We start from the raw sequence: 56,856 nt of genomic DNA, 5'->3' as shown, positions 1-56,856 counted from the left end.
GGCATTGTCGATGCAGTCTCTCCAGCCCTGCAGGGTCTCGAGGTCGATCGCCGTCTCCTCAAGCGGATTGCCGAACATGCCGAGCGTCGAGATGGTGATGTCGCGGTCGCCGATCGCATCGAGGCAGCGCTTGCCGAGTTCGGCAAGGTCCTGCCCCTTGGTCGTCTGCCAGAAAAAGGGTTCGAAGCTTTCGAAGCCCAAGTCGGCAATCTGGCCGATGCGCTGGGCGGCATCGCCCTTGTTGCCGCTGACCATGGTGCCGATGCGAATTGATTTTGCGGGATTGCTCACGTCACGTCTTCCCATGCTGAAATTTCGATGCGCCGGCCCGTCTTTGCGCTTTCGATCGCGCCGAAGACCATGGCGAGGCTTCTGATATTGTCGGAATTGACGGTCTCGGGCTGCTTGCCGCTGCGGATCGCCGCAATGAAATCGGCGATGACGCTGGCATGGCCGTGGGTTTCCTCTTCGTGCTCCGGACCGGGAACGTTTACGGAAGCAGATCCTCTGAGAAGGCCGGGCTCTTCGCCGGCGACGGCTGCCTTGAAATTCTCGTCACCATCCCAGGTCAGCATTCCCTTCGAGCCGACGAGACGCCACTGGCTTTCCCAGCTGGTGCGCTCGCCTTCGGCGCACCAGGAGCCGCGATAGGTAAAGACGATATCGTCGGAAAATTCGAAGATGGCATTTGCCGAAGCGCCGTGCCGATACCAGGAACCCTTCGGATTGCGCTCGACGCAATAGACGGCGAGCGGCTTCCTGTTCGCGACGAAGCGGGCCGCATCGAAAGTATGGATCGCCATGTCGAGAAGAAGCACATTGTCCATCTCCTCGCGGAAGCCGCCGAAATGCGGCGCGAGGAAGAAGTCGCAGTGAATGCCGGTGAGTTCGCCGATCGCGCCGCTGTCGACGAAACGGCGCAGGCGCCGGATACCCGATATGAAGCGGCGGTTCTGGATGACGGCGTGGATGCGGCCGGTTTCTGCGGCGAGATCGATCAGCGCGGCACCTTCGGCGAGCGAGGCCGCCATCGGCTTTTCGCTGAGCACGTGGCACCCTGCCCTCAGCGCCGTCGAAACGACGTCGTATCGGGCGGTCGGAATGACGATATCGAAGACGAGATCGGCCTTCGTCGTAGCGATGACTTCGGAAAGCTCGGAGCCGATGACGGCGCCGTCCAGACCGAACTCGGCGGCGAGCTTTTCCGCTGTCTCCCGGTTCAGGTCGACGAGGCCGACGATGGCGATGGAATCGGCGAGCTCAGGATTGGACGCGATGGCGCGCAACCAACCTTTGGACATAGCTCCGCACCCGCACAGAATGGCACTGAATTTCACGATTTCCTCCGATGGAAACGCGCCAACTCTCCTCGTGACACGCATCCCGTAAACGTTTACGACTGTAGGCGAAAACATTTTATACTGTCAATAGAGGCCAATCGCGAAAATGCGAACCGGAGGAAAGCGCTCAGCAATGAGAGGGATTCGTCAGCTCGCCGAACATCTGGAGATCTCGATCGGCACGGTCTCCCGGGCGCTGAACGGCAAGCCCGATGTCAACGAGGAAACGCGGCGGCGCGTGCTGGCGGCGGCCGAGGAGCTCGGCTACGTCGCCAACCAGTCGGGCCGGAGCCTCCGGCAGGGAGAGACGAAGGTCATCGGCCTGATGATCGAATCGAGCCAGGAGGCGGTCGAAAATGCCGACAACTTCTTCCTCGGCGTCACCAGCGGCCTGCAGCATGTCTTTGCCCGCCACAAGCTGGATCTGCTCATGCTGCCCTGCCCGAGCGACGAGGACCCGTGCGAATATCTGAAGCGCATGGTGGCGCGGCGTGTCGTCGATGCGATGATCATCTCCAACACGCAACGCATCGATCGCCGTATCGATCTACTCTCGCGGGCAAGGATCCCCTTCGTTGCCGTCGGCCGCAGTCTTTCGGCCGGCAATTTCCCCTGGATCGATCTCGACTTCGAAGGTGTTGCCGAACGCGCCGTCGAACGGCTGGCCTCACGCGGCCATCGGCGGATTGCGATCACTGCGCCGTCGAGCGAGGTCAACCTCGGCTACGTCTTTGTCGAGAGTTATCGCCAGGCCCTGGAACGGCGCGGCATCTCCTTCGATCCGTCGCTCGTCATCCGCGTCAAGTCGAGCGAGCAGGGCGGCTATCAGGCGGCGCATGAGCTGCTGCTGCTCGAAGATCGGCCGACGGCGGTGATCCTGATCTACGAACTGATGGCGATCGGCCTTTACCGCCGCCTGATGGAATCCGGCATCGTGCCCGGCCGCGACCTCGCGGTGATCGGCTTTCGCGATGCGCCGCGCGCACGTTTCCTGCAGCCCTCGCTCAGTTGTTTCCGCATGTCGCTCTACGATCTCGGCATCGCGCTCGGCGAAATGCTTCTCGCTGACATGCCGGCCTATCGCGAGCTCTATCCGGATAGCGGCCGCAACATCATCTGGCCGCTGGAACTGGTGGCGGGGGAAAGCGATGCATTTGAGATCAAGGCGATGGTTTGAGGACTGAGATTATCGATGTGCGCGCTTGGCAGAGGTCAGGATGGTAGTAAACTTTCCTACTAACGGGCCGAGGAGACGCGACATGCCGAACGTTGAGAAGGTAAGCGTGGTGGTTACCCACGCGGTCGTTGGGCCGAAACCTTAAACGCGGCCACTCGAGGCCGATAAGCAAACACTTTTTATTTTTGATCACATCTATAGAATTTGTGCTCTTATCTCGGCGCGCGATTTCTTTCACCGATAGCATCGTCAGAATTGGAGGCGTCGATGAACAGCGTGCTGAGGCAAACAGATCAGATTCGGCCGGTGGCGGCTCGTATCGACAGCGACGAGGAGGCGATCGCGACCGCCCGAAGGCTGGCCGCGCAATTTGCCGCGGGCGCCGCCGAACGTGATGCCGACCGGATCTTGCCTTTCGGCGAACTTGATCTTCTCGCCCAATCGGGTCTGCTGGCGATCACCGTGCCCGCGCAATTCGGCGGGCTCGATGTTTCCAACGCCGTGCTTGCCGAAATCACGGCGATCCTTTCCGAGGCGGACGGTTCGATCGGTCAGATTCCGCAGAACCATTTCTATATCCTCGAAGCCTTGAGGACGGACGGCAGTGAAGAGCAGCAGCGCTATTTCTTCGGCCGGGTGCTCGCCGGCGATCGTTTCGGCAATGCGCTTTCCGAGCGCGGCACCAAAACCGTCGGGCATTACAACACACGCATCACCCGCGACGGCCCCGGTTACCGGATCACCGGCCGTAAATTCTATTCGACCGGCGTGCTCTTCGCCGACTGGATCACCGTCTTCGCGCTCGATGACGAGGACCGGCTGACTATGGCCTTTGTGCCGAAGGGCACCGAAGGCGTCGAGATCGTCGACGACTGGGACGGCTTCGGCCAGCGCACGACCGGCAGCGGGACGACGATCCTCGACAACGTCTATGTCAGCGCCGATTCCGTGGTCTTTCATCACAGAGGTTTCGAGCGGCCGACGACGATCGGCTCCGTCGGCCAGATCATCCATGCCGGCGTCGATCTCGGCATTGCGCGCGCGGCCTTTGCCGAAACGCTCGAATTCGTCAGGACAAAATCGCGTCCCTGGATGGATAGCGGCCTCGACCGCGCCTCCGACGACCCGCTGACCATCGCCAAGGTCGGCCAGATTGCCATCCGGCTCGAAGCCGCGACTGCTCTCGTCGAGCGCGCCGGCCACAAGGTCGATGCCGCACAGGTCGAGACGACCGAGCAGAAGGTGGTGGAGGCGACGCTTGCCGTTGCCGCCGCCAAGGTGCTGACGACAGAAGTAGCGCTCGAGGCTTCGAATACGCTCTTCGAGCTTGCCGGGACGTCGTCGGTACAAACAGGCCTCAATCTCGACCGCCACTGGCGCAATGCCCGCACCCACACGCTGCATGATCCGGTGCGCTGGAAATATCACGTCGTCGGCAACTACCATCTGAACGGCGTCACGCCCCCGAAGAATGGTGCGCTCTGAAGTTTTCGTCTCATTCCAAATGAAAATCCCACCGCGGGTGCCGACGGTGGGGTTTCTGCTTTCAGGCCATGCTTGCCTCAGCTGTAGAGGCTGACTTCCGGAATCCTGTCGTTCAGCACAAACTCGCCGACTTCCTTGGCCTTGTAGAAGACTGGATCGTGCAGCGTATGGGTGCGGACGTTGCGCCAGAACCGGTCGAACCGGTATTTGTCGGCCGTCGAGCGCGCTCCGGTCAGCTCGAAGACACGCGAGGTGATGTCGAGCGAGACATGGGTGGCGTGGACCTTGGCGGCATAGGCCTCCGCTGCCGCTTCGCCACGCTCGCGCGCCGTCACGTTTCGGCCCCGGACAAGACCCGCCTGCACGGCGGCGGCGGCGCTATCGGCCAGAGCCGCCGAAGCCTTCAGCGCGGCGGTGAATTCGCCGACGCGTTCGAGGATGTAGGGATCGTCGGCCGCCCGCTCGACGCCCGAGGTGATCCACGGCCGGGTGGTGGTGCGGACATAATCCACCGCCGCCTTCAGCGCGCCTTCGGCGGTGCCGAGATAGAAGTTGACGAAGACCAGCTGAATGAAAGGCGTGTTGAAGGTCGACAGCACCGGCGGCGCTCCGTCAGGAGCGGTCGGTTCACCGACGAAATCCTCCTCGTAGACCGGGAAATCACGGAACTCGACGCTGCCGCTGTCGGAGAGGCGCTGGCCGATATTGTCCCAGTCGTCATTGGCGACATAGCCCGGGCGGTTGGTCGGCACGGCGAAGCCGACGATCTTGTCGTCGAGCGCCGCATTGGCATTGATATAGTCGGAAACCCGCGCCGCCGTGGAGAAGGATTTGCGCCCGTTCAAGACATAGCCGTTGCCGCGGCGGGTGAGCACCAGGCCGGGGTCGCGGGGATTGACGGCCGCACCCCAATAGAGGTTCTTCGCCACCGTCTCGCTGCCCAGCGCATGGGCGCGCGCCGCATCGAGAGCCCAATAGATGTACTGGCTGTTGACATAGTGATAGCCGAGCAACTGGCCGATCGAACTCTCGCCCCGGGCGAGGATGCGCACCAGCCTGAGCCCGTCGACCCAGTCGAGGCCGCCGCCACCAATCTCGGTGGGATGCAGCGCGTTGAGCAGGCCGGCATTCTTCAGTTTGACGATCTCGGCAAGCGGCGGGCGGCCTTCGCGGTCGAGTTCGGCGGCGCGCCGCGACAGATCGGCGGAAATCTCCTCGGCACGGGCGAAAAGGTCTTCCCGTGTGGGGTTGCGGCTGGTCGCGAAGACGACATTGGATTGGCTCATGGGCTGGTCTCCAATTCTGAAAACAACATGATCCGGCGGGAGCCTACGCTTCCGCCGGAAGGGTCGAAGTGCGCAGCCTCAAAACAGCTTGTCCGGGATCCAACTGGCGGTCGCCGCATCACTCGTGCTGAAGGCCGGGATTTTCTGCGCCAGATCCTCGATCGTTTTGACCCCGGCGGCACGCAGGCTTTCCTGGGTCAGAAGCGTCGGCTTCACGGTGATTTGGCGGGGAATCGTCTGGCCGGCGATTTCGAGAGCGGCGGCGCGGATCGAGACGGCGCCGACGACAGCCGGATTGGTCGCGACGGTCGCCACCCAGGGGCTGCCCTCCTCGGTGATTTCCTGGATATCGGCCGTCGAAACGTCGGCCGAATAGATCTTGAGCTTCTTTGATATGCCGAGGTCGCTGGCGGCGAGTTTCACGCCGCGGGCGAATTCGTCATAGGGGGCGAACACCACCGAAATATCGGGATTGGCGGTGAGCGCGGCTTTCGCCTGGTCGGCGGTCGAGGTCGCCGTCGTGTCGCTGACATTGCCGAAGCGGGCTTTTTCGACCACGCCTTTATTGTCGGATTTGAACTTTTCCCAGACTTCGTTGCGGCGGTCGAGCGGTGCAAAGCCGGCGACATAGACATATCCGGCCTTGAAGTCCTTGCCGTTGTCCTTCACCGCCTGCTCGAGAGCGAGCGACGCCAGCTTGTGATCGCTCTGCTCGACCTGCGGAATCTTCGGGTTGTTCAGGTTGACGTCGAAGGCCACGACCTTGATGCCTTTATCGAGCGCCTGCTGCACGACGTCGCCGAGCGATTCCGGCAGGCCGTGATCGATGACGATTCCGGAGACGCCGAGATTGATCGCCTGCAGGATCTGTTCGCGCTGCTCGGCGGCATCCTGCCGGCCGGGGAAGACGCGCAGGTCGATGTCCAGCGCCTTGGCCTGGGCCTCGGCGCCTGCCTGGTAGGCCTGGAAGAAATCACCGGCGGAGATATAGCTGATCAGCGCCACCTTGACCCCACCCTTGTCGAAGGGGGCCGGAGCACCGGACAGGCCTTCGGCCTGCGCGCCCTGAATGAAAATGAACGGAATGACGGCAGCGGAGAGTGCGAGCCGTGCGAGGGATTTCATCGTCGCGTTCCTTCTGACAATTGAAGGCGTCGTCTGACAGGTTCAGCCCTCGCGACGCGTTGATTTATTAGATATAATATCTATGCTTTTAGTAGATTAAATGATCCGATTTTGCGGGCTGCGGGAGATTCTTTGTTTCGCTGGCGCAGTTCGCCAGGGAAATGCGTGCCTGGAATTCGACCGCCCGAACAAGGCACACTTCCGAAACAAATGCAGTCCCGGACCTCCCCGATGCCGCTCCTTCACGTTGACGACATGACCCGCAGCTTCGGCTCGACGCAGGCGCTTGCCGGCGCCCATCTTTCGATCGAGCGCGGTGAGATCGTGGCGCTGATGGGCGCGAACGGTGCGGGCAAATCGACGCTGGTGAAGATCCTGTCCGGTGTGCTTGCGGCCGATGGCGGCACCATCAATCTCGATGGCCGCCCCTTCGCGCCGCGCAGTCCGGCCGAAGCGGCAAGAGCCGGTGTCGTCACCGTGCATCAGTCGACGGATCTCGTCGGGGCGGCCGGGCTGACCGTTGCCGATGCCCTGCTTCTCAACCGCTTCGCCGATCGCAGCACGCCTTTCTTCGTCTCCCGCGCCGGCATTCGCCGCGCCGCGCAGGCGATGCTCGATGCCGCCGGCTTCAGCCTGCCGCTCGAGCGCGATTTCGGCGAACTCGCCAGCGCCGACCGGCAATTGGTCGCGATCGCTCGCGCCCTTGCCAACCGTGCCGATCTCCTCATTCTCGACGAGCCGACAGCGAGCCTTTCCGGAGAGGAGAGCCGCCGCCTTTTCGATATTCTGCTGCGGCTTCGCAAACGTGGTCTGGCGATCCTCTATATCTCGCATCGCACCGCCGATCTCGAAGCGATCGCCGACCGCGCGCTCGTCATGCGCGGCGGCCGCGTCGTCGGCACCTTCTCGCGGCCGATCGATTTTTCGAGCGCCATCGAGACGATGATCGGCCGCAAACTCGATGCGGCGCGGCCGGATGCGCGGCCCGCGGCCGGCCCGGCGATTTTCGAAATGCGCGATGTCAGCCTGCTTCAGGCAGGCGCGACCTTCGACCTGTCGCTGCATGAGGGCGAGGTGGTGGCGGTGACAGGTGCGCTCGGCGCCGGCAAGAGCCGGCTGCTTCAGGCGATCTTCGGCGTGACGGCGCTTAAGCGCGGCGCGATGTTTCTCGACGGCCGGCCGTACCGGCCGAGAAGCCCGGCCGAGGCGATTGCATCGGGCGTCGCCATGGCGGCTGAAGACCGGCACCGCTCCTCGCTGATGCCGCCGGCGTGGCCCGGCCATTCGCTGGCGGCGACGATCAGCCTGCCGCATCTTTCCAAATGGTATCCGCATGGTTTTCTTGCCGGCGGCCGTGAACGGCGCGAGGCCGAGCAGGCGATAAGCCGTCTCGGCATCAAGGCGGCAGGCCCGCTCGCCTCTGTCTGGTCGCTCTCCGGCGGCAATCAGCAGAAGGCGGTCATCGCCCGCTGGGAGGCGGAGCCGAGCCGGCTCCTGCTGCTCGACGAACCCTTCCAGGGCGTCGATGTCGGCGCCCGCCGCGACATCATCCGGGCCATCCGCGCCCGCACCGACCGGGCGACGCTGATCGCGACCTCCGATCCGGAGGAGGCCTATGAAGTGGCCGACCGCATTCTCGTCATCGACCGCCACGTGTTGAGACCCGCAGCCGTTCATCCCGAAATCCACGGAATTTCCGCATGACGACGATTGACGAAGAAACCCTGTCACAGCCCGGCGCTCTGCCACGGACCGGCCGAAACCGCCTCGCCGCTCTCGGTGCATTCCTGCGGGCAGGTGCGGTGTTCATCCTGCTTGCGCTGCTCGTCGTCGGTTTCACCATCGCCGAGCCCGCCTTCATCAACATCGCCAATCTGATGAGCATCCTGCAGGCGGTGTCGGTGGTCGCCATTCTCGGCGCCGGCGTCACCGTCACGCTTGCCGTCGGCGGCTTCGACCTGTCGATCGGCGCGGTCGCCGCCTCGAGCGTGATGGCGGCAAGCTACGCGATGATCGTCTGGGGTTTCGATGCCTATGCGACGGTGCCGCTGGTGCTCGCCTTCGGCGCCCTGGTCGGCCTCGTCAACGCCTTCCTCATCGTGCGCCTGAGGGTGCCCGATCTCTTGGCGACGCTGGCGATGATGTTTCTGCTGTCCGGGCTGCAATTGATCCCGACTGCCGGCCGGTCGATTTCATCAGGTCTCACTTTGCCCGACGGTTCGAAGGCGACCGGCGCCTACGATCCGGCCTTCCTGCTGATCGGCCGCTACAGCATCTTCGGCACTCTGCCGGTTTCCGTCGTGCTGATGGCGACGGTCGCCGTTCTGCTCTTCATTCTCACGGAACGCACCCGCATCGGTCGGCTGCTGTTTGCGACCGGCGGCAACGAGGCCGCCACCCGGCTCGCCGGGGCCTCGACCGTCAGGCTGAAGACGCTGGCCTATGTCATTTCAGGAGCGCTGGCCTCGCTCGGCGGCATCGTCATCGCCGCCCGCGTCGGGCGCGGCGATATCTCCTCCGGCGGCTCGCTGCTGATGGATTCGGTCGCCGCTGCGCTGATCGGTTTTGCAGTTCTCAACCTGCGGCGCCCGAACGTGCTCGGCACCGTTGCCGGTGCCGTCTTCGTCGGCGTGCTACTCAACGGCCTCACCATGCTGAACGCCCCCTACTACACCCAGGATTTCGTCAAGGGCGCCGTGCTCGTCGGGGCCTTGGCGCTGACCTACGGCCTCGGCCGCAGCAATCCCTAAATTCCAAGGAAGAAAGACATGACCCGCCAAATCAGGCTGAACGCCTTCGACATGAATTGCGTCGGACACCAGTCGCCGGGGCTTTGGCGCCATCCGCGCGACAAGTCCTGGACCTATAGGGATCTCGATTACTGGGTGCATCTGGCGAAGACGCTGGAGCGCGGCAAGTTCGACGGGTTGTTCATCGCCGATGTGCTCGGCGTTTACGATGTGCTGAACGGCAATGTCGATGCCGCCCTTCGCCATTCGGCGCAGGTGCCGGTCAACGATCCGCTGCAGCTCATTCCGACCATGGCTTACGCGACCGAGCATCTCGGCTTCGGTCTGACGGCATCGCTCTCCTTCGAGCACCCCTACACTTTCGCGCGCCGCATCTCGACGCTCGACCATCTGACCAAGGGGCGTGTCGGCTGGAACATCGTCACTTCCTATCTCAACAGCGGCGCGCTCAATATCGGCCAGCCCGCCCAGACCAGGCATGACGATCGCTACGATCTAGCCGAGGAATATCTGGAGGTCTGCTACAAGCTCTGGGAGGGCAGCTGGGAGGACGGCGCCGTCGTCCGCGACCGGGAAGCCGGCATCTTCACCCATCCAGACAAGGTCCATGCGATCCGCCATTCCGGCAAACACTTCACCGTGCCGGGCATTCACCTGAGCGAGCCTTCGCCGCAGCGAACCCCGGTGCTCTACCAGGCCGGCGCCTCCAGCCGCGGCAAGGATTTCGCCGGCGCCCATGCCGAATGCATCTTCGTCGCCTCGCCGTCGAAACCCGTGCTGAAACGCTATGTCGCCAATGTCCGCGAGGCGGCCGAGCGCGTCGGCCGCAACCCACGCGAAATCCTCGCCTTCAACCTGCAGACCGTCGTTCTCGGCGAGACTGACGCCGAGGCGCAGCGCAAGTTCAACGAATACCGCAAATATGCCTCCTTCGAGGGCGCGCTGACGCTGATCTCCGGCTGGACCGGCATCGATTTCGGCCAGTTCGGTCCGGACGAGGTTCTGCGCCACCGGCACACCAATGCGGTGCAATCGGCCGTCGAGACTTTCACGACGATCGACCCCACGAAGGAATGGACGGTGCGTGAGATGGCCGACTGGGTCGGTGTCGGCGGTTTCGGCCCCGTTTTCGTCGGCTCGCCGCAAACGGTCGCCGATCTGATGCAGGAATGGATCGAGGATACCGATGTCGACGGCTTCAACCTCGCCTATGCCGTGACGCCCGAGAGTTTCGAGGATGCCGTCGATCTGCTGGTGCCGGAGCTGCAGAAGCGCGGCGTTTATAAGAAAGAATATGCCAAGGGAACGCTGCGGGAAAAGCTCGGGGGAGCGGGGCCGCGGCTCGTCGCCCCGCATCCGGGTGCGGCTTATCGCAATCTTTTCGGCGAGCCCGCACGCATTGCCGCCAGCGGCTGAGCGAATAATGGCTGGGTGACAAAAAATGTCTCGCAGAGCCCGGCCATTTCGAATTTAACCTCTATGACTATTGGCGTTTCGCCCTGAATATGGGCGCTTGGATTTTGATCGATCAGGAGGGGCCATGACCATTCCAGAAATCTCGCGGCGCACGCTGATGAAGGGCACCGCCCTGCTGCTGGCCTCGACGGCTCTCGCCCGCCAGGCGCTGGCGCAGGCCGCGCCCGCCGGTGGCCGGCTGATCGTTGCGGCCGATTCGGAGCCGAAGAACCTCAATCCCGCCATCGTCGCCTCGAACGGCGTGTTTTTCATCGCCAGCAAGGTGATCGAACCGCTGGCCGAAGCCTCGTTCGACGGCAAGGATGGGCTTGCGCCGCGCCTCGCCACCTCCTGGGAGGGTTCGCCCGACGGCCTGTCCGTCACCTTCAAGCTGCGCGACGGCGTTACCTGGCACGACGGCAAGCCGTTCACCTCGGTCGATGTCGCCTTCTCCGCGCTCAACATCTGGAAGCCGCTGCAGAATCTCGGCCGGCTGGTCTTCGCCAATCTCGAAGCCGTCGATACGCCTGACGATTACACCGCCATTTTCCGCTTCTCCAAGCCGACGCCGTTCCAGCTGATCCGCAATGCCCTGCCCGTCGTGACCAGCGTCGTCGCCAAGCATATTTTCGATGGCAGCGATATCGCCGCCAATCCCGCCAACAACAAGCTCGTCGGCACCGGCCCGTTCACCTTCGCCGAATACACGCCCGGCGAATATTACCGGCTGGCGCGCAACGAGAATTACTGGGACAAGGACCAGCCGAAACTCGACGAGATCATCTACCGCGTGCTGCCCGACCGCGCATCGGCGGGTGCGGCGCTCGAAGCCGGCGAAATTCAGCTTGCCGCCTTCTCGGCGGTGCCGCTCGCCGATCTCGACCGCATTTCCAAGGTCGACGGCATCAAGGTGATCTCCAAGGGCTACGAGGCCTTGACCTACCAGCTCATCGTCGAGATCAATCACCGCCGCAAGGAATTGGCCGATCTCAGGGTCCGCCAGGCAATCGCACAGGCGATCGACAAGAAATTCGTGGTCGACACGATCTTCCTCGGTTACGCCGCCGCCTCGACCGGGCCGGTGCCGAAGAACGCGCCGGAATTCTATACCTCAGATGTCGCGACCTATGATTTCAACCCTGCCGCCGCCAACGATATTCTCGACAGGGCCGGATATAAACAAGGGCCGGACGGCAACCGCTTCAAGCTGAAGCTTCGCCCCGCGCCCTATTTCAACGAGACCCGGCAGTTCGGCGATTACCTCCGCCAGGCGCTCGCCGTGATCGGCATCGATGCGGAGATCGTCAATGCCGATGCGGCCGCGCATCAGAAGGCTGTCTATACCGACCACGATTTCGATCTCGCCGTCGGCCCGCCGGTCTTCCGCGGCGATCCGGCGATCTCCACCACCATTCTCGTCCAGTCAGGCACGCCTGATGGCGTGCCCTTCTCCAATCAGGGCGGCTATGTCAATCCGGAGCTCGACAAGATCATCCTGCAGGCTTCGGAGACCGTCGACACGGCGGCGCGTACCGATCTCTACCGCAAGTTCCAGCAGCTCGTCGTCGCCGATCTGCCGCTGATCAACGTCGTGGAATGGGGTTTCATCACCGTCGCGCGCGACACCGTGCTCAACGTCTCGAACAATCCGCGCTGGGTCGTCTCGAACTGGGGCGATACTGCGCTGCAATCGTGATAGGATCGGCGGCAATTCTCTTCCAGAGGCCCTCTCCGGCGTGAAACGTGCACTCATCCTCCTGAGGCGCAGGGCGATCAGCAGCATTCCGGTGCTGCTGATCGTGGTGGTCTTCACCTTTTTCCTGCTCGAATCCGCCTCGGGCGACGCCGTCGACGCCTATCTCGGCTCGATCGGCGGCGGCGATGCGGCACTCAGGCAGTCGCTGCGCGAGAGCTACGGCCTCGACCAGTCCATGCTCGCCCGCCTTTGGCTCTATCTTTCCTCGTTGGCGCGCTTCGATCTCGGCTGGTCGGTCGCCTTCGGCCGGCCGGTCGGTGCGTTGATCGCCGGGCGCCTGCCCAACACGCTGCTCCTGATGGGCAGCGCGACCGCGCTTTCCTTCGGTCTCGGCTCGGCGCTCGGCATCCTTGCCGGCGCCCGGCCGGGCAGCCTGCAGGACCGGCTCCTGTCGATGGGCTCGCTGATCGTCTATGCCATTCCAAGCTTCTGGCTTGGCCTTATCCTCAGCATCGCCTTTTCGGTGAAGCTGCGCTGGTTGCCGATCGCCGGCATCGAAACGATCGCTTCGGGCAAGACGGGGTTTTCCCGCGCGCTCGACATATCAGATCATCTGGTGCTGCCGGTCGGCGCACTTGGTCTTATCTACCTCGCCTTGTTCCTGCGGGTGATGCGGAGCAGCATGGCGGAGGCGTGGAAGCTCGATTTCGTGCTTTTTGCCCGCGCCAAGGGACTGTCGCGCAGCCGCATCGTGCTGCGCCATGTCGCGCGCAATGCGCTGCTGCCGCTCGTCACCATGCTCGGGCTGCAATCGGCGGCCATGCTCGGCGGCAGCGTGGTGATCGAAAGCGTTTTCGCCATTCCCGGTTTCGGGCGGCTGGCGCAGGAGGCGGTCAGCGGCCGCGATGCGCCGTTGTTGATGGGCATCGTCGTCACCAGTGCCGTTCTCGTCATCTCGGTCAATTTCCTCGTCGATCTCGTCTATGCCGCGCTCGATCCGCGCATCGGTGCGTCGGAGGGCGGCGCATGAGCTGTCTCAAGCGCCTCCTCGGCACGCCGGAAGGCATGGCCGGGCTTGTGATCCTTCTCATCCTGCTTTTGGCCGGGCTCTCCGCGCCCATCATTTCGCCGGCTGATCCGCTGAGGATCGCCGGCCGGGCGATGCTTGCGCCCTTCACCGATCCGGCCTTTCCGCTCGGCACGGACCGCCTCGGCCGCGATGTGCTCGCCGGCCTGCTTTATGGCGCGCGCACCTCGCTCGCGGTCGGTCTCGCGGCAGCCTTTTCGGCCATGATCATCGGTGTCTGCGTCGGCATGGCCGCCGGTTTTGCCGGCGGGATCGTCGACGAGGCGCTGATGCGCGTGGTCGACGCCTTCCAGATCGTGCCGGCCTTTCTGCTCGCGCTCGCCTTCGTCAGCACCATCGGGGTTTCGACACCAGTCGTCGTGCTTGCCATCGCGCTTGGCGCCTGGGCCGATCCGGCACGCCTGATGCGGGCGCAGGTGCTGGCAATCCGCGAACAGGATTACGTCGCCTCGGCCAGGGTGATCGGCATGCATCCCGTCGAGATCGCCTTCCGCGAGATCCTGCCGAATGCGCTGCCGCCGGTGCTGGCGCTCTCCGCTACCATCGTCGCCGGCGCGATCCTCACCGAGGCGGCCCTTTCCTTTCTCGGTCTCGGCAATCCCAATATCGCCACCTGGGGTTCGATGATCGCCGAGGGCCGCAGCGTGCTGCGCTCGGCCGCCTATCTCTCGGTCATCCCGGGCGCAGCACTTGCCGTGACCGTGCTCGGCGTCCATCTCTTCAGCGAGGGTCTCGGCAAGGCGCTTGGCGACGGCGGGAGGGCGGCATGAACGGTATTTTCTGCAGCCTCAGACAGCTTTCGGTCACCTACGGAAGAAACCGTGCTGCCGCGCTCGATCGTATCGATCTTGATATCAAGACCGGCGAGAGGCTGGCGATCGTCGGCGAAAGCGGCTCCGGCAAGAGCACGCTTGCCCGCGCGCTCGCCGGTCTGCTGCCCGAGGGGGCGAAGGTTGGCGGCGAGATGTTCTGGCCCGCATTTGGTCACCTGCCTCGCCCCGGCCGCGATTTCGGTTTTGTCCTTCAGGATCCGGGCGTCAGCCTCAATCCGGTGCTGACGATCGGCGAGCAGATCGCCGAAGGCGCCAGACGCCATCTCGGCCTCGGCTGGAAACAGGCTTACAGCAGGGCCGCGGAACTGCTTCAGCGCGTGCGGATGCCGCAGCCGGACAAGGCGATGCGCGCCTTTCCGCATCAGCTTTCCGGCGGCCAGCGCCAGCGGGTGGCGATCGCGGCGGCAATCGCGGCAAAACCGGCGCTGCTGATCGCCGACGAGGCGACGAGCGCGCTCGACGTCGTGGTCCAGGCGGAGATCGTCCGCCTGCTCGACGGGCTGGTGCGCGAGGATGGCATGACGCTGCTCTTCATCACCCACGACATCGCGCTCGCCTCCGGTTTCGTCGACCGCATCGCCGTCTTCCACAATGCGCGGCTGGTCGAGACGGGGCCTGTCCGTTCGGTGCTCTCATCACCGGCGAGCGACTATACCGCCGCCCTCATCGCCAGCCATCGCGACCTGACGACGCCGCCGCTGGTCGCAGGGGGACCGTGATGAACCCTGCTCTGCTTTCCATGGAAAACGTCTCGAAAGGCTTTTCGTCCTCCGGGCGCAAGGTCGCCGCTCTCGACAAGGTCTCGCTGACGATCGCAGCCGGAGAAACGCTTGGCCTCGTCGGCGCCTCCGGCAGCGGAAAATCGACGCTGTCGCGCATCCTCATGCGCCTTCTCCCGGCAGACGCCGGTGCGATCCGTTTCGAGGGAGAGGATTGGCTCGCGCTGAACGGTACGCCCCTGCGCCGCAAACGGGCGCGCATGCAGATGGTGTTCCAGGATCCGCTCGCGGCTTTCAATCCGCTGGCGACTGTCGGTGCGGTTCTCGATGATCCGCTGCGTATCCACGGCATGGTTCCGAGGCAGCGGCGCGCCGGCGAGATAGCGATGTTGCTCGAACGAGTAGGCTTGCCTACCGACTATGCCGGCCGCCCGGTCCGCGCCCTCTCTGGCGGCCAGCGCCAGCGTGTGGCGATTGCCCGGGCGATCGCGACGCGGCCGTCGCTCCTGGTGCTGGATGAGGCGGTCTCTGCGCTCGACGTCACCCTGCGCGGCAGGATCCTCGAACTTCTGGTCGGCCTGCAAAAAGAGCAGGGCATTGCCTGTCTCTTCATTTCGCACGATCTTGCCGTGGTTCGCGCCGTCTCGCACCGCATCGCCGTCATGGATGGCGGGCGGATCGTCGAGACCGGTCCGGCGACGGCCGTCGTCGCCGCGCCGCAATCGGCGGCCGGCCGCGCGCTCGTGGCAGCCGTCCCGCGTCTCGTCACCGATCCGTCCTGAAGGAGGCGTCCATGTTCGATCTCGGTTGGAATCCCCTGCACGGCGTCCCCTCCTATCCTGCGGAGCGTTACGCCGTACTCGCCGACAGGATCGGCGGCATATTGCAGAGCCGCAACGACATATTGCTCGTGCAGGCCGAGGCCGTGGTGGCGCTGGAGGCGGCGGCCGTCAGCCTCGCCCGTCCCGGCCTCTCGGTCCTCAACATCGCCACCAGCGCCTATGGCGGCTGGTTCGGGCAATGGCTGCGGCGAGGCGGCGCGACGGTTCATGATATCGCCGCCGGACCGGGCCTGCCGATCGACGTCGAGGTGATCGCCAGGGCACTCGATGCCGGTCCTCACGTCGATGTGCTCGCTCTGGTCCATGCGGAATCGGCGAGCGGCATTCTCAACCCCCTGCCCGAGATAATGGCGCTCGCCCGCGCCTGCGGCATCGTCACCGTCGTCGATGCGGTCGCCTCGGTCGGCGGCCATCGGCTTGAGGTGGACGACCTCGGCATCGACATCGCGGTGATCGGTCCGCAGAAGGCGCTCGGCGGTCCGGCCGGTGTATCGGCGCTCTCCGTCAGCCGCCGTGCCTGGGAATTGATCCTGAGGGACGGCGCGCCGCGCAATTCGATCCTGTCCCTGGCCGATCTGAAGACATGGATCGACGGCGGCAGGCAGGGCCTGCCGGGCACGCCGGCGCCGCTGGAATTCTTCGCGCTGGAGACAGCGCTTGGCCGTGTCGAGGCTGAAGGTATCGAAAGCGTCATCGCCCGCCATGCGTTGGCGGCATCGGCGACACGGGCGGGTCTCGCCGCGCTCGGCGCCGCGGCCTGGGTGCCGCCGGCAAAGGCTTCGAACCTGGTGACGGCGGTGCCGGTGTCGGAGGCGTTGGAGCCTGCGGCCCTGATTGCCGCTGCGGCGCGGCTGGGCGTCGAGCTGACCGAAAGTGTCGGGACCGCTTCTGCCCGCCTCCTGCGACTGAATCACACAGGTCCGCGGGCCGTATTTCAAACCGTGCTCGCGAATGTCGTGGCCTATGGCGCGGCGCTCAGACAGGCCGGCCATCCAGCGGATATCGCCGCCGCCTCGGAGGCGATATCCGCCGCTTACAGCCGATGAAAGCTGCATGCGGGCCTTGATAATCGCGGCTCGGCAAGGCAGGACAGTGGGATCGCGGAGACTGGAACCAGATGACGACATTGCTGGATGCGCAGGGCCTGGAGATTGTGCATGCGGGGCATCGAACCCGTCTGAAATGGCACCGGTTGCGCAAGCGGTTCGCCGATCCGCTGTTTTCCGCCGAGGTCATGGCGGAGGGTTTTGCCGCCGGCGCCTCGATGGAGCTCGATCTGCGGGTGCGCGCCGACGGCGGCTTCGTCGTGCTGCATGACAAAGAGCTCGAAGGCGAAACGACGGGCCGTGGACCGATTGCCGGCAGCAGCATCGGTGATCTCCGTGATATCAGAATGCAGGAAGGCGGCTGGCCGCTGATCCTCAGCGAGGATCTCGCCGCCATGATGCAATCGACGCATCCGGCCGCACTGCTGCAATTCGACATGAAGGACGATTATGAGACGATTGGCGCGAAGGGCATCGAGCATCTTGCCGAGCATTTCCGGGATATCGCCGCCTCGGTGATCGTCAGCGGCGGCAGTCTCGATCTCATCGTCGCGGTCAAGGAAAAGCTTCCGCATCTGTTGCGCGGTATCGATCCGACCGACAAGCTTTACGAGATCGGGAAAGCCGGCGGCTGGAAGGCCGTCGAGGTGGAACTGCGCGCCGATCTCAGCGGCCCGACCGAGCCGGACACGATCTATCTCCATTGGCCGCTGATCCTCAATGCCGCCAAAGAGGGGCTGGATATGATCGCGCTCTGCCAGGACCATGGCAAGTGGGTCGATGCATGGACCTTTACGCTGAAGAATCCGGAGGCTGGCTTCAGCGAAGAGGAATGGCAGAATTTCTCGGCGCTGATGGCGCTCAAGCCGGATCAGATCACCACCGATGAGGCGCCGGCGACCGAACGCGCCTGGCGCCTGCGTGTGGCGAGTTAAGCGGAAACGGGCGCCAGCCCTTCGATGTCGAGGATGAAGGCGAATTCGCCGGCGAGCCCCGGCGAATGGGCGATCACCGGTCCGCCTTGCGCAAGCAGTTTCTCGACCGGCGGCATCGCCACCATGGCGCCTGCCTCTTCGGCGATCAGCGCGCCGGCGAGCATGTCCCATGCATTGAGATGGCGTTCGTAATAGAGATCGGCAGCGCCTTCGGCGACGCGGACGAGGTCGATGGCGGCCGCGCCCATGCGGCGATAATCCATGCCGCGCTCGTGGAGCCGCCTGGAGAGTGCGAGATAATCGTCGAAGCTCGTCTTGCGGGAATGGCCTAGAATGACCAGCGCGTTGGCCGGATCGGCGGTTGCAGCCGCATGCACCGGAAGTCCGTCCTTGAAGGCGCCGCTGCCGCGCACCGCGTGGAAGACCTTGTCCTCGGCGGCGTCATAGACCACACCGATCTCGACCTTGTCGCCGACGACGAAGGCGATCGAGACGCCCCAGTGGCGAAAGCCGCGGATATAATTGGTCGTGCCGTCGATCGGATCGACGACCCAGGTGCCGGCTTCGCCCGATCGCCCGCCGCTCTCCTCGCCCATGAAGGTATCATCGGGAAAGCGCGAGAGAAGCCCATCGCGGATCGCCTGCTCGGCCCTCCTGTCGGCGACAGTGACGAAATCCTGCAATCCCTTGTTTTCGACGGCAAGCGTGCCGGGATTGGAATCGCGCCGAAACCGCGCCGTTTCCCGTCCGACTTCGAGAGCGACGGCGATCGCGACCTCCGCCCGTGCGCGGATGGCGGCTGCATCCAATGCGGAATTCATCAGGCAGTCCTTCTTTTTATCAATGTCACCGGCGTGAACTCGACGCGCGCCGTCAGATCGGGTTCCGCGATCCGGCTCATCAGCAGATCGGCGGTCTGCTCGGCCTGGATATCGCAGGGTTGGCGGATGGTCGTGAGTTCATAGGCGCTCCAGCTCGCCTGCGGAATATCGTCGTGGCCGATGATGCGGATCGGCGGCGCATCATCGCGGCCGTGCCCCTGCATAATCCGGTCGATCACGCCGCAGGCCATGTAGTCATTGGCGCAGAAAAGCCCGTCGATGCCGGATGCGGTAAGCTCGCCTGCCGCGGCGTAACCGCTCTGGTAATCGTTGATCCTGATCTGCAGAAATTGCGCCTCGACGCCGAGCTGCCTGCAGCGCGCGATGAAGGCTTCGCTGCGCCGCCGCGCAGTATAGGATATGGCGGGAGCGGCCATCACGGCGGGCTTTCGCACGCCGCTGTCGATCAGATGGCTGGCCGCGAGATGGCCGGCCATGCGATCGTCGGAGATGATGCGGTCGACGAAGGGAATGTCGTTGCCTTTGTTGATCAGCACGATCGGCACGCCTTCGGCGGCGCACTGCTCGCAGATCTCGGTCGGCGGCGCGTCCGACGTGACGATGACGCCGGAGACGGCATAATGCAGTAACTGGCCGATGACGGTCGATGTATCCGCCTCCTGTGAGGTCGGCAGCAGGATGGGACGGAAATTGCGGGCGAGCAGCATCTTCGACAGATGTTCGATCTGCAGGGTGCGGAACGGATTGTCGAGGCCGGCGGCGACGAGGCCGACGAGATCGGAGCGTTTGTTGGTGAGGCTTCGGGCGAGATAATTCACCCGGTAGCCGAGTTCCTTGGCCGCCTGGTAGACCTTTTCGCGGGTCTTCGGCGAGACGCTGGCATCCGGCGTGAAGGCGCGCGAGACGGCGGCGCGCGAGACGCCGGCCACACGCGCCACGTCGAAAGAGGTTACCTTGCGCGGTCCCTTATCCCTGTCTGGCAACTGCTTTTTCCCTCTCTGCCGACGGCCGCATCAGATCGGGGAGATCCGTGCAGATGCCGAGAACCGGAAGTTTCATGATGTCGTCGAGAACGGCCGGCCGTTCCTCGTGCCAGAGCACGATCTCGCGGCCCGCCTCGAAGGCACGCTGCGTCAGCGCGTCGGTGACCAGATTCTGCGGCCGTTCCCCTGCCCTCTCCCAGCAGAGATGCAGAATATCGGCGCCGGCCTCGTCGCCGAGGAGATGCGGATCGTGGCCGACGCGGATCAGCACGGAAAGCGGGAAATCGCAGCCCGCGTCGCGGAGTTCGCGCACCTGCGCCGTATCGAAGGAGCCGAAGCAGGCGAAACGCTGGTTCATCTCGGTAAGATGGCGCCAGCAGAGCGGGCCGGTCCCTGATGCCTTGAGCTCGACATAGAGGCCGGTTCCGGTCTCGCGGGCAAGGGCGGCGACTTCTGAAAAACGCGGCACGTCGACGCCGTCGAGAGCTGCGAGCTCGGCCGCCGTCATTTCGGAAATGCGTCGGTCGATGCCGAAGACGCGCTCGAGATGATCGTCATGCGAGACGACGACCACGCCGTCGCGGGTCAGCTGCGTGTCGAGTTCCCACATCTCGGCGCCGAGTTCGGCGGCGCGGCGGAAGGCGGCGAGCGTGTTCTCGCGCTCATGGCCGCTGGCGCCGCGATGACCGATGCAGAAGGGAAGCCGGCCCTTGGCCGCCGGCCAGCCGTAACGCTCGAAGAAGGCTGAGAAATCGCGGGTCATCAGAGCCTCCCGCCCTGTTCGTCGAAGACGAGCACGCTGCGGCTGTCGATCGCCCAGCGAACGTCGTCGCCGACGTGGATATCGCTGCGCACCGGCTGGATCGAGCGCAGCAGCGGACCGCCGGCAAGAGCGACGTCGTAGAGGTTTTCGCGCCCTTGCGTTTCGGCGAAGGTGACCTTGCCGGAGACGGTCGTGTCGCCCGTCGGCGTAAAATGCTCCGGCCGGACGCCGAGCATCAGCTTCGTGCCCTCGGCGGCACCGATGGTGGCGGGCAGAGGCACGCGGATCTCGCTTTCCGGGATTGCGAAAGCGCCCTTATCCAAGACGCCGCGCAGGAAGGTGATCGGCGGGTTGCCGAGGAAGCCGGCGACGAAAGCGGTTTTCGGATCGTTATACATCTCGGCCGGCGTGGCGATCTGGACGATCTCGCCTTCCTTCATGATGGCGATGCGGTCGCACATGCTCATCGCCTCCACCTGGTCATGGGTGACGAGGATGGCGGTGATGCCGGTCTCGCGCTGCAGGCGGCGGATTTCCGAGCGCATTTCGAGACGCAGCTTGGCGTCGAGATTGGCAAGCGGCTCGTCGAGCAGCAGCACGTCGGGTTTGCGGATCAGCGCGCGCGCCAGCGCCACGCGCTGCTGCTGGCCGCCCGAAAGCTCGGCCGGACGGCGGCCCATCAGATTGGCGATCTGGACCAGGGCGGCGATCTTGTCGACCTCCTTGCGGATGTCTGCGGCCGGCACGCCCTTCACCTTCAAGGGGAAACCGATGTTTTCGGCAACCGTCATGTGTGGGTAGAGCGCATAGGACTGGAAGACGACGCCGACATTGCGGGCCTGGCTCGGCAGGTCGGTGACATCGCGGTCGCCGAAGAGGATGCGGCCGCTGGTCGGCCGGTGAATGCCGCAGACCGCAAAAAGCGTCGTCGATTTGCCGCAGCCGGAAGGGCCGAGCAGCGCCAGCATCTCGCCGTTGCCGACTTCGAGCCGCATATTCTCGATGACCTTGGTGGAGCCGAAGCTCTTCGAAAAATTGTCGAGGAGGATGCGCATCAGCCTTTGCTCCCGCCGCCGTAGATGTTCATGAGATATTTGTTGAAGAGCGCGTAAGCGATCAGCACCGGAATGAGGTAGAAGAGGCCGACTGCCTTGAACATATTGAAATCGTAATTGTTGTCGTCGGCGAGGAAGCCTGCGAGATAGACCGATAGCACCTGCACGTCATTGCCCGGCGCCAGCACCTGCGGCAGGATGAACTCGCCCCAGCCGGCGAGGAAGGAAAACAGGCCGAGCGCCATGATGCCGGGCTTGACCTGCGGCAGCACGAGGCTGCGCCAGACGCGAAAACGCGAAGCGCCGTCGACGACGCCGGCCATTTCGATCTCCCAGGGCACGGTGTCGTAAAAGCCCTTCATCAGCCAGATGCCAAGCGGCAGGTCGATCGCGGCCTTCACCAGGATGACGCCGATCAGCGAATTATAAAGCCCGATCATCTGCAGCACGATGAAGATGGCGATGATCAGCGTCACCGACGGGAAGGCATGCAGCACCATGACGCCGGCGAGGAAGAAGCCGCGCGCCGGCACGTTCAGCCGCGACAGCACGTAACCGGCCATCGACGAGACGATGAGCACCAGGCTCGTGGTGCAGGCCGAAAACAGCAGCGTATTGACCGTCACCTGCCAGATATTCGCCTTGCCCGCCGTCGTCTGCCACAGGAAGCGCCAGTGATCGAGCGTCACGCCGGAGGGCAGCAGCGCGCCTGCTTCCTTTACCGTTACCGTATCGAGGAAGAGATAGACATACATCAGAAGCAGCGGCAGGCTGACGATGGTGAGCGCCGTTATGACAGGCCAGCTGCTGTAATTCGCCGAGGGCTGCGATCGTTCGGCCATGGTCAATCCTCGATCAGGGGCTTGGCGACAAGCGTGCCGTAGTTGAAGACACGGAGATAGAGGAGCGACAGCACCACGCCGATGACGACGAGCACCAGCGCCATGGCCGCGCCCAGCCCGTATTCGAGATTGCCGGCATAATTCCTGAGCGCCGTGTGATAGGCGGCGAGCGCCCAGACCTCGGTCGCGTTACCCGGCCCGCCATTGGTGGCGAGCAGGATTTCGTTGAAGGAGGCGAGCAGCGACAACGTCTGATAGCAGGTGACGAAGAGGATCGGCCAGCGCATCTGCGGCAGGATGATGTAGCGGATCTGCTGCCAGCGCGAGGCGCCGTCGACCTCGCTTGCATGGAACTGGCTCTTCGGAATGGCCTTCATCGCCGAGGAGAACACCAGCATGCCCATCGAAGCGCCGATGAAGCCGTTGATCAGCACGACGAAGAACCAGGCATTGTAAGCGCTGTCGAGCAGGTAGTTCTTCGGGGGATAGCCGAACTTGCCCATCAAGACGGAGATGAAGCCGGTATCCCAGGCGAGCCATTTCCACAGCATCACATAGATGACGACGGGGGTGATGCGCGGCAGGAGCCAGATGCCGCGGAAGATCGAGGCGGGCGCCGGCGGCATGTAATGCGTCAAGACCGCCAGCACCAGCGCATAGCCGACATTGAAGAGCGTCAGCACCAGCGCGACGTAGAGCGCGGTGTTGAAGAGCACCCGCGCCATGTCGGGCGAGGTGGCGATGCGGGAGAAATTGTCTGATGTCCAGGTCCAGCCGGTATAGGTGGCCTCGGCCACCTTTTCCTTCTGTTCCGGCGTCAACTGGAGACCGAGGGTGTCCAGTGCCGAAAACAGCTGTTCCTTGCTGTCGAAGCGGGTGTTGACGACGGAGCGGTTGAACTGTTCGGAAATCTGCTTGACCTCGCGCGTCGAAGGCCGGTCGGCGAGGTCCTTGATCATGCGCTCGGCTTCGCGGCGCGTCGGGAAGACCTCGCCGGCATGTTTGGCGCGCAGCTCCGCGGCGATACCCGGCGCAAAGCCGAGACCCTCCACCGCCTTGAGGCCCGCCTCGTCGATCGCGTAGCGCGGTTCGGCCATCTCGGCGGCGATGTCCGGCATGGCCGATTTCAATGTGATCAGGGAATTCGGCGCGATCTGGTAGACGCCGCCGGAAATACCGGTCGCGGTCGTCATATTGGTCATCGAGAAGACCGCCGTCAGAACGACCGGCAGCAGGAAGAAGAGGACGATCATGACCGCGGCGGGCGCGATCATCACCAGTCCGAGCCTTCTGGACGATTTCATGGAAGCCTCCTCGCGGGACCGATCGGGCGGCGGGGTCGCCGCCGCCCGGAAGGATGCTTCTGTTTTAGCGAATGACGATCTTGTCGCCGAGCGTGTTTTTCAGCTCGCTCTCGGCATCGCCGATGGCGGCGTCGACGGTCTTGTCGCCGGTCCAGGACGCCTGAAGGTTCTTCCACATGATGTTCCAGTAGGTGCCGAAATCGGAGTTGTTCGGCATTGCATTGGCATGCGGCAGCAGGCGTTCGGTTGCCTCGCGAGCCCAGCGGTCGTCCGCGTAGAAATCCACTTCGGCTTCGGCTTCGGAAATGCCGAGATGGGCGGATTTGATCGCATGCAGCGCGTTGATGCGCGGCTCGGAGGCGATCGTGATAAGCTGGGCGGCGATCTGCGTATCTTCTTCGCTGTGTCCTGCGGTCACCATGTAGACGAGCGGATGCGTCAGCGTGTTGGCCTTGCCGCCCTCGCCGGCCGGGATCAGCGTGAAGACGATGTTGTTGAAGAAATCCTTCAGGCCTTCCTGGTTGACGAGACGGGCATAATGCCAGGTGCCGGCGTCCCAGATGCCGGCCTTGCCGGTGGCGACTTCCTTCCACCATTGATCACCCGGCATGCCGATGTGGTTCTTCTTGGTGACGCCCGACTTAACGGCATCGGAGATGAACTGATAGGTGCGGGTCATGGCCGCCTTGTCGAAGACGAGCTTGCCGTTTTCTTCCATCGTGCCGCCGAAGCTGGTGTAGAACTGCCAGTAATCAGGGCCGTTGCTGGGGCGCGGATAGAAGCCGTAGCCGGGCTGGACGAGGCCCTTGTCCTGCATCTTCTTGGCGTCTTCGAGCACGTTCTTCATGGTGTATTTGCCATCCTGAACGTTCTGCGGCAGCGCGTCGAGATCGGCGTCGCTATAGCCGATCGCCTTCATGTAAGGCTTCCAGAAGAACATCGGGCGAGATTCGGCATCCTGCGGAATGCCGTAGACGGCGCCGTTGTAGGAGGCGATCTGCATCAGGTTCTCGTAGATGCCGTTGAGCGGCCAGGCGTCGAGATCGACGTGATCCTCGATCGGAACGATAAGGCCGGCCTGCGACCAGGGCGCGATGTCTTCATGACCGCTGGCGACGATGTTCGGGGCGGTCTTGGCTTCCGCGGCAAGCGTCAGCGCCTGCTTGAAATCGTCCCAGCCGGAATAGGCCTTCTTCTCGACGGTGATCTTCAGGTCTTCACCCTTGAGGGCGGCTTGGCGCTGCAGCTGCTGGGCTGCGATCTCGATGGCGTCGAGGCGATAGACGTCGTTCGGGCCGGTGCCGCCGGCCCAGACGCTGATGGTAACGTCCTTGGCGAGTGCAAATGCGGAAGTCGAAGCCAGAATGGCGGCCGCAACGGTGAGGGACTTCAGTGTCGGCAAAATGGTCATTTTCTTCATCTCCCCAGAAGAGCAGTGTGAGGCCTCTTTGACGGGTCATCACTGGTGTTGACGACCGCTCCGAAAAACCCACGAAACGTGACAAGTCCCGCTCTATGGGCTGAACGTAACGGCCGAATGACAAAATTGAGCACGTGTGCAAAATTATTATGACGATGTTGGAGACGCGGTCAACTCCCGGCGAAAATACCGGATCGGTTGCGCGTGGAAATCCCTGCCGAAGAGGTGAAAATAGCCTGAAGGGAGGCCGGCCGGCGGCTTATCCGATCTCCGCCCAGAGTTCGCGGAGCATCTGGCGAAGCAGCAGCGCCTCCGCCCATCGGTCGGTGGTGTCGTTGCCGTCGGCGCCGGTGATCGCGTAGGGCTTTGGCCCCAATTCGCAGGTAAAGACCAGCACGTCATCCGCACCGGCGCGCTTGCGCCATTCCCGCATGCCGTAGCTCCACCATTGCAGGAACAGGTCGACCCAGGGGCGATGGTGCGGAAACGAGATTTCGATCTGGACCTGTTCGCGCGACGCGACCCTGCCGTGGAAGGCCCGGGCGTTGCGCAGGATGCGATGGATCATGGCGTGATTTTCCGCATCGACCGGATAGGCAAACTCGCGTGCGACGAGGAAATGCGAGAGGTCGGCAAGCAGCGGCAGGCCGGGGCGCCGGTCCAGGAGGTCGAGCGTGAAGAACAGATCCGTCGTCATCCTGTCGCGATGGGTCTCGATAAAGACAGGAATGCCGGCCTCGTCGGCGAGCTGCATCCAGCCGTCCAGCAGCGGCAGGCAATCCTCGACCCGGCGCGGGCGGATATCGGGCTGCAGGTTGATGTGGCTGACCGGAAATTCTCCGGCAAGTTCCAGCGGCAGACGCAGATCCTCGACGCTGCGGGGAAAGCAGGTCCCTTCGATCTTCAAGCCGGTGCCTTGCATGGCCTCGTTCAACCGAATGACGTCGGTACGGTTCGTGTAGTGGGCGCTGATACCGTCGAAGCCGGCTTGCGCGATCATCGCGATGTTTTCGTCGAGGCTGCGCTCGTGGCCGTTCGTATGCCCGCACTCCATTGCCCAGAGCGACTGGAAGATCAGCAGCTTTTGCATCACGCCGCCCTGGCGCTTTTCAGAAGCGCCTTGAGGTTCACGCCCGGATCGGCGAGAGCCGCCGGATCAAGATCGACGCCGGCTGCGATCAGCATCTCCGCCAGCTTGATCTCCTTGGCGAGGCTGTTGCCGAGACCGAGAGCCGCCGCAGCCACGAGCCGGTCTCCGTCGAGGTAGAATTCGAGTTCTCCCTCCGGCAGCGCACGGATGACGCTTCGGTGCGCCGGCTGCGGCAGTCCTGCCACCTGAAGACCAAGGTCGTACTGATCGGACCAGAACCACGGGATTGCGGCAAATGCATCCTGAGCGCCGGTCATATTGCGTGCGGCAATCTCGGCCTGGGCCCTTGCGTTTCGCCAGCTTTCGAAACGAATGTGCCCTCCCCCGGGTTGGGCGATCGCTGCGCAATCGCCCGCCGCGAAAATATTCGGCCTGCTGGTTCGAAGACAGGCGTCCGCCAGAATTCCGTTGCCCGTCGCCAGTCCCGCATCCTGTGCCAAGGCGGTCTCCGGAATAACGCCGATCGCCCCGATGACGAGATCGGCTTGCACCACATCGCCGCCGGCCAGCACGACGCCATCTCCGGTGATTTCGGCAATACCCCGATCCAGATAGAATTCGACGCCTTCGGCGGCGTGTCTGGCATGGAGCTTTTCGGCAAAGCGCGAGGGAACGGCACGCCCCAGCGGCTTTGGCGCCGCTTCGATGATGCTGACCGCGATGCCCTTGCCGCGAAAGACCGCGGCAAGCTCCATGCCGATCAGGCCGCCGCCGATGATCGCGACGCTTGCGCCCGAGCCGACATTGGCGAATATCGCTTCGGCGTCGGTGTGAGTGCGGAAGTCGAGCACGCGCTCCGCGCCGGGGCAGGCAAGCCGCCTCGGGCGCGCGCCTGTTGCAAGGAGCAGTTTTTCATAAGCCAGTACGCAGCCGTCGCTCAAGGTGACGGTGCCTGCATCAGCATCGAGCTTCAAAGCCGATACGCCCTTGGCATAGTCGATGCCGGCGGCTGCCAGGCTATCGAGCGTGCAGATCAGTTTCATCTGCGCCGTCTCGCCCATCGGCTTCGACAGCGGCGGCCGCTCGTAAGGCAGGTGAGGCTCGGCTCCAACAAGCGTGACCGATCCGGAATATCCTGCCTCGCGAAGCGCGAATGCCGCGCGGGTGCCGCACTCGCCCGCGCCGATGATGACAATGCCGTTCATGCAGGTCTCCATAAAAGAGCGGCCGGCGCTCGTGAGGAGGAGACGCCGGCCGGGGAGGATCAGTTCTTTTTCGCGTATTCGACCATGTTCTTCGGCGTGACCAGTTCGAAAGGCACCCAGACCTCCTTGTCCACGCTGTTGCCTTTCGCCAGGGCGACGGCTGCGTCCACCGCACTTGCCGCCTGTTGTTTGGCGTTCTGGAAGACCGTCACGTCAAGATCGCCCGCCGCCATCGCGGCCAGCGCATCCTGCGTCGCATCGATGCCGACGACGATGACATCGTCCATCGAGACGCCGGAGGCCTTGAGCGCCTGAATGGCGCCAAGCGCCATCTCGTCATTATTGGCGAAGATGAGGTCGATCGGCCGGCCGGCTGTGATCCAGTTCGTGGTCAGATCCATTGCATTCGTGCGCGTCCAGGCGGCGGTTTGTTCGTCGGCGATGGTGACGCCCTTGCAATCGCCGGCCGCCAGCGTTTCCTTGACCGACGAGGTGCGGTCGCGCGAGGCCTGATGCGCCAGATCGCCCATCAATATGTAAGCCTGCGCGTCGTTCGCCTTGCCTCTTTTCTTCAGCAGCTCGCAGGCGGCTTCGGCGCCGAGTTTTCCGGAGTCGGTCTCCTTCGATCCGACATAGGCCTGCTTTTCCGGCAGATGAGCGATATTTTCCGGCTCGAGATTGAGGTAGACGAGCGGGATTCCGGCCTTCCGGGCCGCCTCGCTGATGCCGGTGGCGGCAGATGTATCGGCGAGCGTCATGATGATCGCATCCACCCCTGACGCGATGAAGTTGTCCACCTGGCTGCGCTGTCTGGAAACGTCGGTCTGCGCATCCTCGATCTGAAGGCTGACGCCGTTCAGCTTGGACGCCTGGGCCTGAAGTCCCTCGCGCAGCAGCGTCTGGAAGTTGTTGTCGAAACTCTGCATGGATACGCCGATCGTCTCGGCCGAGGCAGCAGTCGTCGTCAGGGCGGCCAGGACGGCCGCCACACAGATGGATTTCATGTTTTCCTCCCAATGGGCGCCGGGCCGCCCCAACCATTCCGGAGGCCGTTCAGGCCTGCCGATGTTGCGGGCTCAGGTGAGAGCCACGCGAACCTCCCCGTCGACCACTTCAGCCGGATAGATTTTCAGGTTCTCGCAGGCGGGAAGCCTCAGCGCCTCGCCGGTGCGATAGTCGAAGGCGCCGGAATGCTTGGGACATTCTACCTCGAAATCCATGACCAGCCCGTCTGCCAGATGGATCGCCTCGTGCGTGCAGAGGCCGGCCGTGCAATAGACGCTGTCGTCGGGGCCGCGATAGATGGCGTAGGTGCGGCTGCCGTGATCGAAGCGGATGGCGCCTTCCTGCTCGATGTCGTCGAGCTTGCAAGCAGTGATCCAGCTCATTCGGCTGCTCCCGTGACTTCCATGCGGGCCTTGCGGGCCGCGAGTTTTTCCTTCCGCCGGCGGTAGCGTTCCTGCATCAGGGCCTCGCCTTCGGGCGAGCCGTCGTGCCAGGTGCCGAACCATTTATCGAGCGGGATCAGCGCATCGCCGTAATTCACCTCGAAATACTTGTGATGCAGGTAATGCGCATAGGCATGGCTGTCGACGAGCTTGTCCCCGCCGATCTCGACCTTGTCGAAGCCCACATGGCCGGGAATGGCGCCGAAGCCTGCATAATGCAGCTGGTAGAGCATGAGGATCGGATTGGACGGCAGGATGAGGTGGTAGAAGGCCGTGCCGAGATAGAGCAGGTGCTCGACCGGATGCATCGACAGCGAGGACCAGGGCGAGGGATTGACCGAGTTGTGGTGGACCGAGTGCACCCACTTGTAGAGGAAGGGCGTATGGATGAGCCTGTGGATGCAGAAGAAGTGGAACTCGTGAATGATCGGCACGACGAGCGCCACGACGGCAAGCGTCCAGGGGCGCTCCGTAAAGCTCAGCCAGGGCGCGTAATCGTTGGCGTAGGCCCAGAGCATGGCAGCCTCGATCGCCGTCCAGATCGTCACGCCCGATAGGAAAGTGCGCAGCATGTTGTCGACATTCTGGCGCTCGAACCAGAAGGCTTTGTTCTTCTGCTCGGATGGAAATTTTCCATTGTACTTGAAGCGGTTTTCCTGCCGCTTCAGCACATAGAGATGCACCTCGAAGGCGCCGTAGAAGAGCAGGACGCAGATCGCGTTGACCGCATAAAGCCAGGCGATCCAGCCGATGCCGAGCGTCCGCATCGTTTCCACCGGCGGGATGACCCAGGCCCAATAGGCGACGGCGGAGGCGGCAAAAATCGCATTCCAGGGAAAGAAGTAATGCGGCAGCCATTTCAGGATCGCCATCAGCCGCGGTGGAAACGCAAACAGCGGCGCGGTTTCGGCCGGCTGGTTCGGCGCCCAGTCGCCGCGCTTGTTGCGCGTGCCGAATTTCAGATCGTCCATTGCTCTCTCCTCCGGGCGGATGGAACCGTCCGCCCGCATATGCATCCTGATCGCAGGAGAGTGCCTTTCGCGCCGGGATGTCGCTGTCGACGCATCGGCTCTCCTCCTGTCTTGAAAGGTAGCAGGAGACGTTCGCGGCGACGAAGCCATTCTTGATCAAATTAGATCAAAGGCTTTCCTTGGTGATGGTGATGAAGCGGATGGGCGCGCGATCCGGTTCGATCTCGGTCAAGCCGATCCGGCGCAGCATCAGATCGAGCGATCGCCTGGCCTGCGCCTCGGGCGCCTGGTCCAGCACCACATCCATGACGCCGTCCTGCAGGGCGCTGCGGGTATAATCGGTGAGCTCGTGGCCGACGAAGAAGATGCCGCGCTCGCGCGCCTGCCGCCGCAGCACATTGATCAGCGCGGAATTGCCGCCGCCGGCATTATAGAGACCGGCAAGGTCCGGATACATCCGCAATGCCGAGGACAGGAGTTCAGCGCCGAGATGCTCTTCGTCGAGGCCGAATCCGAGGCACTGGAAGCTGGTGGCGCCGGAATGCTCGAGAAAATAGTCCGAAAAGCCACGGATGCGGTCGCGGTGTACCTGATAGATCGGATGACAGATTGCAAAGATGGGACCTGTCCGCCGCGCCATTCGGCTGACGAACAGCGCTGCCGTCCGGCCGGCGGCATAATTGTCGATACCGACGAATTCGCCCGTACGTTCCGAGGCGCGGGTAACGACGTGGACCACCGGCAAGCCCTGGGCGCTGACTTTCTCGACGGCGGCGCCGATCACCGGATTGCTCGGCACCGCCAGGATCAAGCCGGCGCGGCGCAGGCCGGCCGACAGAATGCGGCGCGCGATTTCTTCCGGCTTCATCTCTTCGGTAAAGCTGCGATGCACGATGACCAGCGGGTCGAGGGTTGCGGCGATCCTCTCGAAGGCGGCGGAGAGCCGCTGATAGAAGGTCGTTTCGGGACGCACCATCAACACCTCTATGCGCAGCAGGCCGCGATGGGTGTCCGGGAGCTTGCGGGGGTAATCCAGCGCGCGTGCGGCAATGATCACTTTCTCCACAAGTTCGGGGCGCACGCCGCCGCGCCCGTTCAGGACCCGCTCGACGGTTGCTGTTCCAACGCCCGCCTGGCGGGCGATGTCCCGATAGTTCGGCTTGCTCACTTTGCGATCCTCAAAGGACTCAGGCAGATTGGGGCTCCGTGGGCAGTTCCGCAATAATACCCGCTAAGGGAATCTGAAGTTCTTTGGATTGAAGCGGTTCGCGCTGATCGGCCTGAAACGTTCGAGGGGTTGGTCAATTGCGTTCCAGAGATAGTCGCCGGTGAGCGCGATATGGGCCCGTGGGAGCGGTGCGACCTGGAAAAGCAACTCGTCAGGAATAACGATACCCTGGCCGCGCACGTAATTGACAGCGCGGCTGAGATAGACGGTGTTCCACGGGATGATGGAGTTGGTGACGAGGAGACTATGCGATCGGCGATGCGCTTTGGCGAAAGCGACATCCTCGACAGACAGCGTGTAACGCGCCAGGCTCCTTCATAAACGTCGGGCGGCTCGAACAGAGTGGTGCGCGACTGCGCATCGAGGAAGGGGATCGCGCAACCGGGGAAGAGATTCTCGGCTCTCAAACCAGCATCGACTGCTGGGCGAAGATTCCCGCCATCGCGCCTTGCCATGATGCCGTGGTGACCGAGGGCATTCCGGGGTTGGCGAGGTCGCCGGCGGCGTAGATACCCGGCATGCTGGTCTCGCGGCGCTCATCGACCTTGAGGGCGATGCCGCTGGGCGTATCGACTGTGGCGAGGCCCAGTGATTCATGCAGGCTGGCGGACGGCTTGTTGCGCGGATGAGCGAACAGGATGTCGACCGCGACATCGGGGCCGGTATCGAGTTTGACGGTAGCGCTATGGCCCCCGTGATGGGCGATCCCGGTGATCCGGCCGTCGACCACAGGTATGCTGCGGCGAGCCAGATCGGCCCGGATTTCGGGCGGAATGTCGTGACCATCGGCGAACAGCGTCAACCTGTCGGTCCAATCATGGAAAAGCCTGGCCTGATTGTGCGACTGCGGACCGGACCAGACGAGGCCCCAATGCTGGCCGGCGACTTCGAAGCCGTCGCAATAGGGGCACGGCACGATGGACGTACCCCAGCTTTCGGCAAAGCCCGGAACATCAGGCATCTGGTCCGCGATGCCGTAGCTCAGGATCACGCGGCGCGCCTTAAGACTTTCGCCATCGCCAGTGAGGACGTTGAAATCGTCGATTGCGCCGGAGACACTGTCGGCCCGGGCACTGAACAGCTTGATCGTGGGATAACGCGCCAGCTGCTGCCGCGCCTCAGCCAGGATATCCAGCGGCGGCTTGTGATCGTGGCCGAGCAGGCCATGCGAGTGGCCAGCGAAGCGGTTGCGCGGTAGGCCGGTGTCGAGAACGGTGATCTTGCGGCGGGCGCGGCCGAGCTGCAGCGCGGCGGCGAGACCGGCAAAGCTGCCGCCGATGATGATGACGTCATCCATGGTGATAAGCTCCGTGCTGTTGAGGGAGACAGGATAAAATCCGTTCTTTGGCTTGCATATTTCCGATACTACGTGGTATCGTAAACTATGAATAACGATACTGTCAAGGATCTTAATGGTCGTGACCGAAAATAGTCGAGGCCGGCGCGGCCGGCCAGCCAACGAGGCGCTTGGCCAAACGATAGTCGACGCAGCGTACGAGCTCTTTGTGGAATTGGGTTTTCAAGCGACGACATTGGACAAGGTCACCCAGCGAGCGAAGATATCCAAGCTCAGCATCTATCGGCACTTCGAGAACAAGGAGGCGCTGTTCAGCGCGGCCGTCGCCGCCCGCTGCCATCAGTTTGCACCACAAGCCCTTTTTGAAGGCGTCGACGGTTCGGCCGAAGATCAACTCATGGCGGTGGGATCATCCCTCCTTCGCACGCTGTTGAGCCCGGACGTCCGCAGTGTCGAAGCCATGGTCATGGCCGACAAGACGAATCAAAAGTCGTTAAGCAAGCTCCATTACGAAGCCGGCCCCGCCCATGTCGTCGCCCAAATCGAGGCCCTGTTGTGTCAGTTGCATGCGAAGGCGGTTCTGAACGTGCCCGATCCTCTCCAGTCCGCCCGCTTGTTTGCCGCGCTTTTCAAAGGATCCGATCTCCTGATTATCGCACGCTTCGATGAGGCGAGAGCAGAGGACGACAACGAAATCGAAGCCTATTGCCGATCCGCCGTCACCATGTTCATCGCCGCGCACGGTGGCAGCGGCCACGCGGGCGGATAGCCTAGTTAAGAACGGATCAGAACAGGATATGGCATGGCAGAGAAAAATGTTTATCAGGTAGCCGACTGGAATGGCCAAAGCGGGGAGCGCTGGGTCGCTTACCAGGCCCGGCTCGATGCCATGATGGCGGTTTTCGGCCAGGCCGCGATCGAAGCCGCCACGCCCGTTACGGGCGAACGCGTACTGGACGTCGGCTGCGGCGCGGGGGCGACTAGTCTGGATCTGGCCGCCCGCGTCGGCGCGGGGGGCCAAGTGCTGGGCGTGGACATATCCGAACCGCTGATCGGCAAAGCACGCGCTTTAGCGCCGCAGGACACGCCGATCCTGTTTCAGGTGGCAGACGCCAGCAGCGCCGAGTTGCCCGAGGGCGCGTTCGACATCCTGTTCTCGCGCTTCGGAGTGATGTTCTTTGACGATCCGACAGGGGCATTCGCTCATATGCGCCGTGCGCTCAAGCCGGGCGGGCGGGTCGCTTTCGTCTGCTGGCGCGCCATGGCCGAGAACGATTGGGTGCGCTTGCCGATGGGCGCGATCAAGGGCATCCTCCCGCCGACGGCGCCGCCCGATCCCGAAGCGCCCGGCCCGTTCTCGTTCGGCGACCAGGGACGGGTAGCGCGTATCCTAGCGGCGGCTGGCTTCACCGATATCGCTATCGCGCCCTTCAATGCTTCCATCCCGTTCGGCGAGGGCGGGACGCGGGACGCGGCGATCGACGACGCGGTGGAGATGACACTCGAGGTCGGCCCGTTGTCGCGCGCGCTCGCTGATCAGCCAGACGACATCCGGGCCCGCGCCTCGGCCGCGGTTCGTGCCGCCTTCGCGGACCGTCCCGGCGAGCGGTCGGTGATGATCGACGGCGCGGCGTGGATCGTCACGGCGCGCAATCCGGCAAGCTGACAGGGATAGCAGGGGGAGCAGTAATGCCCACAGAGCCCCAGTGTGCGGTGTCCGCGAACCATTCGATGGACAGCCGCCTGATTGAAGTTTCTGGAATATCCGGTTAGGTAGCAATGCGTGAATTTTCCATGGCCGCATCATCGCGCGGCGTTAGACGCGGTTCTTTTTCGAAGTATCCTGTCCCATGAGCCTTGAATCCGTTCGCGCCTTTCTCGGCGCCCATGCACCCGATATCGAAATCATCGAGACCGCCGAGAGTTCCTCGACGGTGGCGCTTGCTGCCGAAGCCCACGGCGTCGAGCCGGCCCAGATCGCCAAGACGATCTGCCTGCGCGTCGGCGAACAGGCGATGCTGGTCGTTGCCGGCGGCACGGCGCGGCTCGACAATCGCAAGTTCAAGGATACCTTCGGGGCCAAGGGGCGTATGCTCGATGCGGAGGAAGTCGTGTCGGTGACGAGCCATCCTGTCGGCGGCGTCTGCCCGTTCGGCCTGCCCTCGCCGCTGCCGATTTACTGCGACGTCTCGCTGAAGCGCTTCGATGAAGTCGTGCCTGCGGCCGGCTCGACCAATTCGGCCGTGCGCATCGCTACCGGCCGGCTGGCGGAACTGACCGGCGCGCGCTGGGTCGATGTCTGCCAGTAAAGCTGCGGAAGAACTTCAAACCCAGGAAAGACTACCTATATTAGCTCTCGATGTGCCGTGATGAGCATGACAGGAGATCAGGAATGCCGGGTGCCGTTTCGCGTTTTGCCAAGTTTGCGGCGATTGCCGTACTGACGAGCGCTACCGTTTTTGCTTCGCTTGGGGATGCCGAGGCGCGTCGTGCCGGCGGCTCCGGTTTCGGCAGCCGCGGCACGCGCACCTTTCAGGCGCCGCCCGTCACCCAGACCGCGCCGACCACTGCCGCGCCGATCGAACGGTCGATGACGCCGCGCACAACTGCGCCGGCAACGGCGCAGCAGCCCCTCGGCGCCCAGCGGCCCGGTTTCTTCAACGGCTTCGGCCGTTCGATGATCGGCGGCCTGATTGCGGGCGGCCTTCTCGGCATGCTGCTCGGTCACGGTTTCGGCGGCGGCTTCGGCTTCCTCGGCATGCTGCTGCAGATCGCCCTGATCGGCGGCGCCATCATGCTCGCCATGCGCTATTTCGCCAATCGCCGCCAGCCTTCCTATGGCGTCGGCGGCCAGAGCCGGTCCTACGGCCAGTCCTTCAACATGGCGCCGGCGAACAATTCATCCTTCCAGATCCCGGCGATCGGTTCGGGCGCCGGTTTCGGCGGTCAGCCGCGCGGCAATGGCCCGAGCGACGAGATCGGGCTGGCGCAGGCCGATCTCGACCAGTTCGAGGAATTGCTGACAAACGTGCAGACCGCCTACGGCGCCGAAGACTACGGCACGCTGCGCCGGCTGACGACACCGGAGGCCATGTCCTATCTTGCCGAAGAACTCGGTGAAAACGCCACCAATGGTGTTCGCAACCGCGTCTCCGACGTCAAGCTCTTGCAGGGCGATATTGCCGAGGCCTGGCGCGAAGACGGCCAGGAATATGCGACGCTCGCCATGCGCTATTCCTCTATCGATGCCATGGTCGAGCGCGACAGTGGCCGTGTCGTTTCCGGCGACGACCGCCGTCCGAGCGAAAGCACCGAAATCTGGACCTTCGTGCGCAAGTCCGGCGCGGACTGGAAGCTTGCCGCGATCCAGGGCACCGGCCAGCGCGCCGCTTAACGGCAGGCCATCTCGCTTTGTTTATATCGGCCGAAACCGCCAGGCGGTTTCGGCCGATATGGTTTAGTTGACCGCCACCGGTTTGGAGCGCATGCGCGAGACCGTCTCGCGTTCGGCGCGTTTGCAGCGCATCGGCGGCAGGCCGCGATCCATCAGGTCCATGTCTTCGAGCACCATGTCGCCCATCTTCTTGAAGGCGCTGTCGAGCGCGCCGGCGCGGTGCGCCGAGCGGAGGAAGCCTTTGAGGCTGCGCACCGGATGGCCGGCCGGCAGCGGCTCCGCCGGATAGACGTCGCTTGCCGCGACGATATGGCCCGACGAGACGGCGGCCATCAGCGCCTCGAAATCGACGACATCGGCGCGGCTGAGAAGGATGAAGGCCGCGCCCTTGCGCATGCTGGCGAAGGCCTCGGCGCCAAGGAAGCCCCTGTTTTCGCTGGTGACGGCTGCGACGACGAAGACGAAATCGCTCTTCGTCATCACATCCTCGAGGCTTGCCGGCTCGACGCCGCTTTCTTCGAGAATCGATCGCGGCAGCCAGGGATCGAAGACCCTGATGAGCGCCCTGAAGCCGGAAAGCACGCGGCGCAGCGCCCTGCCGAGATCGCCGAAGCCGATGATGCCGATCTCGGAACCGGCGACGAGCCGCGCGCTCGCATTGCCCTCCCCGCCCCAGAGCTCGCTGCCCTCGCGGAAGGCGACGTCCGCATCGACGATGCCGCGCGCCAAGGCCAGGGCGAAGCCGAGGCCGATTTCGGCGACCGGCTCGGCGAAGACCTGACCGGTCGTCACGACATGAATGCCGCGCTGGAACAGCACGTCATAGGGCATGTTGTTCAGGAGATTGCTCTCGACGTTGAGGATCGAGCGCAGGGCCGGCATTCTGGCGAGCGTTTCGGCTGAAAGCGGCGGCTGGCCGATGATATAGCGCGCCCTGCCGAGGATCTCGTCGCCGAGGCCGGCGATATTTTCCGGGTCGGCTTCGACGATTTCGTATTTCGCGTTGAGTTCGGCGCGCGCCTTGTCGCTGAAGATCAGATCGAGCGTGCGCGGTTCGGGCGCGCTGATCGCCAGCGGCCGTTCGGTATTGGTCATGGGCGTCCTCCTCTGTCTCAGTTCGACGATTGATAGCTGCTGGGCGAGGCCCTTTCCAGCTGGCGAAACGGAATATGAGCGCGTTGGCGGCGAAACGCTCCAGTTCTGCGCAGTCCGGCGCCAGAAGAAAGCAATCGAAAGCGGCATTTGCCTATCGGATAAGCAATTGAATTGGTTGGCATTTGGCAGGTTTTTCGTTGACGATGCAAATTCCTTGATCTAGCGTGACGAACCATGCCGATGTTCGGCCGCCGCAGGAATTTGAAATTTCACGAGGGAATCGAGCAATGAAATCAGCACTCAAGAGCGGCCTGCTTGCTTTGGCTGCCGTAGCGCTTCCGGCCGTCGCCTCGGCCCATCCGGCCATCGGCGAAGCCGCCGGCTTCAGCCATGGTTTTGCTCATCCGATGTCCGGCCTCGATCATATGCTCGCAATGGTGATGGTCGGGGTTTTTGCCTTTCAGCTTGGCGGCCGCGCCACCTGGCTTGTGCCGACGACCTTCGTTCTGGTGATGGCGCTCGGCGGCGCTCTCGGCGTAGCCGGCATCAACGTTCCCTTTGTTGAAACCGGCATTGCGCTTTCCGTCGTCATCCTCGGCGCCATCGTGGCGCTCGACGTCAAGGCGCCGCTCGCCGCAGCGGCTGGTCTCATCGGTCTTTTCGCCATCTTCCACGGTCATGCGCACGGCACCGAAATGCCGGAAAATGCTGCCGGCGCCGCCTATGCCGCGGGTTTCATGGCCGCGACGGCACTGCTGCACGCTGCCGGCCTCGCCCTTGGCTACGCCGTCGAGCGCGCCGGCGAACGCCAAGGTGCCCTGGTGACGCGAACGGCCGGCAGCATTGCTGCCCTTGCCGGCGTCGGCATCCTGTCCGGCCTGATCTGAGCCTGACGCCATTCCAGCCGCCCCCGCAGCGAGGCGGCCGCACCCGATATCGCCGTCACCAAACGCCCGGTAACACGTTGCCGGGCGTTTTTGCGTCATCTCGCAAATCGCTCCGGACTTGACTTAAGTCAAATCCAGCCGCGCCGGGTCGGGCTATATATGGTGCACGATCAACGAACCGACGGACATCCAAATTGACGCAGGGCCGCCTTGCAGATTGCCGGCTGGGTCCAAAAGTCTGTATAGTAATTTCAGAAATTTCTGAAATCACAGACGCTACGGAAACGACCATGAACCTTCCGCCTCTTGTCCAGTCCTTCGTTCTCCATTTCGGCGAAATGGGTTCCCGCTGGGGGATCAACCGTACGGTCGGCCAGATCTATGCCCTGCTGTTCGTCTCTCCTGCACCGCTCTGCGCGGAAGAGATCGCCGATTCCCTCAGCATCTCGCGCTCCAACGTGTCGATGAGCCTGCGCGAATTGCAGGCCTGGAACCTCGTCCTGCTCAAGCACAAGCCGGATGATCGCCGTGATTTCTTCATCACGCCGGACGATGTCTGGCAGATATTGCGGACGCTCGCCGAGGAGCGAAAGAAGCGCGAGGTCGATCCGACGCTGTCGGTTCTGCGCGAAATCCTGATGCAGCGCCCCGCCAGCGAAGCCGAGCGCTATGCGCAGGAGCGCATGGGCGAGATGCACACGCTGATCGAACAGCTGACGCATTGGTACGAGGATGTAAAACAACTTGAAACAGAAAGGCTCGCAACGCTACTCTCGCTTGGCGCGAAAGTGACAAAGCTTCTGGAGGCCAAGGATCGGGTCATCTCGCTCGGCCGCAGCCGCCGGCCGAATCCTGCGAACAAGAGTTAGCGCCATGGGCACTGCTTTCTTCGACGCGACAAACGAACCAGAGGTCCGGCCACGGGATGACGCCGCCGTCTTGCCCAGTGGCGGCGCGGCAAAGAGCCGGCTGCGCAGGGCGGCGATGCTGCAGGCGTTGGCCGCCGCCATCTGGATCCCGCAGGCCGGGTTGCTGGCCGTCTCCGTCGGCCGCATCGCCGATGGCGGCGGATTGCATGACGTTCTCTGGCCGGCTTTCGGCATCCTCCTCCTCGGATTGGTTAGAAGCTGTCTCGATGCGGCTGGCGGCCGCCTCGCCTTCCAAGCCGCGCGCGCCGAACTCAGCCGCAAACGCCGGATCGCCGTCTCGGCCCTTTCCATGTCGTCGCCGGTCGATCGCGGCCGGCCGGCATCCGGCAAAGCCGCAAGCGTTATCGGCGAGCAGGCCGAGCTCATCGTTGCCTATCTCGCCCGTTTCCAGCCGGCGCGCATGAAGGCGAGCCTGGTGCCGCTGGTCATCCTGGCCTTCATTCTGCCAGTCTCGTGGATCGCCGCACTGGTTCTGCTGTTCGCCGCGCCGCTGATCCCGGTTTTTATGGCGCTGATCGGCTGGCGCGCCCAGGCGGCCAGCGAAAAACAGCTTGCCGCGACCGGCGGCCTCAACGGCTTCCTGCTCGATCGCCTGCGTGGGCTGGCGACGATCCGCGCGCTCGATGCGGTCGACGCAACCGCCTTGCGGCTGCGGGATGAAGCCGAGTCGCTTCGTAAACGCACCATGGCGGTGCTGAGGATCGCTTTTCTCTCCTCGGCCGTGCTCGAACTCTTCGCCGCGCTCGGCGTGGCGATGATCGCCGTCTATGTCGGGTTCAGCCTGCTCGGCGAGATCCGTTTCGGCACCTGGTCAGGCCGGCTCGACCTGACAGAGGGCCTGTTCATCCTGCTGCTTGCGCCTGCTTTCTTTGAGCCGCTGCGCGAACTTTCGGCCGTCTGGCACGACCGGGCGGCGGGCGAAGCGGCGCTGAAAGCGCTCGACGCCCTTGCCGCCGGCGGCCTGCCCATTCAGGGATCGGGTGAAGCGAAGGCCTCTGCCGGCGACGACGCGCCTTCCATTTGCCTTGAGGATCTCGCCTTTCGCTATGGCGCCGACGCGCCGCTGGTCCTCGACGGTTTCAACCTTGAGATCGCCGCCGGCGAACATCTGGCGCTGCTCGGCGCCAGCGGTTCCGGCAAGTCGACGCTTCTTTCGTTGATGGCAGGGCTGGCGCCCTGCACCGGCGGCCGCATCGTCATCGGCGGCGTCGAACTTGCGGATGCGACCGCCGCCAGCCTGCGCGGCGGCATGGCGTGGATCGGCCAGAAACCACATATCTTCGCCGGCACCATCACCGGCAATATTTCGCTCGGGAGGCTCGGCATCGCCCGCGGCGAGGTGGCAAAGGCGCTTGATGCCGCGAGACTTGGAAAGGTGGCCGATGCCTACGGCAACCGGCCGCTCGGCGAAGCCGGGATCGGGCTTTCCGGCGGCGAGGCGTTGCGGCTTGCGATCGCGCGCGCGGCCTGCAATCCGCATCTCAAGATCATCCTGGCCGACGAACCGACCGCGCATCTCGACGCCGCGACCGCCGCCGAGGTGACGGAAAGCCTGCTTTCGCTTGCGCGCGGCCGGACTTTGATCGTTGCGACCCACGATCCGCAGCTGGCTGCCCGCATGCATCGCGGCATGCGCATCGACGCCGATCTCATCATCCGGGAGGCAGCCGAATGAGCACATTTGTTGCAGACCTCAAGCCGATCCTGCGCCTCTTCCTTGCCGAGCGCCGGCGCGCGCTGCTGTTTGGCGCGATGCTTTCGGCCGCGACGGTGACGGCGGGCATCGCGCTGCTCGGCCTGTCCGGCTGGTTCATCACCGCCACAGCGCTCGCCGGTCTTTCGGCGGCGGCCGCCATGACCTTCGACGTCTTTGCGCCGGCGGCCGGCATCCGCCTGCTTGCCATCGTCCGCACCGCGGCGCGTTACGGTGAAAGGCTTGCGACCCATGACGCCACGCTCGGCGTGCTCGCGGCCCTTCGCGAAAGGCTGTTTCGCGGCTTTGCCGAACCGGGCGCTGCCCGCGCTCTGCTGCATCGCCCTGCCCGGCTGCTGTTCCGGCTGACGGCAGACATCGACGCGCTCGACTCCCTCTATCTCCGTATTCTCGTGCCGGCTGTCGTGGCGATCGGCGCGGCATTGGCCGCAAGCGGGGTGCTCGGCCTGATGCATCCGATGTTCGGCCTATGCTTCGGCCTCTTTCTCGCCGGCGCCGGCCTGGGCCTGCCTTTGATCGCCGGCCGCGCGGCGCGCAAACATGCCCGCAGGCGCGCCCATGGCATCGAAGCGCTGCGGTCGCGGACGATCGATCTCGTCGCCGGCCAGACCGACCTGCTGATGGCTGGCCAGCTTGCCGCGCAAAAGAGCGCGATCATGGCCGCCGATGATTATACCGCCCGTGCCGATGACCGGCTGAACCGCGTCGAAACCGGCCTGACATTCGGCTTCGGCCTCGTCTCCACCTTGCTGTTGACGGCATCGCTGCTGACCGTCGCCGCCCTGGCAGAGACAAAGGCGATCACCGCGCCTGTCGCGGTCCTCGGCCTGCTCGTCGCCTTCGCGGTCGTGGAACCCTTCGCGGCGCTACGCCGTGGCGCCCTGGAGCTCGGCCGGACGCTGCTTGCGGCGAGGCGTATCTCGCCGCGGCTTGCCGTCGCGACGGCAGCCGAACCATTGGCGCCGCCGATGCCGGGATATGCCTTTTCGCTGGCTGGTGTGGCCGCCTACCATGAACGCTCGACCGTGCCCGTACTTCAGCACGTCGACCTCGTGCTCAAGCAGGGCGAACGGCTGGCCGTCATCGGCGCCAGCGGCGCCGGCAAATCCAGCCTGCTTGCTCTGCTTTCCGGCGAATTGGCGGCGGGGGCGGGAAGCGTCGCCGCGGTGACGGCGACCCTGCTGACGCAGCGGACGGAACTCTTCGAGGATAGCCTGCGCGGCAATCTCCTTCTTGCCAATCCGGATGCACGCGAGGCCCGTCTTCGCGATGCGCTCGCCGCCGCCGGTCTGCTGGCCGATGTCGAAGCCATGCCGCAGGGGCTTGAGACGCCGCTTGGCGAAGGCGGCCTCGGCCTTTCCGGCGGCCAGTCGCGCCGGCTGGCGCTGGCCCGGCTTTTTCTGCGCGACACGCCGCTCTGGCTGCTCGACGAGCCGACCGAAGGCCTCGATGGCGCCACCGCCCGCGATGTGCTCCAGCGCCTGTCGGCGATGGCGGCAGATCGCTCGCTTGTTATCGCGACCCATATCCGCCGCGAGGCCGCAATCGCGGACTGCATCGCCGTCATCGAAGGCGGCCGCATTTCAGACGTTTCGCGCCGTGGAGAGGCGGCGTTCGAAAAGGCGCTCGACCGGCTGCGGCCGGACTGAGCGAGACCTGCATGCCCTCAACCGCCACCCGGCGCTGAGGAACGCTCCGTACCCCGTGGGACCGTGGGAGAAAGACAATGGAACTAGATATCGTTGCGCTATCGCGCTTCCAATTCGCGCTGACCGCCCTTTACCACTTCCTGTTCGTACCGCTGACGCTCGGCCTGTCCGTGCTGCTGGCGATCATGGAAACCGTCTATGTCATGACCGGCCGCCAGATCTGGCGGCAGATGACGAAATTCTGGGGCACGCTGTTCGGCATCAATTTCGTGCTCGGCGTCGCCACAGGCATCGTCATGGAATTCCAGTTCGGCATGAACTGGAGCTATTACAGCTATTATGTCGGCGACATCTTTGGCGCCCCGCTGGCGATCGAGGGGCTGATGGCCTTCTTCCTGGAGGCGACCTTCGTCGGCCTGTTCTTCTTCGGCTGGGACAAGCTGTCGAAAGTCGGCCATCTCGTCGCCACCTGGGCGGTGGCGCTCGGCTCGAACTTTTCCGCGCTCTGGATCCTCATCGCCAATGGTTGGATGCAGAACCCGGTGGGATCGGCGCTCAATCCGCAGACGATGCGCATGGAGATCACGAGTTTCTTCGACGTCGTCTTCAATCCGGTCGCCCAGGCGAAATTCGTCCATACGGTCTCGGCGGGCTATGTCTGCGCCTCGATCTTCGTGCTCGGCGTCTCCGCCTGGTATGTGCTGAAGGGCCGACATATCGAGCTTGCCAAGCGCTCGATGACGGTCGCCGCCTCCTTCGGCCTGGCCTCGGCGCTCTCCGTCGTCGTGCTCGGGGACGAGAGCGGTTATCTCGCCACCGAAAACCAGAAGATGAAGCTTGCCGCGATCGAAGGCATGTGGAAGACGGAGCCGGCGCCCGCCGCCTTCACCGCCTTTGGCTTCCCCGATCAGGAAGCGCGCGAAACGCATTTCGCCGTTCATATCCCCTGGGTGATGGGCCTGATCGGCACACGGTCGCTGACGACCGAAATTCCCGGTATCGACAAGCTCGAACAGCAGGCCGAAACCCGCATCCGCGATGGCATCAAGGCCTATGACGCGCTGATGCAGATCCGTGCGGCGCCGGCGCAGGATCAGGTTGCGCAGGAAGTGCGCAGCTCCTTCGAGGATCTCGGCCATGATCTCGGTTACGCGCTTCTTCTGAAGCGCTATGTCGACGACCCGCGCCAGGCGACCGATGCGCAGATCGCTCAGGCGGCGCGCGATACCATCCCGCATGTGCCGACGCTCTTCTGGTCCTTCCGCATCATGGTCGGCCTCGGCATCTTCTTCATCCTGCTGACATCAACCTTCTTCTGGCTGTCGGCCCGGCGCCATCTCGACAAGTATCCGCTGCTGCTGAGGATTGCGGTGCTGGCGATCCCGCTGCCCTGGGTCGCCATCGAACTCGGCTGGGTGGTCGCCGAATTCGGTCGCCAGCCCTGGGTGATCGAAGGCGTGCTGCCGACGGCTGCCGCCGTCTCCAGCCTCGGCGCCGGCACCGTGCTTTTGACGATCATCGGTTTTGCCGCGCTTTACACGGTGCTGATCGTCATCGAGATGAGCCTGATGATCAAGGCGATCAGGCAGGGACCCGAGCCGGACGACGAGCCGGAAGCCGTCCTGATATCAGAAACTCTCGTCCCGGCCGCGGAGTGACTGCCATGATCCTTCACGAACTCATCGACTATGAAACCCTGCGCCTCATCTGGTGGCTGCTGCTCGGCGTGCTGCTGATCGCCTTTGCGACAACCGGCGGCTTCGATCTCGGCGTCGGCACGCTTCTGCCTTTCGTCGCCAGGACCGATACGGAACGGCGCGTGGCGATCAACACGATCGGCGCCACCTGGGAAGGCAACCAAGTCTGGCTGATCCTCGGCGGCGGCGCCATCTTCGCCGCCTGGCCGCCGCTTTATGCGGTTTCTTTCTCGGGCTTTTATCTCGCCATGTTCGCGATCCTCCTGGCGCTCATCCTGCGTCCGGTCGGTTTCAAATACCGCTCGAAGCGCGACAGTGCGCGCTGGCGCAACGGCTGGGACTGGGCACTCTTCATCGGCGGCTTCGTGCCGGCGCTGATCTTCGGCGTTGCCGTCGGCAACGTGCTGCAGGGCGTGCCCTTCCGCTTTGCCGACGATATGCGGATCTTCTACGAAGGCTCGTTCTTCGCGTTGCTCAATCCTTATGCCCTGCTCTGCGGCCTGTTGTCCGTCGCCATGCTGACGATGCATGGTGCGGCCTGGCTGGTCTTGAAGGCGAGCGGGCCGGTTGCAGAGCGCGCAAGAAGCTATGGCAGTATCGCCGCCCTTGCCGCAATCGTGCTCTTTGCCCTTGGCGGCCTCTTCCTGTGGATCGGCGTTGGCGGCTATCGCATCACCAGCGATATCAGCCCGATCGGACCGTCCAACCCGCTGTTGAAGAGAGTGGTGATCGAGAATGGTGCATGGCTTGCCAATTACAGCGCCCATCCATGGATGATCGTGGCGCCCGTCCTCGGCTTTGCCGGCGCGGCACTGGCCTTTCTCGCCATGCGGGCAAGGCGCGAGGTGATGACGCTCATCTTCAGCAAGGTGGCGATATCAGGCATCATCTCCACGGTCGGCCTGGCGATGTTCCCGTTCATCCTGCCCTCCTCGCTCGATCCGCGATCGAGCCTGACGGTCTGGGATGCATCCTCCAGCCATATGACGCTGTTCATCATGCTTGTCGTGACGGTGATCTTCCTGCCGATCATCGTTGCCTACACCGCTTGGGTCTACAAGGTCCTGTGGGGCAAGGTCGACGAGAAATCCGTCACCGACAAGAACAGCCACGCCTACTGAGGGAGACGAAACGATGTGGTATTTCGCATGGATCCTCGGCCTGCCGCTGGCAGCCGCCTTCGCCGTTCTCAACGCCATGTGGTATGAGCTGATGGACGACGCCGCCAAGAAGAAGGCGTCCGAAACGCTGAAGTAACTATGGAAAGAGCGCGGTTTCGAGCCGCGCCCTTTCTTCTATTGTCAGCCTTCCAGCCACTTCACCTGTTCGGGCGTCAGCCGGATGTCGAGCGCCGAGAGGCTGTCTTCCAGCTCGGCGACGGTGCGCGGCCCGATCAGCGGAATGACCGGGAAGGGCTGGGCGATGACATAGGCGAGCGCGATGTGGATCGGATTTCGGCCGAGCTTGTTGGCAAGCTCGATGGCGCGGTCGCGGCGTCCGAAATTGCGCTCGGAATACCAGACGCGCACGATCTCCTCGTCATCCTTCTTGTCGCGGCCGGCGCGGTCGGTAAAGAAGCCGCGGCCCTGGCTCGACCAGGCGAAGTTCGGGATCTGCTTCTCGTTCAGCCACTTCTTCCAGTCGTCGTCGGAGGCGGCGACGCAGCCGGCCCAGATCGGATCCAGCATCTCGGCGAGCGAGAAGTTGTTGGAGAGTGCGGCAGGTGCGGCCTTGCCTGATTTTTCGGCATAGGCGATCGCCTCGTCGAAACGCGCGCGTGTCCAGTTCGAGCCGCCGAAAATGCCGCGGATGCGCCCGCGCTTGACCTCGGCATCCATGGCATCGACGAATTCGCCGACCGGAACGTCGGTATTGTCGCGATGCATGAAATAGATGTCGACATAGTCGGTCTTCAGCCGGGCGAGCGACTGATCGAGCTGCTTGGCGATCATGTCGGGATAGCAGAGCGGCGAATGCGCCCCCTTGCCGATCAGCACGATCTCCTCGCGCGGCACCTTGCGGCTCGTATGCCAATCGCCGAAGATCGTCTCCGTCTTGCCGGCGCCATAGACATAGGCGGTGTCGAAGGCGTTGCCGCCGGCCTCGTAGAAGGCGTCGAGCGTCAGCGAGGCGGGCGCAAAGTTCGGGAAGAACTCGAAGCCGAGTGTCACGACCGAAGCCTGCTTGGAAATGCCCGGAATCTGGCGCTTCGGAATGCTGCTGCCGCGCGTGACCGTGCCGCCGGCAATATTGGCCGTGCGCTTTGCCGCCTTCTCGACGCCGTATTCGAGGCCGACCGAGGCGCGCCACTGGTCGAGCACGCGCAGGTTTCCGATCGAATCCGCCCAGCTCATGCCGGGAGTGCTGAACTCCGTCTTGCCGGCGCGGATGGCATCGCCCGCCGCGTCCGCCTCGAAGGAATAGAGCCAGCGATCTTCCTTGACCTCGATCGTCTCCTGCTTGCCGCCCTTGAAGATCTCGATATTGCCGACGCCGCCCTTGTGGCCGGAGGCGAACCAGAAATCCGCCACCTCGATCCGGCCTTCGGAGCCGATGATGCGCAGTACGTTGTCCTGCTGGGCCATGATCGAGCAGGAGACCTCGGCGATGATTTCGTTGGGGAACTTCAGCACGGCGGAAGCCCATTCGTCGACGCCGCTCTCTCCGAGATGGGCGACGCCCGAAACCTTCTCCGGTTCGAGGAAGGCTTTGCCCTCCGCCGCACCGGCGATCAGCCTCGCCATCGAGACCGGGTAGCCGCCGACATCGAGAATGCCGCCGCCTGCCGTGTCATTGGCGAAGAGCCGGTGTTCCGGCCGGTAGCTGCCCATATTGAAGCCGAAGCTCGAGCGAATGATGCGGAGCGTGCCGATGACGCCGCTCTTGACGAGCTCGACCAGCTTCTCCGTCTGCGGATGCACCCTGTACATGAAGGCCTCGCCGGCAAAGACGCCGGCTTTCTTCGCTTCGTAGTAGACGGCCTCGGCATCATAGGCCGAAAGCGCGATGGGCTTTTCCACAAGGATATGCTTGCCGGCGCGTGCCGCCTTGATCGCCCATTCGGCATGGCCGGTGTGAGGCGTGGAGATATAGACCGCGTCCACTTCCTTGTCGGCGAGCAGCGCCTCGTAACCATTGACGATGCGGGCACCGGGGAAGTTTTCGGCAAGTCCCGGCTTGGAAGGATTGCGGGTGGCGATCGCCACCAGTTTACCGGTGCGCGAATGGGCGACGCCGTCTGCAAAGGTGCGGGCGATGGTGCCGGGGCCGATGATGCCCCAGCGGATCGGTTGATCGGAAGTCATGGAAACCTCTTTCGTCTTTCTGCCTTGGGATTGGTTTAGCGGAGCCGTTTGCCGGCGCCGTCGAAAAGGAATGTGCGGCTTGCGGGAAGGCCGACCGTCAGGGTCTCGCGGTTGCCGGCGGTGCGCGATTCCGGCCGCTCGATGATCAGCTGCTCGCCGCCGATGGCGGCATAGATGTAGCTGGTATTGCCGAGGTGTTCGGCAACATCGATGGCGACGGTGAGATCGGCATCGCCCATGCCGGCATCGACGAAATGCTCGGGGCGGATGCCGAGCGTCACCTTGGCGCCTGTTTGGACGGGACCGGCGACGGGAAGCGACAGGCGCGTATTGGCATCGCTTTCCAGCGCGATCACCGCCCTGCCCGGTTGCGTCTCGACCACGACGGCCTTCAGGAAATTCATCTTCGGCGAGCCGACGAAGCCGGCCACGAACTGGTTGGCGGGATCGTCGTAGAGATCGAGCGGCGCGCCGATCTGCTCGATATTGCCGGCGCGCAGCACGACGATCTTGTCGGCCAGCGTCATCGCTTCGGTCTGGTCATGGGTGACGTAGATCATCGTCGTGCCGAGCTGCTTGTGCAGCCTCGATATCTCGACGCGCATCTGCACGCGCAGCTCCGCATCGAGGTTCGACAAGGGTTCGTCGAACAGGAAGACCTGGGGCTCGCGAACGATGGCGCGGCCGATCGCGACGCGCTGGCGCTGGCCGCCGGAAAGCTGCTTTGGCCGCCGCTTCATCAGCTCGGTGATTTGCAGGATGTCGGCGACATGGCGCACGCGCCGCTCGGTATCCGCCTTCGGATTGCCGTTCATGCGCAGGCCGAAGCTCAGGTTTTCCTCGACCGTGAGGTGCGGATAGAGCGCATAGGACTGGAAGACCATGGCGATGCCGCGATCGGCCGGCTCGACGTCGTTGACGACCCTGCCGCCGATCCGAAGCTCGCCTGCTGTAATATCCTCGAGGCCCGCGATCATGCGTAAGAGCGTGGACTTGCCGCAGCCCGAGGGACCGACGAAGACGACGAATTCGCCGTCCTTCACCTCCAGATTGGCGCCGTGAATGATCTCGAAGCCGCCGAAGCGCTTGACGATATTGCTGAGTGAAAGCTCCGCCATGCGGCCTCCCCGATTACTTGATTGCGCCGGCCGCGATGCCGGCGATGAAATAACGCTGCAGAGCCACGAACACGATGAGGATCGGCGCCGTCAGCAGCACTGCCCCTGCCATGATCCCGCCCCAGGAAACCTTGGTCAGGCCGATCAGCGTTCCCAATGCCACCGGCGCCGTCATCATTCCCGGTTTGGAATTGATGAGCAGCGGCCAGAGATAGTTGTTCCATGAGGCGAGGAAGAGGATGATCGCGAGTGCCGCCATGGTCGGGCTCGCCAGCGGCAGCGCGATGCGCAGGAAGATCTGCCATTCCTTGACGCCTTCGACACGCGCCGCATCGAAAAGCTCGCCCGGCATCATCGAGAAGGATTGCCGCATGAACAGCACGCCGAGCGAGTTGAAGAGCGGCGGCACGATCAGCGCCACCCAGGTGTTCGCCAGCTTGAATTCGCGCGCCACCATGATGAATTGCGGGATGACGACCACCGAAAACGGCAGCGTGATCGTGCCGATGATGATGGCGATGACGACGGTGCGGCCGACGAAACGGTAACGTGCCAGCGCCCAGCCGGCCATCGAAGTCAACAGTACCGAGAGGAAGGTGTAGATGATCGCGACGCCGACGGAGATCACCATCGCGCCGATGAAATCGGTGTCGGCCTGCAGGTTCTTGAAATTCTCGATGAAGTTGGTCGATGGCCAGAGGACGATCTCCGGGCTGAAGATGCCGTTGTCGGGCATGGTCGAGAACACGAACATCATCCACAGGGGAAACAGCCAGATCACCGCAAGCGGCGCCAGCACGGCGTGCAGGGCGATCTGGCGCATGAGGAGGGATTGCGACCTGGATTTCATTTCGGATCCCTCCCGACCCAGAGATTGAGAAGCGAGATGACCACGGCAAGGGCCGCCATCGTATAGGCGATCGCCGAGGCATAGCCGAAATTCAGCGAGGTGAAGCCCTGGCGGTAGAGGAAGAGGCCGAGCGTCTCGGTGCCGCCGCCGGGACCGCCGCGATTGGTGATGAGGAAGGGCTCGGTGAAGAGCTGCATGGTTCCGATCACCGAAAGCACGACGCAGAAGAGAATGATCGGTTTCAACAGCGGCAAAGTGATATGGAAGAACTGCTGCACCTTGCTCACGCGGTCGAGCGTCGCCGCCTCATAGACATCCTCGGGAATCGATTGCAGCCCCGCGAGGATGATGATGGCATTGTAGCCGGCCCAGCGCCATGTGACGGCGAGGATGATCAGCGCCATGGCGGCATTCGCATTGTCGAACCAGGAAACCGGGCTCAAGCCGACGGCGGAGATCAGCTTGTTGATGATGCCGAAATCGAGGCTGAACATCAGCCGGAACACCGCGGCATAGGCGACCTCACCGACGACGACGGGCGCGAAGAAGGCGAAGCGGAAAAGCGGGCGCGCTTTCAGGAGCGGCGAATTGAGCATGACGGCCATGACCGTCGCCAGCGCGATCATCACGGGCACCTGGATCACCAGGATGATCAGCGTGTTGTAAAGCGCGTTATAGAAGGCCGGGTCGTAGAAGAGCCGGCCCCAATTGGCCTGGAAACTGAATTTCCACGGATTGATGCGGGTGTTCTGAAAGGAAATCAGGAACGAATCGATGATCGGCCAGACCCAGAAGGTGGCGAAAACAAGCAGATAGGGGGCGAGGAACGCATAGGCGCTCCGGGTTCTGAACGGCATCGAGCCTCCTCCTCTCGAACGAACGAATGACTGGCCGCGTTGCAAGCCGGGAAAGCCGGGCGCATCAAGCGCCCGGCATCGTCATTCATTGTGCGATCGGAAGACCGGTCGCCGAGGCGATCTGGTTGGCGGCGTCGTCGAGAGCCGCCTTCGCATCGGGGTAGCCGCCAGCGAAGAACTTCGTCTGCGTCGCCTTGAAGATGGCTTCGGCATCGCTCTGGAAGGCGGTGCCGCGGCTCGGCACGATCTTCGGCAGCGTCGCCAGGATATCGGCCCAGACCTTCTGGCCGCCCCAATAGGGCTGCGGCTCATTGACGAATGGATCCTTCTCGGCCGAAAGCAGCGACGGAACCAGGCCGAATTCCTTCAGCATGGTAACCTGGCCCTCGTTGGTGCCGAGGGCGTAGTTGACGAATTTCCAGGCTGCTTCCTTGTTTGCGGAGGTCGCGGAGATGGCGAGCGACGAACCGCCGAGATTGGCCGCATGCGGGCCGTCGGCCGTCAGGCTCGGCATTTTGTAGACGCCCCACTTGCCCTTGAGATCGGGCGAGGTCGAACGAACGGTGCCTTCATACCAGCCGCCATAGAGCTGGCTTGCTGCCTTGCCGGCGGTATTGGCCTGGATCTTTTCGTCCCAGTTGGCCGATGTCAGCGTGCCGGCGTCCTTCATCTCCTTCACCTTTTGCAGCGAGGCGACGCAGGCCGGCTGGTTGATGGTGATGTTCTGACCGTCGGTCGAGAAATAGCCGCAGCCCTGCTCGTTGGCGATCATGCGGAACCATTCGCTGTCGCCGTTGAAATCGGCCTGCGCCATGACGACGCCGGGGTTGGCGGCGGAGATCTTCTTGCCGGCGGCAATGAAATCGTCCCAGGTGCTGATCGTGCTCGGATCGACGCCGGCCTTTTCGTAGAGGTCGCGGCGATAGAAGACGGCGACCGGGCCGGAATCCCACGGCATGGCGTAAGCGACGTCGCCGACTTCAAGCTCGGTGCGTTTGAAGTCGGGGAATTGCGCCTGGATCTCGGGCGTATAGCCAAGCTCCTTCAGATTGGCGAAGCAGTCGGGGAAACGGCTCCAGAAGATTTCAGCCTCGAAATTCTCGATGCTGACGATATCGGGCAAGCCGTCGCCGCCGGCGGCGCAGGCTGCCAGCGTCTTGTCGAACACCTGGCTGTTTCCAAGGTCCTCCACGGTGATCTTGATATCGGGAAACTGCTTGTTGAAGCCGGGCAGCGTGGATTTCAATGCCGACGCGGCGACATTCCAGCTCCAGATGGTCAGGTTGGCCGACTGCGCGAAGGCGGAGCCGGAAGCAAGCAGTGCGACAGCTGCGGTCGCAGCAAGAAGTTTGAAGCGCATTGAAAATCCTCCCTTTTCAATTGCCGATCTTTCACGAACGCGGTTAGACTATCCGCAAGGGAGCGGCTGTCTCCTAAAAAGGGAATATGGATTTGGCGGAAAGTAAGATCGGCACGAGTGCAATCTATCGGCCCGGCGCGAGCAGCATCGAAGGCTCGCCGACCGCGCTGCAGATGTTTCATGCCCATCCGCTCGTCATGGCCATGCCGCACTGGCATGCGCAGGTCGAGGTCAACTACGTCATGCGCGGCACTGTTCATTATCGGATGAGCGACCACGAATTCCGCCTGAACGCCGGCGAAATGTGCCTCTTCTGGGGCGGCCAGCCGCATCAGATGGACGAATCCTCGGATGATTCGCTCTATGCCGGCGCCCATCTGCCGCTCATCTATTTCTTCCGGCTGCGTCTGCCGATCAGCATTTCCAGCCGGCTGATGAAGGGCGAGACGCTGCTGACCTCGGCGACCGATGCCGCCGACAACGAGAATTTTGCCCGCTGGTTCCGCTATTCCAAGTCCGGCGATTCCGCCAAGGCCCAGCACGCGGTCGATGAACTGCTGCTGCGCATCGAGCGCATTGCGCTCGAACCCTATTCGATGACGACATCGAAGACGACCGTCAGCCTGGAAGGCGATCAGCCGCATCCGAATTCCTCGCGCAGCGTTGCGCGGATGTGCGATTTCATTGCCGCCAATTTCCTGCAGGATATCGATTCGGTCGATATCGCCCGCGCCGCCGACCTGCATCCGAAATATGCGATGAACCTGTTCAAACGGTCGACCGGCATGACGCTCAGCAAATATGTGACGCTGCTCAGGCTGTCGCGCGCCCAGGCGATGCTGATGAGCGAAGGCGCCAATGTGCTGCAGGTCGCGATGGACAGCGGCTTCGGCTCGATCAGCGCCTTCAACAAATCCTTCCGCCATATCGCCGGCATGTCGCCATCGGATTTCCGCCGGGATATCAGGCTGGTGACGACGATCTCCGCCGACGCCTTCCGGAACTAAGCCGACAGAGCTTGCCGGCCATGGCAAGCATCGGCTTACCTTTTCTCGGCGAGCTCGATCTGGATTCCGTCGGGATCGCGCAGGAAAGCGACCTTGTGCAGCACCTCAGCATTGATCGCGAGGCGCGGCCGCTCCTTGATCTCGACGCCGGCCTTCTCCAGCCGGGTGAAGGTCTCATCGACGCTTTCGAACAGGAAGGTCAGATGGCGCAGGCCAGCGGTTCCGTCCGGCACATCTGCAGCCCGTGCCGCGCCGCCTGCCGGGGCGAAGATTTCGAGCATGCCGCCGCCGGCGTCGAGAAAGGCGATCTCTCCGCCGTCGGCCGTCTTCTTGCGCAGATGCAGGCACAGGCCGAGCAGGCCGCAGTAGAAATCGACGGTGCGGTCCATGTCGCTGACGGTCATGCCGACATGCTCAAAGGATTTCAGCATCCCCCCCTGCTCAGACGTTCGCGGCCGCGCGCCGTTCCTCTTCCGGAAGCCAGGAGCGGTAGAGCGGATGATCGGCAGCGATCGGCATCGGCGTCGGCTGGCCAGTGCGCTGCGAGAAATAGGCGGCCGTCACCAGTTCCAGCGAATTGCGGGCATCCTGCAGCGTCACCGGCGGGTCGGTGTCCTCGACAATTGCCTTGTGGAAGAGTTCGAACTGCCGGGTATAGCCGTCCTCGCCCGGCACATAAGCGGCAAGTGCCGCGTCGACCCGCGCCTGATGCTCCTCCGTTCCCGCGGTGAAGACCCAGGGGTCGCGACCCATCGTATAGGGTTCGAGGACGCTTTCGGCGACAAGATCGCTGAAGCAGAAGCGCAGTCGTGAAATCTCCTTGCGCGAGCCGAGCGTCATCGACAGCGTCGCCAGCGAGCCGTTCTGCATCTTCACCGAAAGGGCCGCCGTATCCTCGACCTGGATCGGATTGACCAGCGTCGCGCCATAGGAAAAGACCTCGGCGCAGGGCCCATGCACGTAATTCAGCATGTCATGGGCGTGGATCGCATGGCCGAGGAGGCCGCCGCCGAGCTCGGTCGCCCATTTGCCGCGCCACGGCACGGCATAATAATCCGGTCCGCGCCACCAATGCGTTTCGATCGTCGTCAGGAACGGTTTGCCGGCAAGGCCCTGCTCGATCAGCAGCTTCAGCTTCTGCAGACCGGAGCCGTAGCGATATTGGAAGATCGGCATCAGTTTCCTGCCGGGGAAGCGGGCGAGGATGCGCTCCATCTCGTCGACCTCGGCGATCGAGCCGAAAAGCGGCTTTTCGCAGATCACATGCTTGCCGGATTCGATGCCCTTGCGGCAAAGCTCGAAATGCGAGCTCGGCGGCGTCGAAATGTCGATGATGTTGAGGTCGTCGCGGGCAAACAGCGAGTCTGCGTCCTGCGTGTATTCGCCGATGGCGAACTCTTCGCACAGCGCCCTGCCGCGATCCTCATCGAGCGAGCAGAGGACGGGAACCTCGAAGAGCTCCTTGTTCCAGCCGAAGCCGGTCAGATGCCGCGCGGCGATGCCTGCGCCGATGACGCCGACGCGTAATTTTCTGGTCATGAGATCCTCCTCAACGAGCGCCGATGCGCGCGGCTTTCGTCTGGGCTTCGAGCGAAAGGCGGCAGACTTCGAAAACATGCTCCTGTGTCATCGCCGTCTGCGTGCGATTGCCGACATCGGCGGTGAAAGCATCGAAATAATCGAGCTTTTCGTCGCTGCAATCGATGTGGGTCATCTCCTTGCCGTTGACGAGGAAGAGGTGATCCTTGCCCGGCCGGCCGGCGATGTCGATATATTTGCGCAGCTCGATATAACCCTCGGTGCCGAGGATGGTGAGGCGTCCATCACCCCAGGTGGGCAGCGCCTCCGGCGTGAACCAGTCGACGCGGACGTAACCTGCCGCCCTGTCGGAACGGAGCAGCACTTCGCCGAAATCCTGGAAGGCGGGCTTTTCAGGCATGCCGAAATTGCCGATCGAGCTGGCGATGACCTCGCCTGACGTCGAGCCGGTATAGAACAGGAACTGATCGACCTGATGCGAGGCGATATCGACGATGATGCCGCCGAAATATTCCGGATCGAAGAACCAGTCCGGCCGGGTCGGCAATTGCAGCCGGTGCGGACCCACGCCGAGCGTCTGGATCACTTTGCCGATCGCGCCTTCCCTGACAAGCTTGCCGGCCTTGACGGCGGAGCGCACGCAATGGCGCTCGGAAAAGCAGATGGAAAAGATCCTGCCGGTCTCAGCGACTGTGCGCTTGACCTCTTCGAGTTGGGCGAAGGTGGTAACACCAGGCTTGTCGGTCATCACATCCTTGCCGGCTTTCATCGCGCGGATGGCGAGGCCGGCGCGATCGCGCGGGATGGCCGAAATGCAGATGACGTCGATCGACGGATCGTCGAACAGCTTCTCCCGGTCGATCTGCGGCGCGTCGGGATAGGTCTTTTCAAAGGCTTCCCGCAGTGCCGGCACGGAGGTCTGCGGGCAATAGCCGACGAACTCGCCGCCGGCGGCGAGCAATCCCTTCACATGATCGAACGTATGCCCATGGTCGATTCCGACGACGGCAAATCTCAACATCGCTGCAATATCCTCCCGGGATTTTCCTGGCACCGGCCGAGCCGGCATCCTCCATATCGGCCAAAACAGATAACGAAAGCTGGCACCTGTCAAGGCAAGATCGACGGTGAAATCCCCAAGTCGCTGCATTAAGTATTTGAAAAACAGCTGTTATTTTGTATCTAAATAGTTATTTTGCCGCATGTTGCGGTTGGAGATCCGCCTTTCGATCCGACAGGGCGAAAGTCTTTTTCCCCCACGTATCTTGCCCCGTCTCCATGAATGTGATCGATTTCGGCCGCCGCCGGGCTGGAGGGCGGCAACGACTTCGAAAATTTTCAAAGAGCGCTCCCCGCTTGCCTGTGACGGAGGATCACCATGTCTCATCCCCTTCTCGATGCCGCCGCTTCGGGTGGTCTTTTTGTCGGCCGCGTCTGGAGCCCCGAGGTTGCCGGCCCGAGCATCGTGACGCTTCGCGAGGGGATGCTGATCGACATTACCTCGCGTGAGGCACCGACGCTGAGCGCCTTGCTCGAAAAGGAGGATGCCGCCGGCTTCGTCCGTGCCGCAAACGGCAAGGCGATCGGCTCGCTTGAAGAGGTCGCTGCCAACAGCAAGGGAGCGCCGGATGAGGCGCGCCCCTATCTGCTTGCGCCCGTCGACCTGCAGGCGGTCAAGGCCTGCGGCGTCACCTTCGCCCAGTCGATGATCGAGCGCGTCATCGAGGAGAAGGCGGCCGGCAATCCCGATCGCGCCGCCTCGATCCGTGAGCGTGTCAGTGCGCTGATCGGCGGCAGCCTCACCAATCTCAAGGCCGGCTCGCCCGAGGCGGCCAAGGTGAAGCAGGCCCTGATCGATGAGGGCATGTGGTCGCAATATCTCGAAGTCGGCATCGGCCCGGATGCCGAGGTCTTCACCAAGGCACCGGTGCTCTCCTCCGTCGGCTGGGGCGCCGATGTCGGCCTGCATCCGATCTCGACCTGGAACAATCCCGAGCCGGAAATCGTGCTCGCGGTCAACAGCCGCGGCGAGATCAAGGGCGTGACGCTCGGCAACGACGTCAACCTGCGCGACGTCGAGGGCCGCTCGGCGCTCCTGCTCGGCAAGGCCAAGGACAACAACGCCTCCTGCTCGATCGGTCCCTTCGTCCGACTGTTCGATGCCGGTTACGGCCTCGATGACGTGCGCAGGGCCGAGCTTGACCTGAAGGTCACCGGCGAGGACGGCTTCGTGCTCAACGGCAAGAGCTCGATGTCGCAGATCAGCCGCGATCCGACCGACCTCGTCAAACAGACGCTCGGCCGCCATCATCAATATCCTGACGGTTTCATGCTTTTTCTCGGCACGCTGTTTGCGCCGACTCAGGATCGCGACGCGCCGAAGCAGGGTTTCACGCACAAGATCGGCGATGTCGTCGAGATTTCCTCGGCAGGCCTCGGCGCGCTCGTCAACACGGTGCGCCTTTCCACCGAATGCCCGCCATGGACATTCGGCATTTCGGCGTTGATGGGGAACCTCGCAAAGCGCGGATTACTGTAAGTTATTCAGCGCATAGCTTGTTGCGAAATGCACCGGCTCGGTGTCAGCCGCTCTGACCAACAGGTTTGCTATGACAAATAGCTCGTTACAAAGCGGTAGCCACGAACGCTCAGATGAACAAAAAGTGCGCCTTTGTGCCGCTAACAACGCGGACCTGTATCAGGCAATATTCCGTGCCCATGGATTGCCTGATCAGCGAACCGGCGCATTTTGGACAAGTGATGCAGTCGCACCTCCATACTATTCTAAAGCGTGTCGCAATTATTCAGCCTCATAGCCCGCGGCTTTGAAGAAGTTTCGACATTCTGTGACGGAGAAGAGGCTGACGATATCGCCAAGAGCTTGAGTGATGGCGTCGAAGCTTCGGGCGGCACGTTTTCGTAGTAAGGCTTTGAGCTTTGAAAAGGCCATTTCGATAGGGTTGAGATCGGGCGAATAGGCGGGCAGGAAGAGGAGCCATGCGCCTTTTGCCTTAACCAGTTGTTCGGCTCGCTCGCTTTTGTGGAAGGCGACATTGTCGAGAATGACGACATCGCCGCGCGATAGTGTCGGGACGAGCTGGGTTTCGATCCAGGTTTCGAAGATGCGCTGGTTCATTGGCGCGTTGACGATCCAAGGTGCAGCCAAGCCATGGCACCGCAAACCGGCGATGAAAGTCTGCGTCCTCCATTGGCCGAAGGGCGCGTGGGTGC

At 63.3% G+C, this 56,856-nt stretch carries 54 protein-coding genes (1 of these 54 only partly in view); 25 read left to right on the top strand and 29 right to left on the bottom strand.

Annotated elements, in window-relative coordinates:
* Positions 1–291, bottom strand: partial view of a sugar phosphate isomerase/epimerase gene (locus CO670_RS18385; RefSeq protein ID WP_088674807.1) — the 5' end (the start) only. It extends 612 nt beyond the left edge of the window; the window shows 291 of its 903 coding nt (coding positions 1–291); the start codon lies at positions 289–291; its stop codon lies beyond the left edge, outside the window.
* Positions 288–1,337 carry a Gfo/Idh/MocA family oxidoreductase gene (locus CO670_RS18380; RefSeq protein ID WP_097591563.1) on the bottom strand — a complete coding sequence of 350 codons (1,050 nt, stop codon included), beginning with the start codon at positions 1,335–1,337 and terminating at the stop codon, positions 288–290. The genes CO670_RS18385 and CO670_RS18380 overlap by 4 nt, the downstream gene beginning before the upstream one ends.
* A 136-nt stretch (positions 1,338–1,473) precedes the next feature.
* On the opposite strand from CO670_RS18380, the gene CO670_RS18375 reads away from it, so the two are divergent.
* The gene (locus CO670_RS18375) at positions 1,474–2,517 is read left to right on the top strand and encodes a substrate-binding domain-containing protein (RefSeq protein WP_097591562.1); all 1,044 of its coding nucleotides are present in this window, start codon (positions 1,474–1,476) and stop codon (positions 2,515–2,517) included.
* Between the two features lie 267 nt (positions 2,518–2,784).
* On the top strand, positions 2,785–4,002 hold the full coding sequence (locus CO670_RS18370) for an SfnB family sulfur acquisition oxidoreductase (protein WP_097591561.1): 1,218 nt from the start codon (positions 2,785–2,787) through the stop codon (positions 4,000–4,002).
* Between the two features lie 77 nt (positions 4,003–4,079).
* On the opposite strand, the gene CO670_RS18365 is transcribed toward CO670_RS18370, so the two are convergent.
* Positions 4,080–5,288, bottom strand: a complete 1,209-nt coding sequence (locus CO670_RS18365) for an acyl-CoA dehydrogenase family protein (RefSeq protein WP_097591560.1) — start codon at positions 5,286–5,288, stop codon at positions 4,080–4,082.
* A gap of 78 nt (positions 5,289–5,366) precedes the next feature.
* Positions 5,367–6,413 carry a substrate-binding domain-containing protein gene (locus CO670_RS18360; protein WP_097591559.1) on the bottom strand — a complete coding sequence of 349 codons (1,047 nt, stop codon included), beginning with the start codon at positions 6,411–6,413 and terminating at the stop codon, positions 5,367–5,369.
* A 231-nt stretch (positions 6,414–6,644) separates the two neighbouring features.
* On the opposite strand from CO670_RS18360, the gene CO670_RS18355 reads away from it, so the two are divergent.
* The 10 genes from CO670_RS18355 to CO670_RS18310 all read left to right on the top strand — a co-directional run bounded on the left by CO670_RS18355 (position 6,645) and on the right by CO670_RS18310 (position 17,776).
* Positions 6,645–8,117: a sugar ABC transporter ATP-binding protein gene (locus CO670_RS18355; protein WP_097591558.1), complete on the top strand. Its 1,473-nt coding sequence runs from the start codon at positions 6,645–6,647 to the stop codon at positions 8,115–8,117.
* Positions 8,114–9,163: an ABC transporter permease gene (locus CO670_RS18350; protein WP_097591557.1), complete on the top strand. Its 1,050-nt coding sequence runs from the start codon at positions 8,114–8,116 to the stop codon at positions 9,161–9,163. The genes CO670_RS18355 and CO670_RS18350 overlap by 4 nt, the downstream gene beginning before the upstream one ends.
* An 18-nt stretch (positions 9,164–9,181) precedes the next feature.
* Positions 9,182–10,579: an LLM class flavin-dependent oxidoreductase gene (locus CO670_RS18345; protein WP_097591556.1), complete on the top strand. Its 1,398-nt coding sequence runs from the start codon at positions 9,182–9,184 to the stop codon at positions 10,577–10,579.
* A 124-nt stretch (positions 10,580–10,703) separates the two neighbouring features.
* On the top strand, positions 10,704–12,314 hold the full coding sequence (locus CO670_RS18340; protein WP_097591555.1) for an ABC transporter substrate-binding protein: 1,611 nt from the start codon (positions 10,704–10,706) through the stop codon (positions 12,312–12,314).
* 40 nt (positions 12,315–12,354) lie between these two features.
* The gene (locus tag CO670_RS18335) at positions 12,355–13,344 is read left to right on the top strand and encodes an ABC transporter permease (protein WP_097591554.1); all 990 of its coding nucleotides are present in this window, start codon (positions 12,355–12,357) and stop codon (positions 13,342–13,344) included.
* Positions 13,341–14,171 (top strand): ABC transporter permease, encoded by an 831-nt coding sequence (locus CO670_RS18330; RefSeq protein ID WP_097591553.1) that lies wholly within the window; start codon positions 13,341–13,343, stop codon positions 14,169–14,171. The genes CO670_RS18335 and CO670_RS18330 overlap by 4 nt, the downstream gene beginning before the upstream one ends.
* Positions 14,168–14,953, top strand: a complete 786-nt coding sequence (locus CO670_RS18325) for an ABC transporter ATP-binding protein (RefSeq protein WP_097591552.1) — start codon at positions 14,168–14,170, stop codon at positions 14,951–14,953. The genes CO670_RS18330 and CO670_RS18325 overlap by 4 nt, the downstream gene beginning before the upstream one ends.
* Positions 14,953–15,735 carry an ATP-binding cassette domain-containing protein gene (locus CO670_RS18320; protein ID WP_097591551.1) on the top strand — a complete coding sequence of 261 codons (783 nt, stop codon included), beginning with the start codon at positions 14,953–14,955 and terminating at the stop codon, positions 15,733–15,735. Before CO670_RS18325 ends, CO670_RS18320 begins: the two co-directional genes overlap by 1 nt.
* 11 nt (positions 15,736–15,746) lie before the next feature.
* The gene (locus tag CO670_RS18315) at positions 15,747–16,841 is read left to right on the top strand and encodes an aminotransferase class V-fold PLP-dependent enzyme (RefSeq protein ID WP_097591550.1); all 1,095 of its coding nucleotides are present in this window, start codon (positions 15,747–15,749) and stop codon (positions 16,839–16,841) included.
* Between the two features lie 71 nt (positions 16,842–16,912).
* Complete coding sequence (locus CO670_RS18310) at positions 16,913–17,776, top strand: glycerophosphodiester phosphodiesterase family protein (protein WP_097591549.1); 864 nt, start codon at positions 16,913–16,915, stop codon at positions 17,774–17,776.
* Here CO670_RS18310 and CO670_RS18305 read toward each other — a convergent pair.
* The 15 genes from CO670_RS18305 to CO670_RS18235 form a co-directional block, all read right to left on the bottom strand.
* Positions 17,773–18,597: an inositol monophosphatase family protein gene (locus CO670_RS18305; RefSeq protein ID WP_097591548.1), complete on the bottom strand. Its 825-nt coding sequence runs from the start codon at positions 18,595–18,597 to the stop codon at positions 17,773–17,775. The two genes, CO670_RS18310 and CO670_RS18305, sit on opposite strands and share 4 nt — an antisense overlap.
* Positions 18,597–19,601, bottom strand: coding sequence for a LacI family DNA-binding transcriptional regulator (locus tag CO670_RS18300; protein WP_097591547.1), 1,005 nt, complete (start codon positions 19,599–19,601; stop codon positions 18,597–18,599). Before CO670_RS18300 ends, CO670_RS18305 begins: the two co-directional genes overlap by 1 nt.
* Complete coding sequence (locus CO670_RS18295) at positions 19,585–20,364, bottom strand: glycerophosphodiester phosphodiesterase (RefSeq protein ID WP_097591546.1); 780 nt, start codon at positions 20,362–20,364, stop codon at positions 19,585–19,587. The genes CO670_RS18300 and CO670_RS18295 overlap by 17 nt, the downstream gene beginning before the upstream one ends.
* On the bottom strand, positions 20,364–21,419 hold the full coding sequence (locus CO670_RS18290; protein ID WP_097591545.1) for an ABC transporter ATP-binding protein: 1,056 nt from the start codon (positions 21,417–21,419) through the stop codon (positions 20,364–20,366). Before CO670_RS18290 ends, CO670_RS18295 begins: the two co-directional genes overlap by 1 nt.
* Complete coding sequence (locus tag CO670_RS18285; RefSeq protein ID WP_097591544.1) at positions 21,419–22,261, bottom strand: carbohydrate ABC transporter permease; 843 nt, start codon at positions 22,259–22,261, stop codon at positions 21,419–21,421. Before CO670_RS18285 ends, CO670_RS18290 begins: the two co-directional genes overlap by 1 nt.
* A gap of 2 nt (positions 22,262–22,263) precedes the next feature.
* Entirely contained in the window at positions 22,264–23,565 is a 1,302-nt protein-coding gene (locus CO670_RS18280) for a sugar ABC transporter permease (RefSeq protein WP_097591543.1), read from the bottom strand.
* 64 nt (positions 23,566–23,629) lie between these two features.
* On the bottom strand, positions 23,630–24,976 hold the full coding sequence (locus CO670_RS18275; protein ID WP_097591542.1) for an extracellular solute-binding protein: 1,347 nt from the start codon (positions 24,974–24,976) through the stop codon (positions 23,630–23,632).
* Positions 24,977–25,244: 268 nt separating this feature from the next.
* Complete coding sequence (locus tag CO670_RS18270; RefSeq protein WP_097591541.1) at positions 25,245–26,075, bottom strand: xylose isomerase; 831 nt, start codon at positions 26,073–26,075, stop codon at positions 25,245–25,247.
* On the bottom strand, positions 26,075–27,280 hold the full coding sequence (locus tag CO670_RS18265; protein WP_097591540.1) for an FAD-dependent oxidoreductase: 1,206 nt from the start codon (positions 27,278–27,280) through the stop codon (positions 26,075–26,077). The genes CO670_RS18270 and CO670_RS18265 overlap by 1 nt, the downstream gene beginning before the upstream one ends.
* A gap of 59 nt (positions 27,281–27,339) precedes the next feature.
* The gene (locus CO670_RS18260) at positions 27,340–28,284 is read right to left on the bottom strand and encodes a substrate-binding domain-containing protein (protein ID WP_097591539.1); all 945 of its coding nucleotides are present in this window, start codon (positions 28,282–28,284) and stop codon (positions 27,340–27,342) included.
* A 72-nt stretch (positions 28,285–28,356) separates the two neighbouring features.
* The gene (locus tag CO670_RS18255; RefSeq protein ID WP_088674778.1) at positions 28,357–28,668 is read right to left on the bottom strand and encodes a MocE family 2Fe-2S type ferredoxin; all 312 of its coding nucleotides are present in this window, start codon (positions 28,666–28,668) and stop codon (positions 28,357–28,359) included.
* Positions 28,665–29,699, bottom strand: coding sequence for a sterol desaturase family protein (locus CO670_RS18250; protein ID WP_097591538.1), 1,035 nt, complete (start codon positions 29,697–29,699; stop codon positions 28,665–28,667). Before CO670_RS18250 ends, CO670_RS18255 begins: the two co-directional genes overlap by 4 nt.
* 166 nt (positions 29,700–29,865) lie before the next feature.
* Complete coding sequence (locus CO670_RS18245; protein ID WP_097591537.1) at positions 29,866–30,867, bottom strand: LacI family DNA-binding transcriptional regulator; 1,002 nt, start codon at positions 30,865–30,867, stop codon at positions 29,866–29,868.
* 63 nt (positions 30,868–30,930) lie between these two features.
* The gene (locus CO670_RS18240) at positions 30,931–31,221 is read right to left on the bottom strand and encodes a Tn3 family transposase (protein ID WP_280951360.1); all 291 of its coding nucleotides are present in this window, start codon (positions 31,219–31,221) and stop codon (positions 30,931–30,933) included.
* Positions 31,222–31,330: 109 nt separating this feature from the next.
* Positions 31,331–32,224 (bottom strand): NAD(P)/FAD-dependent oxidoreductase, encoded by an 894-nt coding sequence (locus tag CO670_RS18235; protein WP_097591536.1) that lies wholly within the window; start codon positions 32,222–32,224, stop codon positions 31,331–31,333.
* 121 nt (positions 32,225–32,345) lie between these two features.
* Between CO670_RS18235 and CO670_RS18230 the strand changes: the two genes are divergently transcribed.
* The 4 genes from CO670_RS18230 (at position 32,346) to CO670_RS18215 (ending at position 35,618) form a co-directional block, all read left to right on the top strand.
* Entirely contained in the window at positions 32,346–32,993 is a 648-nt protein-coding gene (locus tag CO670_RS18230; protein ID WP_097591598.1) for a TetR/AcrR family transcriptional regulator, read from the top strand.
* A 33-nt stretch (positions 32,994–33,026) separates the two neighbouring features.
* On the top strand, positions 33,027–33,890 hold the full coding sequence (locus CO670_RS18225) for a class I SAM-dependent methyltransferase (protein WP_097591535.1): 864 nt from the start codon (positions 33,027–33,029) through the stop codon (positions 33,888–33,890).
* A gap of 184 nt (positions 33,891–34,074) precedes the next feature.
* Positions 34,075–34,533, top strand: a complete 459-nt coding sequence (locus tag CO670_RS18220; RefSeq protein WP_097591534.1) for a YbaK/EbsC family protein — start codon at positions 34,075–34,077, stop codon at positions 34,531–34,533.
* 83 nt (positions 34,534–34,616) lie between these two features.
* A complete protein-coding gene (locus tag CO670_RS18215; protein WP_097591533.1) occupies positions 34,617–35,618 on the top strand; it encodes a Tim44 domain-containing protein in 1,002 nt (333 codons plus the stop codon).
* Between the two features lie 63 nt (positions 35,619–35,681).
* Here CO670_RS18215 and CO670_RS18210 read toward each other — a convergent pair whose 3' ends face one another.
* The gene (locus CO670_RS18210; RefSeq protein WP_097591532.1) at positions 35,682–36,713 is read right to left on the bottom strand and encodes a hydroxyacid dehydrogenase; all 1,032 of its coding nucleotides are present in this window, start codon (positions 36,711–36,713) and stop codon (positions 35,682–35,684) included.
* 287 nt (positions 36,714–37,000) lie between these two features.
* Here CO670_RS18210 and CO670_RS18205 point away from each other — a divergent pair, with 287 nt between their 5' ends.
* The 7 genes from CO670_RS18205 (at position 37,001) to cydX (ending at position 44,846) form a co-directional block, all read left to right on the top strand.
* A complete protein-coding gene (locus CO670_RS18205; protein WP_097591531.1) occupies positions 37,001–37,600 on the top strand; it encodes a HupE/UreJ family protein in 600 nt (199 codons plus the stop codon).
* 290 nt (positions 37,601–37,890) lie between these two features.
* On the top strand, positions 37,891–38,469 hold the full coding sequence (locus CO670_RS18200) for a GbsR/MarR family transcriptional regulator (RefSeq protein ID WP_097591530.1): 579 nt from the start codon (positions 37,891–37,893) through the stop codon (positions 38,467–38,469).
* 4 nt (positions 38,470–38,473) lie between these two features.
* The gene (gene cydD, locus CO670_RS18195) at positions 38,474–40,204 is read left to right on the top strand and encodes a thiol reductant ABC exporter subunit CydD (protein WP_097591529.1); all 1,731 of its coding nucleotides are present in this window, start codon (positions 38,474–38,476) and stop codon (positions 40,202–40,204) included.
* Positions 40,201–41,892: an ATP-binding cassette domain-containing protein gene (locus CO670_RS18190; RefSeq protein ID WP_097591528.1), complete on the top strand. Its 1,692-nt coding sequence runs from the start codon at positions 40,201–40,203 to the stop codon at positions 41,890–41,892. Before cydD ends, CO670_RS18190 begins: the two co-directional genes overlap by 4 nt.
* A 77-nt stretch (positions 41,893–41,969) precedes the next feature.
* Positions 41,970–43,550: a cytochrome ubiquinol oxidase subunit I gene (locus CO670_RS18185; RefSeq protein WP_097591527.1), complete on the top strand. Its 1,581-nt coding sequence runs from the start codon at positions 41,970–41,972 to the stop codon at positions 43,548–43,550.
* 5 nt (positions 43,551–43,555) lie between these two features.
* Positions 43,556–44,710: a cytochrome d ubiquinol oxidase subunit II gene (cydB, locus tag CO670_RS18180; RefSeq protein WP_097591526.1), complete on the top strand. Its 1,155-nt coding sequence runs from the start codon at positions 43,556–43,558 to the stop codon at positions 44,708–44,710.
* Between the two features lie 13 nt (positions 44,711–44,723).
* A complete protein-coding gene (gene cydX / locus CO670_RS18175) occupies positions 44,724–44,846 on the top strand; it encodes a cytochrome bd-I oxidase subunit CydX (RefSeq protein WP_040143024.1) in 123 nt (40 codons plus the stop codon).
* 44 nt (positions 44,847–44,890) lie between these two features.
* On the opposite strand, the gene CO670_RS18170 is transcribed toward cydX, so the two are convergent.
* The 5 genes from CO670_RS18170 to CO670_RS18150 all read right to left on the bottom strand — a co-directional run bounded on the left by CO670_RS18170 (position 44,891) and on the right by CO670_RS18150 (position 51,079).
* Complete coding sequence (locus CO670_RS18170; protein ID WP_097591525.1) at positions 44,891–46,894, bottom strand: aldo/keto reductase; 2,004 nt, start codon at positions 46,892–46,894, stop codon at positions 44,891–44,893.
* A 35-nt stretch (positions 46,895–46,929) separates the two neighbouring features.
* A complete protein-coding gene (gene ugpC, locus CO670_RS18165; RefSeq protein WP_097591524.1) occupies positions 46,930–48,012 on the bottom strand; it encodes a sn-glycerol-3-phosphate ABC transporter ATP-binding protein UgpC in 1,083 nt (360 codons plus the stop codon).
* A 13-nt stretch (positions 48,013–48,025) separates the two neighbouring features.
* Positions 48,026–48,862 (bottom strand): carbohydrate ABC transporter permease, encoded by an 837-nt coding sequence (locus CO670_RS18160; RefSeq protein WP_097591523.1) that lies wholly within the window; start codon positions 48,860–48,862, stop codon positions 48,026–48,028.
* A complete protein-coding gene (locus CO670_RS18155; protein WP_097591522.1) occupies positions 48,859–49,719 on the bottom strand; it encodes a sugar ABC transporter permease in 861 nt (286 codons plus the stop codon). Before CO670_RS18155 ends, CO670_RS18160 begins: the two co-directional genes overlap by 4 nt.
* 85 nt (positions 49,720–49,804) lie before the next feature.
* Positions 49,805–51,079 (bottom strand): extracellular solute-binding protein, encoded by a 1,275-nt coding sequence (locus tag CO670_RS18150; RefSeq protein WP_097591521.1) that lies wholly within the window; start codon positions 51,077–51,079, stop codon positions 49,805–49,807.
* A gap of 86 nt (positions 51,080–51,165) precedes the next feature.
* Between CO670_RS18150 and CO670_RS18145 the strand changes: the two genes are divergently transcribed.
* Positions 51,166–52,086: a helix-turn-helix domain-containing protein gene (locus CO670_RS18145; RefSeq protein ID WP_088674758.1), complete on the top strand. Its 921-nt coding sequence runs from the start codon at positions 51,166–51,168 to the stop codon at positions 52,084–52,086.
* A gap of 35 nt (positions 52,087–52,121) precedes the next feature.
* Here the strand turns inward: CO670_RS18145 and CO670_RS18140 are convergent, their stop codons facing one another.
* The 3 genes from CO670_RS18140 to CO670_RS18130 are packed head-to-tail and all read right to left on the bottom strand — an operon-like array spanning position 52,122 to position 54,646.
* Positions 52,122–52,517, bottom strand: a complete 396-nt coding sequence (locus CO670_RS18140; protein WP_097591520.1) for a VOC family protein — start codon at positions 52,515–52,517, stop codon at positions 52,122–52,124.
* A gap of 10 nt (positions 52,518–52,527) precedes the next feature.
* Positions 52,528–53,625 (bottom strand): Gfo/Idh/MocA family oxidoreductase, encoded by a 1,098-nt coding sequence (locus CO670_RS18135; RefSeq protein WP_097591519.1) that lies wholly within the window; start codon positions 53,623–53,625, stop codon positions 52,528–52,530.
* A 10-nt stretch (positions 53,626–53,635) separates the two neighbouring features.
* The gene (locus CO670_RS18130) at positions 53,636–54,646 is read right to left on the bottom strand and encodes a Gfo/Idh/MocA family oxidoreductase (RefSeq protein WP_097591518.1); all 1,011 of its coding nucleotides are present in this window, start codon (positions 54,644–54,646) and stop codon (positions 53,636–53,638) included.
* A gap of 357 nt (positions 54,647–55,003) precedes the next feature.
* Here CO670_RS18130 and CO670_RS18125 point away from each other — a divergent pair, with 357 nt between their 5' ends.
* Complete coding sequence (locus CO670_RS18125; protein WP_097591517.1) at positions 55,004–56,164, top strand: fumarylacetoacetate hydrolase family protein; 1,161 nt, start codon at positions 55,004–55,006, stop codon at positions 56,162–56,164.
* Positions 56,165–56,425: 261 nt separating this feature from the next.
* Here CO670_RS18125 and CO670_RS18115 read toward each other — a convergent pair.
* The coding region (locus CO670_RS18115) for a transposase (RefSeq protein WP_141502334.1) at positions 56,426–56,856 on the bottom strand (431 nt) is incomplete at its 5' end.

It is taken from the genome of Rhizobium sp. J15 (genome assembly GCF_002531825.1).
Lineage (GTDB): Bacteria > Pseudomonadota > Alphaproteobacteria > Rhizobiales > Rhizobiaceae > Rhizobium.
This window is presented reverse-complemented; position numbering and strand designations above follow the sequence as displayed.

Coding starts and splice junctions, on each gene's coding strand:
- cydD (WP_097591529.1), top strand. CDS start 38,474: ATGGGCACTGCTTTCTTCGACGCGACAAACGAACCAGAGGTCCGGCCA.
- cydX (WP_040143024.1), top strand. CDS start 44,724: ATGTGGTATTTCGCATGGATCCTCGGCCTGCCGCTGGCAGCCGCCTTC.
- CO670_RS18325 (WP_097591552.1), top strand. CDS start 14,168: ATGAACGGTATTTTCTGCAGCCTCAGACAGCTTTCGGTCACCTACGGA.
- CO670_RS18280 (WP_097591543.1), bottom strand. CDS start 23,565: ATGAAATCGTCCAGAAGGCTCGGACTGGTGATGATCGCGCCCGCCGCG.
- CO670_RS18340 (WP_097591555.1), top strand. CDS start 10,704: ATGACCATTCCAGAAATCTCGCGGCGCACGCTGATGAAGGGCACCGCC.
- CO670_RS18290 (WP_097591545.1), bottom strand. CDS start 21,419: ATGCGCATCCTCCTCGACAATTTTTCGAAGAGCTTCGGCTCCACCAAG.
- CO670_RS18330 (WP_097591553.1), top strand. CDS start 13,341: ATGAGCTGTCTCAAGCGCCTCCTCGGCACGCCGGAAGGCATGGCCGGG.
- CO670_RS18205 (WP_097591531.1), top strand. CDS start 37,001: ATGAAATCAGCACTCAAGAGCGGCCTGCTTGCTTTGGCTGCCGTAGCG.
- CO670_RS18295 (WP_097591546.1), bottom strand. CDS start 20,364: ATGACCCGCGATTTCTCAGCCTTCTTCGAGCGTTACGGCTGGCCGGCG.
- CO670_RS18255 (WP_088674778.1), bottom strand. CDS start 28,668: ATGAGCTGGATCACTGCTTGCAAGCTCGACGACATCGAGCAGGAAGGC.
- CO670_RS18185 (WP_097591527.1), top strand. CDS start 41,970: ATGGAACTAGATATCGTTGCGCTATCGCGCTTCCAATTCGCGCTGACC.
- CO670_RS18250 (WP_097591538.1), bottom strand. CDS start 29,699: ATGGACGATCTGAAATTCGGCACGCGCAACAAGCGCGGCGACTGGGCG.
- CO670_RS18220 (WP_097591534.1), top strand. CDS start 34,075: ATGAGCCTTGAATCCGTTCGCGCCTTTCTCGGCGCCCATGCACCCGAT.
- CO670_RS18270 (WP_097591541.1), bottom strand. CDS start 26,075: ATGCAAAAGCTGCTGATCTTCCAGTCGCTCTGGGCAATGGAGTGCGGG.
- CO670_RS18135 (WP_097591519.1), bottom strand. CDS start 53,625: ATGACCAGAAAATTACGCGTCGGCGTCATCGGCGCAGGCATCGCCGCG.
- CO670_RS18125 (WP_097591517.1), top strand. CDS start 55,004: ATGTCTCATCCCCTTCTCGATGCCGCCGCTTCGGGTGGTCTTTTTGTC.
- CO670_RS18210 (WP_097591532.1), bottom strand. CDS start 36,713: ATGACCAATACCGAACGGCCGCTGGCGATCAGCGCGCCCGAACCGCGC.
- CO670_RS18355 (WP_097591558.1), top strand. CDS start 6,645: ATGCCGCTCCTTCACGTTGACGACATGACCCGCAGCTTCGGCTCGACG.
- CO670_RS18260 (WP_097591539.1), bottom strand. CDS start 28,284: ATGAAATCCATCTGTGTGGCGGCCGTCCTGGCCGCCCTGACGACGACT.
- CO670_RS18370 (WP_097591561.1), top strand. CDS start 2,785: ATGAACAGCGTGCTGAGGCAAACAGATCAGATTCGGCCGGTGGCGGCT.
- CO670_RS18160 (WP_097591523.1), bottom strand. CDS start 48,862: ATGAAATCCAGGTCGCAATCCCTCCTCATGCGCCAGATCGCCCTGCAC.
- CO670_RS18285 (WP_097591544.1), bottom strand. CDS start 22,261: ATGGCCGAACGATCGCAGCCCTCGGCGAATTACAGCAGCTGGCCTGTC.
- CO670_RS18265 (WP_097591540.1), bottom strand. CDS start 27,280: ATGAACGGCATTGTCATCATCGGCGCGGGCGAGTGCGGCACCCGCGCG.
- CO670_RS18310 (WP_097591549.1), top strand. CDS start 16,913: ATGACGACATTGCTGGATGCGCAGGGCCTGGAGATTGTGCATGCGGGG.
- CO670_RS18360 (WP_097591559.1), bottom strand. CDS start 6,413: ATGAAATCCCTCGCACGGCTCGCACTCTCCGCTGCCGTCATTCCGTTC.
- CO670_RS18215 (WP_097591533.1), top strand. CDS start 34,617: ATGCCGGGTGCCGTTTCGCGTTTTGCCAAGTTTGCGGCGATTGCCGTA.
- CO670_RS18375 (WP_097591562.1), top strand. CDS start 1,474: ATGAGAGGGATTCGTCAGCTCGCCGAACATCTGGAGATCTCGATCGGC.
- CO670_RS18315 (WP_097591550.1), top strand. CDS start 15,747: ATGTTCGATCTCGGTTGGAATCCCCTGCACGGCGTCCCCTCCTATCCT.
- CO670_RS18235 (WP_097591536.1), bottom strand. CDS start 32,224: ATGGATGACGTCATCATCATCGGCGGCAGCTTTGCCGGTCTCGCCGCC.
- CO670_RS18170 (WP_097591525.1), bottom strand. CDS start 46,894: ATGACTTCCGATCAACCGATCCGCTGGGGCATCATCGGCCCCGGCACC.
- cydB (WP_097591526.1), top strand. CDS start 43,556: ATGATCCTTCACGAACTCATCGACTATGAAACCCTGCGCCTCATCTGG.
- CO670_RS18345 (WP_097591556.1), top strand. CDS start 9,182: ATGACCCGCCAAATCAGGCTGAACGCCTTCGACATGAATTGCGTCGGA.
- CO670_RS18145 (WP_088674758.1), top strand. CDS start 51,166: ATGGATTTGGCGGAAAGTAAGATCGGCACGAGTGCAATCTATCGGCCC.
- CO670_RS18350 (WP_097591557.1), top strand. CDS start 8,114: ATGACGACGATTGACGAAGAAACCCTGTCACAGCCCGGCGCTCTGCCA.
- CO670_RS18190 (WP_097591528.1), top strand. CDS start 40,201: ATGAGCACATTTGTTGCAGACCTCAAGCCGATCCTGCGCCTCTTCCTT.
- CO670_RS18305 (WP_097591548.1), bottom strand. CDS start 18,597: ATGAATTCCGCATTGGATGCAGCCGCCATCCGCGCACGGGCGGAGGTC.
- CO670_RS18365 (WP_097591560.1), bottom strand. CDS start 5,288: ATGAGCCAATCCAATGTCGTCTTCGCGACCAGCCGCAACCCCACACGG.
- CO670_RS18225 (WP_097591535.1), top strand. CDS start 33,027: ATGGCAGAGAAAAATGTTTATCAGGTAGCCGACTGGAATGGCCAAAGC.
- CO670_RS18155 (WP_097591522.1), bottom strand. CDS start 49,719: ATGCCGTTCAGAACCCGGAGCGCCTATGCGTTCCTCGCCCCCTATCTG.
- CO670_RS18140 (WP_097591520.1), bottom strand. CDS start 52,517: ATGCTGAAATCCTTTGAGCATGTCGGCATGACCGTCAGCGACATGGAC.
- CO670_RS18150 (WP_097591521.1), bottom strand. CDS start 51,079: ATGCGCTTCAAACTTCTTGCTGCGACCGCAGCTGTCGCACTGCTTGCT.
- CO670_RS18200 (WP_097591530.1), top strand. CDS start 37,891: ATGAACCTTCCGCCTCTTGTCCAGTCCTTCGTTCTCCATTTCGGCGAA.
- ugpC (WP_097591524.1), bottom strand. CDS start 48,012: ATGGCGGAGCTTTCACTCAGCAATATCGTCAAGCGCTTCGGCGGCTTC.
- CO670_RS18275 (WP_097591542.1), bottom strand. CDS start 24,976: ATGACCATTTTGCCGACACTGAAGTCCCTCACCGTTGCGGCCGCCATT.
- CO670_RS18320 (WP_097591551.1), top strand. CDS start 14,953: ATGAACCCTGCTCTGCTTTCCATGGAAAACGTCTCGAAAGGCTTTTCG.
- CO670_RS18130 (WP_097591518.1), bottom strand. CDS start 54,646: ATGTTGAGATTTGCCGTCGTCGGAATCGACCATGGGCATACGTTCGAT.